This is a genomic window from Stenotrophomonas sp. SMYL89, from assembly GCF_036319985.1.
Classification (GTDB): Bacteria; Pseudomonadota; Gammaproteobacteria; order Xanthomonadales; family Xanthomonadaceae; genus Stenotrophomonas; species Stenotrophomonas maltophilia_Q.
Genome location: NZ_JAWIRW010000017.1, coordinates 1 through 52,200, shown reverse-complemented (window position 1 = coordinate 52,200; position 52,200 = coordinate 1). Strand labels below are relative to the sequence as shown.

Genomic DNA, 52,200 nt, shown 5'->3' with positions numbered 1-52,200 from the left:
AGCAAAAACGGGCGGTTAGCTCAGCGGTAGAGCACTACCTTGACATGGTAGGGGTCACAGGTTCGAACCCTGTACCGCCCACCACGAAGTCTCCGGAAGGGGGCTGTCGTGAACTGAAGAGCCCGGCCCTGGCGCCGGGTTTTTACGTAGCAGGGCCAGCTTTCGGGCGGCAAGAACAAGATGGGCGGTTAGCTCAGCGGTAGAGCACTACCTTGACATGGTAGGGGTCACAGGTTCGAACCCTGTACCGCCCACCACCTGGCTCCCGGCACTGCCGGTGCAGCGGTGGATCACGATGAAAGCCGGCCCTGGGCCGGCTTTTTCGTTTGCGATGGTTACCGGTGCCCGAGCGTCAGCGCTGGGCAACCCATTCGTCGATGCTGATCATGCGCTGCAGTCGCCAGTGGCCGTCCACGCGTTCCCAGACCTGCGCGAAACGTGCTGAACCGGCCTGATGCTGCTGGCCGCCCGCAGGCGGGCGCTGGTTGCCCACCCGCAGCACGCGGTCCTGGCGCAACCGGAACAACTGCAGGGCCGTCGGCTCATGTGCCGGGGGCATGCCCGCACGCCCGGCGTCGGCCTGCAGGATCTGGCTGCGCAGGGAGGCATCCCCGGCGTCGGCATCGCGGCCGAACAGGCCAGCGCACAACAGCAGCAGGGCAAGCATCGGCATGGCACGGTGCTCCGGAGAAGGGAGTCCAGCGTGGCACTGCCCCCTGCGCTGTGAAACCGGTATGCGACGAAAGCCGGTAAAGCGTGCGCCAAGTCGATGCGGGAAGGATGAATCCGGGCCGGGAAGTGCCGGGCCGCGCATCACGGCGGCCCGGCGTGGTGGGCCACTGCGGGGTGGCCCGGTCATGGCCGCGGCGCTGGCTCAGCTCCGCGGCGGGTGTGGCAGGTCAGCGATGCCGACCCCATGCACGGATCCGGTTACAGCGGGTCGCAGCACAGCAGCTGGCCGTGCTTGCCCGCGTTGCCGAACGGGCACTGCGGGTGCGGTTCGCAGCCCGGTGCATATCCGGTCTTGGGCGAGACGGCGAAGGCCTGGCTGGCGCCGAAGGCCATGGCCGCGACAACGACGATACCGGCGACGGACGAAAGCACTTTCTTTCCGATCATGTGTATCTCCTTGGTTGGCGTTGTGGAGTTGCAGTTGCCGAAGGCACGGGAGTGCCGGTTGTGGCGCGAATGCAGTAACAGGGCGCCGCGACGTGATGCGCGGCATGCGGGATCAGGGCAGCGCCGGCTTCGGCGCGAGCGACGCGACGGCGGCCTGCACGACCTGGGCGTCGAGCTGCCCGACATGCTTGTAGGCAACGCGGCCATCGGCGGCCAGCACCATCAGCATCGGCGTGACAGTGGCGCGATAGCGCGTGGACGCAGCGGCTTCGTTGTCGATGGCGATCGGGAAGCGCAGTGCATGCTTGCCGGCGTAGTCCGCCAGCCGGTCGTATGGCGGCAGGCCGACACCGACCAGTTCGCTGTTGCCGCGGGCCGCGGCGATCTGCTGCAGCTGCGGTACCGAGGCCAGGCAGTAGCGGCATGCGGTGGAGAAGAAATAGAGGATCTGCGGAACGTCGCGCGCACCGCCGATATCGACGAAGGTCTGCTGCGTGGTGCGCAGCGACAGTGCATCCGGGCGACTGCCCAGCTCGAGGCCGTGTGCTTCAAGGCGCATGTCCTGAAGCTGAGTGGCCATCTGCTCGTTGATCTGTCGCAGATGGCGGTTCTGCCATCCGAGCGCGATGACCAGCACGGACAGCAGCAGGGCGACAACAGGGAACAAGGCGCGCTTGAGCATCGATCATCCTTGAACGCAGCGTTGGGTCGAACATACCCGAACTGGCGCGCAGGGTGTTAAGCGGATGTTCTCGGCACATCCACCGATGACGGGCCTGTACTAGAGTGATGCCCGCGCAGGCATGCGTGCATACCCTCCACCCATCACCAGGATCTTTCACCGATGAGCGATCATGTGCCGGTTTCCAGGCCCAATCCGTTCTTTGAACTGCTGTTCGGCGGCAACATGCTGGAAGGTACGTTCAAGGCAGTAATCTGGGTCGCCCTGTTGTCCGCTGTGCTGGCCTGGACCACGTTCCGCTGAGCGGGTGCGCGGCACTGCAGCATCGTTGCCGATGGCCTGCGCTCAGGCGCTGAAGGCCTGGCGCAGGCTGCGCAGGGTGGCCTGCCGATGCTCTTTCGCGCTGGCCTCGCCCATCTCCAGTTCCTGCAGGCGCAGCCCGACCAGAGTCATCGACAGCGCGTATCCCCGGGCCGCGTCGGCAACGCGCGACTGGCCGAGCGCGCGGCGTGCAAGCGCGCTCACGTGCTCAAGGTCGGGCATCAGCCCAAGGTAGGCGCGCTCGGCGCTGTCCAGATCGGGGGCTCGCAGGATCGCGTGTGCTTCGGAGGTGGGGGAGACGGAGGCCATGGGGGGTCCTTGTCCGTAGCGGGCGCTCGTTCAGAACGAGCGCATCAGGGAAATGAAGGCCGACGACTGGGTGCCGCGTCGTGCCATCGGGCTGTCCTTCACTGCATCGCCGAACCACTGGTTGGCAACCACACCGGTCGCGCGCCACTTCGTGCCCAGGGGCGTGCTGACGGCGATCTGCAGGCTTGGCGATGTCGTGCTGCCCGGCTGGTAGGCGGCCAGTCCGGAGCGCAACGCTTCCTCATCGCTGATGCCGTAGTAGTAATCCAGCAAGCGTGCGCTGGAGTGCACCACGCCCACCTTGGGGAGCCAGGTGAAGCGGCCGGCCTGGATCTGATAGCTGTAGTGCAGGCGCGATTCGAAACCGCCGCCGTGGCCGGTGATCTCACGCATCACCCCGGCTTCGACGATGCCCCAGTCGGCGCTGTATTCGCCGTTGATGCCGGCCATGGCCGACATCTGCCGGCTGTGCAGGCGGCGCAGCTGCGGATCATTCACGTCATCGGTCTTGAAGCGCAGCGTGTAGGGCGTGACCGCCGTCGAAAGGCGCAGGCCCTGGCCCTTGTACAGATACATCCCCAGCGAGCCGGGGCTTGCGAAGAAGCGCTGGCCCTGCCAGGCAATGGACGGGACCACCAGCGGCTTGACGTCGTAGTGCGCATACGCGCCCGAGGTTGCGCCAGCACTCATGCCGGCCTGCACGCCCGGGTTGCGGTCGGCGGCCTGCGCGAACACCGGCAGGCCGAAGGCAGCGGAGAACAGCAGCGGGCGCAGCAGGGTCGGGGACAGTAACGGCATCGATCAGCGACTTTGCAGGGGATGGCTGCGCATGGTGGGGGAGCAACATTGTCAGAACATTGCGTCGGCGCATCCGGCAGGCCGAAGCGGAAAAAGTGGGCGCCAGGCACTATGATCGGCACCGTTTCCGGAAGCCGAGCCCCCGATGCGCATCCTCCTGGTCGAAGACGATCCTGATCTGTCCCGAGCCCTGCAATCGGGACTGGAGCGGCAGGGCGTGGTCGCCGATGTGGTTGGTTGCCTGGCCGAAGCCGCCATCGCGCTGCGCGAACCCGTGCACCAGCTGATGCTGCTCGACCGCCAGTTGCCTGATGGCGATGGCGCGGGCTTCGTTGCCGTTGCGCGGGCCCTGCGCCCGAACCTGGCGGTGATCATGCTGACTGCCAAGGGCACGCTGTCGGACAAGGTCGAGGGCCTGGATGTCGGCGCCGATGACTACCTGGTCAAGCCGGTGGCGATCGAGGAACTGATGGCGCGCATCCGTGCGGTGTCGCGGCGGCCCTCTGCGATGGTGACACCCAGCCTGCGACTGGGCCGGCTGGAATTCGATTTCGAATCGCTGCAGGCGCAGGTCGATGGCCAGCTGCTGGCGCTGCCGCGGCGGCAGGTGCTGGTGCTGCAGGCGCTGGCGATGCGGCAGGGACGCACCGTCACCCGCAGTGCGCTGGAGGCAGCAGTGTACGGCTTCGATGACGAGATCCAGTCCAATGCACTGGATGCGCATATCTCCAAGCTGCGCAAGGCGCTGCAACAGGCGGGGGCCGGCGTGGAGATCCATGTGATCCGCGGTGTCGGCTACCTGCTGGCGGAGGCCTGAGATGGCACGTCCGATCCGCTCCATCACCCTGGGCCTGGCCTGGCGCCTGTTCCTTGCACAGGCCTTCACCGTGCTGTTCGCGGTGGTCGCGTTGATCCTGACCTGGGGTGACAAGGACACCTGGGGCATGGACATGTTCATGGCCGAGGCAGTGGCCAAGGCGGTGCACAGTGAGGGTGGCCGGCTGGTGCTGGACCAGGCGCGCTGGGAAAAGCTCGATGCCAGTGCAGGCGGCAACCTCTGGTTCGCGGCAGTCGACGACAAGGGTGCCTGGCTGGAGCGCGGCACGATTCCGGCGATCCACGCGCCGCTGCTGGCGCGGTTGCCGACGCTGGGCGCGACCGAACTTGGTTCGCTGGTGCCGCCGTACTTGGATGTGGCGCGGGTGATGATCCGCAACGAAGAGGGGCGCCGCATCACGGTGATGGTCGGTGGCGCTCCAAAGGGCGGGTTGCTGGATGGCGCGCTGATGGTGCTGCGCCTGATCGGCCTGTGGTTCTTCCTGCCGTTGATCGTGGTCACGCTGCTTGTGATGCCGACGGTGATCCATCGCGCGATGCGCGGCGTGCGCCGCTCCGCGCAGCAGGCCAAGGAACTGGACATCGGCCAGCCGGGCGCGCGCCTGGATGCGCAGCTGGTGTCGACCGAGGTCGCACCACTGGTGGAAGCGTTCAACGATGCGATCGACAAGGTGCAGCAGGGCTATGCAGCACGCGACAAATTCCTCGCCGATGCCGCGCATGAGCTGCGCGTGCCGATCGCGGTAGTGCAGGCGCGCCTCTCGCAGCTGCCGCAGGGTGAACTGAAATCGCAGTTGCTGACCGATGTCGCCCGCCTCGGCAACGTGGCCGAGCACCTGCTCGACCTGCAGCGGCTCGACCGCAATGTCGGCGCGCTGCAGCGGCTGGACCTGGCGTTGCTGGTGCGCGAGGCGGCCGCCGATCTGGCACCGCTGGTGGTCGGCGCCGGTTATGGCTTCGAGGTGGATGCGCCGGAGTCGCCCGTGTGGATCCATGGCGACAGCCTGGCGCTGGGGCGGGTGATCGCCAACCTGGTGCACAACGCCATCGTCCATGGTGGCGGGCGCGGCATCATCTGCGTGCGCCTGGATGCACGCGGCCTGCTGGAGGTCAGCGACCAGGGCGCCGGCATTCCGGTCGGTGACCGCGAAGCGATCTTCGAGCCCTTCCACCGCCTGCGTGCAGCCGGCAGCGGCAGTGGCCTGGGCCTGCACCTGGTGAAGGAAATCGTGCAGCACCACGGTGGCTCGGTCAGCGTCGGTGAAGCGGCGGGCGGCGGCGCCAGCTTCAGGGTCAATTTCCACCGCGGTACCGTACGGCGCTGACAGGCACACGGGGAAAGGCCCGATAGGCAGCCTGCCACCTCCAGCGGCAGGCTGGGGGAATGGTTCCCGATCGCTCCGCCCCGGCCCTGTTTGGCTTTGGCTGCGCCGCAGGCCTGGTGCTGGGGGCGCTGGCCTGCGTGCAGATGCCGGTGTTGCTGCCGCTTTGGCTGAGTGCGCCGATGGCGGTCGCCGGCGCCAGCGGCTGGCTGTTGCGCTGGCGCGGCCGTGCGTGGGCCGCGACCCTGCTCGGCCTGGCATGGGCCACACTGCACGGGCACTGGGTCCTGCACGGCCAACTTGCGCCCGGCGCGCCGCCGCAGGACGTGCAGGTGCGGGGCCGGGTTGCCGACCTTCCGCAGCAGGGGCCCGGCTACACGCGTTTCGTGCTGCATGTGGAAGATGCCGAAGCCCTGCGATCGCTGCGTGGCAAGCGCCTGCAGGTGACCTGGAACGATCCGTGGCGCGGGCCTCCGCAAGGTGGTCCGGATGCTGGACGCCGTGGGGTTCGCGCCGGGGCGTACTGGGAACTGTCGTTGCGCGTGCGGGCGCCGCGTTCACGGATCAATCCCGGTGGCTTCGATGGCGAGCGCCACGCCGTGCTGCGGGGCATCTCCGGCAATGCCTCGGTGCGTGATCCGGCAAGTGCACGCGAGTGGCTGCCGGCGCAGGGCCTGCAGGCCTGGCGGGAACGCAGCAGTGCCGCGATCGCCGTGCAGGTGGCACATCCTGCCGCACGGTTCGTGCAGGCGCTGGCACTGGGCGATACCCGTGGCCTGTCCGATGCCGACTGGGAACACCTGCGCGCGTTGGGCCTGACCCATCTGGTCGCCATTTCCGGTTTCCACGTGGGCGTGGTCGCGGGCTTCGGCGTGCTGCTGTGCCGCCTGTCGTGGTGGCTGTGCCCGCTGCTGGGACGGTACTGGCCACGGCCGCAGGCCGCCGCATGTGGAGCGGCGCTTGCCGCAGCCACCTATGCGGTAGCTGCGGGTGGTGCACTGCCGACGGTGCGCGCGGCGTTGATGATCGGGCTGGTCGCACTGGCCAGGGCCGGACGTCGCCCGGTCGGTGCAGGGCAGGGGCTGGCGTTGGCCGCGATGGTGATGCTGCTGCCGGCGCCGCTGTCGGTGCTCTCGGCTGGATTCTGGCTGAGCTTCGGCGGCGTGCTGTGGCTGCTCTGGTGCCTGCCGAGGACGGGGCCGGAGGGCATCGGTGGTGGGCTGCGCGGGTTCCTTGCCGCGCAGGGTGTTGCCAGCCTCGGCCTGCTGCCGCTGTGCGTTGCGCTGTTTGGCGGGACCGCGCGGCTGGGGCCGCTGGTCAATCTGCCGATCATCCCGTGGTGGACGATGCTGGTTGTTCCGCTGTCGCTGCTCGGTACCGGCCTGCACGTGCTGCATGACGGCGCGGGGCGTTGGGCCTGGCGCGCCGCGGCCTGGCTGTTCCAGCTCAGCTGGGAGGCCCTGCAGCCGTTGGCGTTGCATCCGCAGGCGATGTGGTGGCTGGCCGAGGCGCCACGCTGGGCGGTACCGGTGGCCTTGCTGGGCGTGTTCTGGTGGCTGCTGCCGCGCGGTGCCGGCGGTGGCCTTGCTGGCCTGCTGCTGTGCCTGCCACTGCTGTGGCCGGCACGGCATGCCCCTGCCGACGGCGAGCTGGAGCTGCTGGTGCACGATGTGGGCCAGGGCACGGCGGTGCTGGTGCGCACGGCCCGGCACGCGCTCTGGTACGACGTTGGACCGCCGACCGGTGGTGACGGCAACGAGCGGATCCTGGTTCCGGCGTTGCGTGCGCTCGGTCAGGGGCCACCGCAGCAGGCGATGCTCAGCCATGACCACCTGGATCACATCGGCAGCCTGCCCGGCCTGCGCCGGCAGCTGGCCGGGCTGCAACTGCTGGCGCCGCCCGGCAGCACCATCGCCGGGGCTGCCCCGTGCCAGCAGGGGATGCGCTGGCAGTGGGATGGGGTCGATTTCCAGGTCCTGCACCCCGCGCCGGGCAGCCGGCAGGCCGAAAACGAAGACAGCTGCGTGCTGCGCATTGCCAGCCGCCACGGCGTGGTGCTGCTTCCCGGCGATATTGGTCGACCGGCCGAGGGGGCGCTGCTGCAGGCGTATCCGCACGCGCTGAAGGCGGACGTGGTACTGGTGCCGCACCATGGCAGCGGCGGCAGCTCCAGTGCGCCGTGGGTTGCGGCGGTGGCGCCGCGGCTGGCGGTGGTCTCGGCCGGGCACCGGAACCGCTTCGGCCACCCGCGCCAGGAGGTGGTCCAGCGCTGGCAGGCGCAAGGCGCGGAAGTGCTGGCCACGGCCGACTCCGGGGCGATCCGCGTATGGCTTGGCGCACAAGGCCTGCAGCTGCGTGAACAGCGCATCCATGCATCCCGGTGGTGGGATGCCGCTGGGCGGGCGCGGTCGGCTGCTATCCTATCGCCGATCGAACAAGCGGCCGTTGGGCCGGAGGGTTGAAACGTGTGGGAACTGGTCAAGGCCGGTGGCTGGCCGATGGTGCCGCTGCTGCTGTTGGGCGTACTGGCTTTGGCGATCATCCTGGAGCGTTTCTGGTCCCTTCGGCGGACTGAAGTGCTGCCACCCGGCCTCGGCCAGGAAGTGCGCAACTGGGCCGCTCGCGGCAAGCTCGACCCTGCCCACCTGCAGACCCTGCGGGCGAACTCGCCGCTGGGGGCGCTGCTGGCTGCCGCACTGGAAGCCCGCAACCGCCCGCGCGACCAGATCCGCGAGCGCATCGAAGACACCGGCCGCCACCTGGTGCACCGCATGGAGCGATTCCTGAACGCACTGGGCACCATTGCCTCGGCGGGCCCGCTGCTGGGCCTGCTCGGCACGGTGATCGGCATGATCCAGATGTTCCTGGGCATCCTCGACCACGGCGTGGGCGATGTGAACCAGCTGGCCGGCGGCATCGGCAAGGCGCTGGTGTGCACCGCCACCGGCATGATCGTGGCGATCCCGGCGCTGATGTTCCATCGCTACTTCAAGGGCCGCATCCACGGCTACGTGGTGGAGATGGAGCAGGAAGCCAGTGCCCTGCTGGATACGCTCGACGGCCGCCCCGGGGTGATGAACCCGGCCCCGGCCGCGCGCCAGGCCGGCGCCGCCACGGCGAAGGCCTGATCGATGCGTATCGGCAACGACCGATCCCAGGATGAGCCGCATATCGACCTGGTGCCGCTGATCGACGTCATCCTGGTGCTGATCATCTTTTTCGTGGTCACCACCACCTTCGACGCGCGTTCGACGCTGCAGGTGCAGCTGCCGACCGCCAGCCAGCAGCAGACCAACGAGCCGCCACGCTCGCTCAGCGTGCTGATCAACGCCGAAGGCCGCTACTTCATCAATGACCAGGAAGTGCTGCGCAGCGACGTCGAGTCGGTCAAGCAGACCATCGCCGCCGTGGCCGGCAGCGATCGCGAGCAGACCGTGCTGCTGCGCGCCGACGCACGCACTCCCTACCAGGCTGTGGTGACCGCGCAGGACGCGCTGGGTCAGCTCGGCTTCCGCCGTATTGCCATTGCAACAGCACCCGAGGTGCGTCCATGAGTTCCAATCACGCGCCGGTGTGGCCGATCTACAAACGCCTGCTGGGGTACACCCGCGCCTACTGGGTGTTCATGGTGGCCGCGGTCATCGCCATGGTGGTCGAAGCCCTGGCGGGCTACCACTTCACGAAGTTGATGGAGCCGCTGGTCAACCGTGGTTTCGTCAACCCGGAACCGCGCATGGCGGTGATCCTGCCGCTGACCATCCTCGGCCTGTTCCTGATGCGCAGCCTCGCCACCTGGGTGAGCGACTATGCGCTGGCCAAGACCGGCCGCAGCGTGGTGCGCGACCTGCGCGAACAGGTGCTGGCCAAGTACCTGCACCTGCCGTCCTCGCACTTCGATACCGAAGCGACGCCGGTGATGGTCAGCCGCCTGAACTTCGACACCGAACAGGTCACCCAGGCCAGTGCCGACGCACTCAAGACCGTGGTCGCCGACACCCTGACCATCATCGCCATGCTGGCGGTAATGCTGCAGATGAGCGTCAAGGTCACCGTGGCCATGCTGGTGGTGGTGCCGCTGATCGGCGTGATCGTGTCCTACGTGGGCAAGCGCTACCGCCGCATCAGCCGCGGTATCCAGGACGGCATGGGGTCGATGGCGCAGACCGCCGAACAGTCGCTGGCGGCACAGCAGGAAGTGAAGGTGCACGGCACCCAGCAGCATGAGATCTCGCGCTATTCGCGCCTGGCCAACCGCATGCTGGCGCTGAACATGAAGGTGGAAGTCACCCGAGCGGCGGCGTCCAGCGTGGTGCAGTTCCTGGCCGCACTGGCGCTGGCGGTGATCGTCTGGGTATCGACCCGCGAAGCGCTGGCCGGCCGCCTCAATGCCGGCCAGTTCATGGGCCTGATGACCTCGATGATGGCCATCATTCCTTCGCTGCGCCGCCTGACCAGCGTGCAGACCTCGATTTCGCGCGGCGTGGCCGCCGCAGAGCGCCTGTTCGGCATCCTCGACATGCAGGTGGAGCGTGACGAGGGCCGCAACAACGTGCAGCGCGTGCGTGGCGAGCTGGCCTTCGACCACGTCATGCTGCGCTACCGCGAGGACAGCGGCATCGCCCTGGACGACATCAGTTTCGTTGCCAAGCCCGGTACGGTCACCGCCATTGTGGGTCGTTCCGGCAGTGGCAAGACCAGCCTGATCCGGCTGGTGCCGCGCTTCTATGAGCCCAGCGGTGGTGTGATCACCCTCGATGGCGTCGCGCTGGATGACTATCCGTTGGCCGACCTGCGTCGGCAGGTGGCGATGGTCGGGCAGAAGGTCATGCTGTTCGATGACACCATCGCGGCCAACATCGCCTATGGCATGGAAGCGAGCGAGGAGCAGATCCGTGCGGCGGCCGAAGCAGCCAATGCGTGGGAGTTCATCGCGCGCATGCCGCAGCAGCTGCAGACCCCGGTCGGCGAGAATGGCGCGCTGCTGTCCGGCGGCCAGCGCCAGCGCCTGGCGATCGCCCGCGCGATCCTGCGTGACGCGCCGATCCTGATCCTCGACGAAGCCACCGCCGCGCTGGACAACGAATCCGAGCGACTGGTGCAGGACGCGCTGCAGCGCCTGATGCCCGAACGCACCACGCTGGTGATCGCGCACCGCCTGTCGACCATCGAGCATGCCGACCTGGTGCTGGTGATGGACCACGGCCGCATCGTTGAACGGGGCACCCACAAGGAGCTGCTTGCCATGGGTGGCCTGTACCAGCATCTGCACAGCATGCAGTTCCGCGAAAGGCAGGACTGATGGCTGGCAAGGGTACCCAGACCCCGCCGTACTGGTACGACGGCAGCCCGGTTCCGTGGGCGATGCGCCTGCTGGCACCGTTGTATGCCGGCGTCACCGCGCTGCGTCGCCGCGCTTATCGGCGCGGCTGGCGCAAGCGCTACACGCTGCCGGTGCCGGTCATCGTGGTCGGCAACATCACCGCCGGTGGCACCGGCAAGACACCGCTGACCATCGGCCTGGTCGAGCGCCTGCGCGCGGCCGGCTGGAAGCCGGGCGTCGCCAGCCGTGGCTATGGCCGCGAAGACGCCGACAAGCCGCTGTGGGTGCAGGCCGACACGCCAACTGCCAAGGGCGGTGACGAACCGGTGCTGATCGCCTGGAAGACCGGCGTACCGGTGCGCGTGGACGCCGACCGCGTGGCCGCAGGCAAGGCACTGATCCAGGCCGGCTGCGATGTGATCGTCTGCGATGACGGCCTGCAGCACTACCGGCTGGCGCGCGACATCGAGATCGAAGTGGTCGATGCCCAGCGGCGCTACGGCAACGGCCGGATGATTCCCGCCGGACCGCTGCGCGAGCCGGTCAGCCGTGCCGGCGAATGCGATTTCCGTGTGGTCAACCTGGGCCAGGCCGATGAGGAAACCGCGGCCCAGGCCTGCGGTTTCGGCCAGTGGCCGATGGCCCTGCACATCGACAGTGCGCAGCCGTTGGCCGGTGGCCGCGCGCGCCCGTTGTCGTACTTCAAGGGCCAGCGTGTTCATGCGGTGGCGGGCATCGCCCATCCACAGCGCTTCTTCGACATGCTGCGCGCGCGTGGCATCGGCGTGGTCCCGCATGCCTTCGCCGACCACCAGGCCTACCAGCCGCAGGATCTGTCCTTCGGTAGCCAGCTGCCGGTGCTGATGACCGAGAAGGACGCAGTGAAATGCCGCGCGTTCGGCAACGATTGGCATTACGCGGTGCCGTTGCGTGCCGAACTGCCTGCTGCGTTCTGGGTGGCGCTGACTGACCGCCTGGACAAGCTGCGACCGAACTGAGTGGCGCGGCGGCGCTTGCATTCACGCGCCGCCGGCCGCACCCCCGTTGTAACGAGCCTGCCGAGTATCGCCCCATGACTGAATTCGTTGTCGCCATTCCGGCCCGCTATGCCGCCTCTCGCCTGCCGGGCAAGCCGCTGCGCCTGCTGGGCGGTGAGCCGCTGGTGCTGCACGTGGCGCGCCGCGCGCTGCAGGCCGGCGCTGGCGAGGTATGGGTTGCTACCGACGATCAACGCATTGCCGACGCGCTGTCCGGGCTGGCCGAGGTGAAGGTCGCGATGACCGCCACCTCGCATGCCTCTGGTACCGACCGCCTGGCCGAGTGCGCACGCATCGCCGGCTGGGCCGACGACACCGTAGTGGTCAACCTGCAGGGCGACGAACCGTTCGCGCCTGCGGCCGGCATCCGTGCGGTGGCCGAAGCGTTGGTCGGCGGCAGCTCGCCCATGTCGACCCTGGCCACGACCGTCGAGGACGCGCAGACCCTGTTCGACCCGAACGTGGTGAAGCTGGTACGCAACGCACGCAAGGAGGCGATGTACTTCAGCCGTGCACCGATCGCCTGGCACCGCGATGGCTTCGCGCGCAGCCGCGACGCGCTGCCGGAAGGCCATGCCTGGCTGCGCCACATCGGCATCTACGGCTACCGCGCCGGTTTCCTGCAGCAGTTCGCCGCGATGCCACCGGGCCAGCTGGAGCAGGTCGAATCGCTGGAGCAGCTGCGTGTGCTGGAGGCGGGTTACCCGATCAGCGTGGCGATCTCGCCGGAGCCGTTCCCGCCGGGTATCGACACGCCCGAGGACCTGGAGCGTGCCGAAGCGTTGCTGCAGACGCTGGCCGCGCGATGAGGCTGCTGGTCGTCTGCCTCGGCAACATCTGCCGTTCGCCGATGGCCGAAGGTGCGCTGCGCGCACGCCTGGACGCTTCACCGCTGGCGGGGCGGGTGCAGGTGGATTCGGCCGGCACCGGCGACTGGCATGTCGGCGAGCCGCCGGACCGGCGCGCGATCGCCTGCGCGGCCGGGCACGGCGTGGACATCGGCGGCCTGCGTGCGCGCCAGCTGCACGCCTCGGATTTCGACCGTTTCGACTGGATCCTGTGCGCCGACGAGGCGAACCTGCGGGATGCGGGACGCTTGGCGGCACCTGCCCAGCGTGAGCGGCTGGCGCTGTACCTGCCCTGGTCGGGCGGGGAGGGGCAGGTGGCCATCCCGGATCCCTACACCGGCGGCAGCGATCACTTTGAACAGGTCTGGACGCTGGTCGACAATGCTGCAAAACGTGCAGTGGCACGACTGTTGCATGACGCCGACTCCGGCATAATCGGGCCATGAACGTCCAGCCCGTCCCGGACCTGCCCGAGTTCGCCACCTGGCTCAATGCCGCCCCCTGCACCCTGACCGAACTGCGCGGTCGGCCGGTGGCCCTGTTGTTCGTCAACGCCGCTTCTGCCTGGAGCGCGCAGCGCCTGGCCGAATTCGGCCAATGGCTGTCGCGTCACCCTGGCATGCTGCAGCCACTGGTGTTGCAGGTACCCCGCTTCGATTTCGAGCGTGACGCCGGCGCCGCACTGAAACTGCTGCGTCGCCAGGGGCTGTCAATGCCGGTCCTGCTCGATGCCGACTGGGATGGCTGGCGTCGCTTCGGCATTACATCGTGGCCGACCGTGGTCCTGCTGGACGCGCAGGGTCGCGAACAGCAACGGCTGGTCGGGCTGGGTGCTCCGGGAGACCTGGAGCGTGCGTTGAATGCGCTGTGCCACGGTGCGCCGTCGGCACCGCCGCGCGGCGGTGCCGAGCTGCATCCGGAGCCGCGCCAGGCACTGCGTTTCCCGCTGGGCCTGGCGGTCAGCACCGAACGCCTGTACATCGCCGACAGTGGCCATCACCGCATCCTCGAATGCAGCCACGGCGGGCGCATCCTGCGCCAATTCGGGCTGGGGACGGCCGATTTCATGGACGGCAACCTCGCCGAAGCGGCGTTCCATCGCCCGCAGGCGCTGGTGCTGGAGCGCGATGCGCTGTACGTGGCCGACACCGGCAACCATGCCGTGCGCCGCATCAACCTGCTGACCGGCATCGTCGACACGCTGTGCGGCAATGGCCGCCCCGGCGCGCCGGTGGAGGGCCCAGTCGTGCAGGCGCGGCAGGTCTCGCTGGACCACCCGGTCGGCCTGGCCATCGCCGACAACCAGCTGCACATCGCCATGGCCGGCGACAACCGCATCTGGAGCTACCACCTGGGTCAGCGCAGCCTGCAGTGGCGCGCCGGCAGCGGTGCCATCGACGAGCGTGATGGCAGCGGCCACCTGGCCGCATTCGCACAACCGACTGCACTCGCCGTGGTGCAGCAGGTGCTGTACGTGGCCGATGCGCTGGGCTCCTCGATCCGTGCACTGCAGCTGCGCGGGGATCTGGTGCAGACGCTGGTCGGGCAGGGTCCCTGGCGTTTCGGTGACGAAGATGGCCCGCGCGCGCAGGCCAGCCTGCAGTTCCCACAGGCGATCGCGCTCAGTCCGGATGCGCCGCTGCTGTGGATTGCCGACACCGGCAACGGCCGCCTGCGCACGTTGCGCCTCGGCGGCGGTGAGTTGACCACCCAGCCGCTGCCGCGGCGCCTGCATGGCCCGGCCGGCCTGACGGTGGGTGCAGGCGCGGTGTGGATCGCTGAGACCGACGCCCACGCCGTGCTGCGTTTCGATCCCGACAGTGGCGTGCTCAGCGAAGTATCGATCAGCGAATGACCGACGTTCCCGCCCCGGCCTTCGACGGCAAGGCCTTCGCGGCCCAGCTCAGCACCGCCCCCGGCGTGTACCGCATGTACGCCGCCGACGACACGCTGCTGTATGTCGGCAAGGCGCGTGCGTTGCGCAACCGCGTCGGCAGCTATTTCAACGGCAGCCCGAAGAATGCGCGGATCATGTCGATGATCTCGCAGATCACGCGCATGGACGTGACCGTGACGCGCTCGGAGGCCGAGGCGCTGCTGCTGGAAAACCAGCTGATCAAGTCGCTGTCGCCGCGTTACAACGTCTCGCTGCGCGACGACAAGACCTATCCGCATGTGCTGCTGACCCGCGAGGACTGGCCGCGCATCGCCCTGCATCGCGGCCCGCGCGCCATTCCCGGGCGCTATTTCGGGCCGTATCCCGGCGTCACTGCGGTGCGCGAAACCCTTAACCTGATGCACAAGCTGTTCAAGCTGCGCAGCTGCGAGGACAGTGTGTTCCGCAACCGCTCGCGGCCGTGCCTGCAATACCAGATCGGCCGCTGCAGCGCGCCCTGCGTGGAGCTGGTGGCGCCTGCCGAGTACGCCGAATCGGTGCGTCGCGCCGCGCTGTTCCTGGAAGGCAAGAGCGACGAGCTGACCCGCGAGCTGGGCGAGCAGATGCAGGCCGCCAGCGAGGCACTGGAATTCGAGCAGGCTGCGCGCCTGCGTGACCTGATCTCCTCGCTGCGCAGCATGCAGACCCGCCAGTACGTGGATGGCCGCGCCGCCGACCTGGACGTGCTGTCGGTGGCCATGCAGGGCTCGCAGGCCTGCGTGCTGCTGCTGGCCTTCCGTGATGGCCGCAACCTCGGCACCCGTCCGTTCTTCCCGCGCACCAATGGCGAGGAAAGCCCCGAGGAAGTGCTGGCGGCGTTCGTCTCGCAGTACTACATCGAATTCGAGCCGCCGCGCGAGATCCTGCTGGACCGCGAGATTCCCGATGCCGACCTGCTGGTCGCCGCGCTGTCCGCGTCGGCCGAACGCAAGGTGCAGCTGAAGTGGAACGTGCGCGGCGAGCGCGCCGGCTACGTGGAACTGGCCAGCCGCAACGCGCAGCTGACGCTGGCCACTGAACTCAACAGCCGCAATGCGCAGCACGCGCGCAGCGATGCGCTGCGCGACATGCTGGGCCTGGCCGAGCCGGTCAAGCGCGTGGAATGCTTCGACATCAGCCACACCTTGGGCGAGGCCACCGTGGCGTCGTGCGTGGTGTTCGATGCCGCCGGCCCGGTGCGCGCGCAGTACCGCCGCTTCAACATCAGCGGCATCGAGCCGGGCGATGACTACGCCGCCATGCGCCAGGCCATCGACCGCCGCTTCCGCCGTGCAGTGGAAGAGCAGGGTGTGCTGCCGGACGTGCTGCTGATCGACGGCGGCGCCGGTCAGCTGGCACAGGCGCAGGCCGCGCTGGCCGACCTGGGCGTGGAAGGCGTTCTGCTGGTGGGCGTGGCCAAGGGCGTGGAGCGCCGCGCCGGCCACGAAGCGCTGGTGATGCCCGACGGCCGCGAGCTGCGCCCCGGCGCGGCCAACCCGGCGCTGCAGTTCATCCAGCAGGTGCGCGACGAGGCCCACCGCTTCGCCATCACCGGCCACCGCGGCCGCCGCCAGAAGGCGCGGATGACCAGCAAGCTGGAGGACATCCCCGGCATCGGGCCGCGCCGCCGTGCCAGCCTGCTCAAGCATTTCGGCGGCCTGGTGGGCCTGAAAGCCGCTGGCGAAGCGGAAATCGCCAAGGTGGAAGGCATCAATGACGCCCTCGCGGCACGTATCTACGCTAACCTGCACGGGTTGGCCACGCCTGATGCGGCCGAGTAGAGAGAGAAGCACGCAAGCATGAAGTTGACCCTGCCCACCTGGCTGACGTTGTTGCGGATCGTGATGATCCCGGTGCTGGTGCTGGTGTTCTACCTGCCCTACACCTGGACCAACTTCGCTTCGGCGGCGATCTTCGGCCTGGCCGCGATCACTGACTGGCTCGATGGCTGGATCGCCCGCCGCTACCAGCTGGAGTCGGCCTTCGGCGCCTTCCTCGACCCGGTCGCGGACAAGCTGATGGTGGCGGTGGCGCTGTTCCTGATCGTGCAGGGCCACCCGACGCCGTGGATGGCGTTCTGGGCGGCGGTGATCGTCGGTCGCGAGATCGCGGTGTCGGCGCTGCGCGAATGGATGGCCGAACTGGGCCAGCGCGCCAAGGTGCGCGTGGCGATGATCGGCAAGGTCAAGACCACCGCGCAGATGGTCGCGCTGCTGTGCCTGCTGTATTCGGTGGCGCCGAACGTGCCGGTGGAAGACATCTGGATGGGCTGGCCGGTGTTCCACATCGGCGACTGGACCCTGGCCATTGCCGCAGTGCTGACGTTGTGGTCGGGCCTGCAGTACCTGCACGCCGCCTGGCCGAGCCTGCGCGAAGACGAACGCGCCGCACGCGAGCGCTCGCGACAGAAGAAGCTGGGCAACTGAGCCCGGGGTCGGATCCCTTTCCGCAGGAAAGGGCTCTGACCCCACGGTTGCTGCCATCCACGCATGGCGTGGATCTATTGGAAATGCCGCATCCACGGAGGGGGCGGATCCATCAGTTTGCGGAGACGCTGTAGTAGATCCACGCCATGCGTGGATAGGCGGTGCAAGGCGCCTCCCAGACCCTGAAAAAAGCGCTTGACGCAATCCTTGGAATAGGTAAAATTTCGCCTCCCAAGCGGGAATAGCTCAGTTGGTAGAGCGCAACCTTGCCAAGGTTGAGGTCGCGAGTTCGAGTCTCGTTTCCCGCTCCAGATTCAAGAAAAGCGCTCCCGTAAGGGGGCGTTTTTCGTTTGCGTACTGCGCGCTTCATTCCCACTTCACCGCCACTTCTTCGTCTCACCACGCCCCCGCTCGAAGCTGCATCTGTGTTCCTCCAGGACGATGCAGCAATGCCCCACACGCCCTCCGCCTACGACCACGACGTAGTCATCGTCGGCGCCAGTTTCGCCGGTGCCGCCTGCGCCTTGGCGGCCGCCCAATACGGCCTGCGTGTCTGCGTGCTGGAACGCAAGGCCGACCCCGGCGAACGCCTGCACACCACCGGCATCGTGGTGAAGGAAGCGATGGAGCAGACCTGGCTGGGACGCATGCCCGGACATCTGGTGCAGCGGGTCGCGAACGTGCGCCTGTATGCCCCCAATCTTCGCAGCGTGTTGCTCGCCGCGCCGGGCTACTACTTCCTCACCACCGATACGCCGAACCTGATGCGCTGGCTGGCCAGCGAGCTGCGCGCGAACGGTGTCGACCTGCGCCTGCAGCAGTCCTTCACCGATGCCCATGGCAATGGTGACGGCTGGCTGGTGGATGGGTCAGGGCGATGTGCCTATCTGGTTGGCGCTGACGGCGTACGCTCACGCGTGGCACAGCGCACCGGGCTCGGCCAGGTGCGTGACAACCTCTACGGCGTCGAACGTGAGTTCGCCGGCCTGCAGGTGACGCAGGGCGATGCGCTGCATTGCTTCGTCAGCAAGCGCTACGCGCCGGGTTACATCGGCTGGGTCGCGCAGAATCCAACCGGCCTGCAGGTCGGGTTGGCGTTGCGTCATGACCCGCAACAGGTGCGGCGGCCGGACATCGATGGTTTCCTCGATCACGTGCGCGACGTGGTCGGCATTCCGCCTTCGGCGCGTCCCTCGGCCACCCGCGCCGGCCTGGTGCCCTGCGGCCGGCCGGACGGGCCGATCACCGGCCAGCGCGTGATCCTGACCGGCGACGCGGCCGGCATCGTCTCGCCGCTCTCGGCCGGCGGCATCCACTCCTCATGGCGACACGGCTGGGCAGTCGGCGAGGCGATGGCCCGCCATCTGCGTGGCCAGGGGCCGGACGCCGAACGGGTGGCGCGGCAGGCCGCGCCTGCATTTCACGGCAAATACCTGCTGCGTTGGGCGATGGATCATCTGCAGGCCGACTGGCCGCTCAACGCACTGCTGCACACGGCGGCTACGCGGCGCATCGCCGAGCAGGTCTACTTCCACCGCCGTGGACTGCGCACGTGAAGAGAGCAGGCAGGGGTCTGAACGCCGTCCCAAAATGCAGGCGAAAATTCCTGTTGACGCCGTGCAGCAATATCGACACAATAGCGCTCCTTCGACGCAGGTCGAACGAAATCTGCGGGAATAGCTCAGTTGGTAGAGCGCAACCTTGCCAAGGTTGAGGTCGCGAGTTCGAGTCTCGTTTCCCGCTCCAGATTCAAGAAGAACGCTCCCGCAAGGGGGCGTTTTTCGTTTGTCATGAAGTTGGCCGGCAGGGCCGCTACAGTCGCGCCACGGCATCTTCATGGCGGGCGTGATATCAGTGGCCCGGCGTGACGATTCCGGCGTCAGTGTCGCAATCGGAATGGAGGGGCGTATCGGTCGTGGGGACGACTGCAGGCGCGGGGCTCGGCGAAGACGGCAACAAGACGCAATGGCCTGGATTTTGCATCAGCGTTCCGTGCGTCGTATGCGGTGAAAGGCTGGCGAAAGGCCAATGGCATCGTTGCCTGAACCGCACGCGTGCTGTGACCTTTTTCGGACCATTTCTCCATGTTCGCTCCACAATCGCACGGTAGCCTTCATGCTCCTTCTACACGTTGGCGGGCTGGTGGTCAGGCGTATCACTCCAGTGGCAGTGCCCGGGACCGGGCGCGGATTCTCCCTGCAGGCAGTGCTGCGCCCCTCCGCGCTGCTGGCAAGCCTGGCCCTGGCTGGCTGCATGTCGGTGTCCGTCCCGGACCTGCCTGATCGCACGCCCAGCGCCTGGACCCAGGTGCCGCAGGGGCAGGGCGTGGCTGTGGATGCCAGGCAGTGGTGGAAGGTGCTGGCCGACCCGGCGCTGGACGGCCTGGTGGACCAGGCCATCGCCGGTAACCTCGACCTGCAGCAGGCCACGCTGCGGCTGCAGGCCGTGCGGATCGTCGCCGGCACCTCGGACTCGCGCTTCCTGCCGGAAATCTCGGCCAGCGCCAAGCAGGTGCAGGACGCTGCTGCGGTCGATACCTATTTCCATGCTGGCATCGAAGCGATCTGGGACCTGGGCCTGTTCGGCGCCGCCGAGAGCGCGCAGCTGGGCGCGCAGGCCTCGGCCGGCAATGCCGAGGCGCTGCGCCGCGCCGCGCAGGTTGCGGTGATCGCCGACGTGGTGCGCAGCTATCTGGACCTGACCGTGGCACAGGCCCAGCAGGACCTGCTGGCCCGGCAACAGGCCGTGGATGATCGCGGCGAGCAGCTGGCCTTGATCCGTCAACGGCTGCGACTGGGTGAGCCGGGCGAACTGGACCGCCTGCGTGCACGCCAGGCCGCCACCCGCGCCGCCGTCGCGCAGGCTCGGGAAAACGCTGACAACGCGGCCCGCGCGCTGGCATTGCTGCTGGGCCGTGACGGTCCGGATCCAGCCTGGCGCGCGTACCGCACGCCGCCGAAGCTGGGCACGTTCTCGCTGCAGCAGGTGCCTGCGGATCTGCTGCGCCACCGGCCACAGATCCTGCTGGCCGAATCGGAGGTGATGCAGGCCGCCGCCAGCAAGGGCTCCGCCCGCGCGGCAATGTATCCGCGGGTCAGCCTCGGCGGCTCGATCCTGTACGCCTACAACCTCACCCAGAACGCGCGCTCCAATTCCGATTCCAGCCCGTCGATCGGCCCATACATCGACATCCCGCTGTGGGATTGGGGCCAGCGCCGCGCGCGCTTCCATGCCGATGAGAAGCAGCTCGATGCCGCGCTGCTCGGCTACCGCAAGGCGGTGCTGGAGGGTGTGAGTGAAGTGGAAGGCGCGCTGGGCAGCCTGGCTCGCCAGGACAGCAGCATCCAGTCGCTGCGTGCGGCCAATGATGCTGCTGGCCAGCAGGTCAAGCGCCAGGCGCGGCAGGTGCAGCTGGGCCTGTCCAGCGAGTTCGATGGGCTGGACACGCAGCGTGCGGCGCTGGCCTCGCAGGGCGACCTGATCGCCGCGCAGGGCGCGCGCGTACTGGCGTTCGCCTCGCTGTACCGCGCCTTGGGTGGCGCACCGCTGCCGGTCGAGGGTGAGGACGCTTCGCAATGATCGCGCTGGCCCGCAAGACCCTGGCCTATGAGTGGCGGCGGTTCCTGCCGGTGGTGCTGGCGATGTGTTTCGCCGGTGTGCTGCTGATCGTGCAGGCGGCACTGGTGCTGGGCATCTTCGGCACCGCCGCGATCTACGTGAAGGCGTCCTCGGCCGATATCTGGGCCGGTTTCCCCGGTACCCAGAGCGTCAACTACGGCCATGCGATCAGCGCGGATGTTGAAAGCCACCTGCGCATGGACCCGGATGTCACCCGCGTCGAACCCTACGAGTGGGTGGATGGCGAGTGGCGTTCCAGTGCGCAGGGTACAGGCAATGTGTCGGTCTACCTGTCCGGCATCTCCACCCGCGACGACGCGATGATGTTCGCTCGCATCCTGCCGGCCGATCTGCGTGCACAGCTGCGTGAACCGGGGGCCGTGATCGTGGACAGCGCCGACCTGGATACGCTCGGCGTGGACCTGCAGAGCAACCGCGCGTGGATCAACGGCAAGGCCGTGCGTGTGGTTGCCGCGCAGCCGGGGCTGCGTGGTCTTGGTGGCGTCAACGTGCTGGCCTCGCTGGATACCGCGCGCGCCATCGCCGGCACCGACCCGCATGAGGGCAGTACCTATTTCGTGGCGGGCGTGCGCTCGCCGGAACTGGCCGATCGCGTGCGTGACCGCCTTGCGGCGTCGATGGGCCAGGCCACACCGGTCGAGTTCTGGACCGCACCGGAATTCGCCAGCCGCTCTCAGCAGTACTGGTTGTTCGATACCGGCGCGGGTATCGCGGTGTTGTTCATGGCGGTCATCGTCTGCTTCGTCGGCGCGGTGATCACCAACCAGTCGTTCGCGTCGGTGGTGGCCGGCTCGGTACGCGAGTACGCCACGCTCAATGCGCTCGGTGCGGGTCGCTATGCGCTGGCGCGCGTGGTGTTCGAGCAGGCATTGCTGATCGGCGGAGTCGGCATGTTGCTGGCGGCGGCCTTCAGCACGGTGGTGCTGTTGATTGCGCAGACCCAGCGCGTTCCGGTCCAGCTGACACCGATGGTGATCCTCGGCTGCGTGGCGCTGGTCGCGGTGATGGCCATGCTGTCGAGCATCATGGCGGTGCGCAGCGTGGTCCGCTCCGATCCATCGTTGCTGCTGCGTTGAGGACCGGCTGATGACTTCTACACGCGCCGTCGCTCCGACCCTGCGGGCCGACGCACTGGAAAAGGGCTTCATGTCCGGCGATGTGCAGGTGCCGGTGCTGCGTGGCCTGTCGCTGGACATCTATCCCGGCGAGCTGACCCTGGTATCCGGCCCTTCCGGATGCGGCAAGAGCACGCTGCTGTCACTGCTGTCCGGCCTGTCCGCCCCCGATGGGGGGCGCGTGCATGCACTCGGCCAGGATGTGGGCCACATGAGCCGCGCCGAAGTGGAGCGTTTCCGCCTGCACCATGTCGGTTTCGTGTTCCAGGGCTTCAACCTGTTCCCGGCACTGACTGCGCTGGAGCAGGTGCAGCTGCCACTGGGTTACCGCGGCATGCGCAATCGCGAAAGCGAACCGCTGGCGCGCCGTGCACTGGAAGAAGTCGGCCTCAGCCATCGCAGCCACATGCGCCCGGCGCAGCTGTCCGGCGGTGAGAAGCAGCGCGTTGCTGTGGCCCGCGCGTTTGCCAAGTCGCCGACGCTGATCTTCGCCGACGAGCCCACCAGCGCGCTGGATGCCGAGAACGGCCAGCGCGTGATCGATATCCTGCATCGCTACGCACGTGCGCATGGCGCCACCGTGCTGTGCGTAAGCCACGATCCGCGCCTGATCCGGCATGCCGACCGGGTGATCGCCATGGAAGACGGCATGGTCCGTGATGACCGCCGCCAGAACGAAACTGTAGAGTCCGCCCCATGACCAAGACGTCGAACCTGCTTCCCCTCAGCCTGGCCCTGTCGGCGGCATTGCTGCTCGGTGCCTGTTCCAGGGAAGCGCCCACCCCCGCATCGGCACCCTCAGGCAAGTCGGGTACTGTCGTCGCCGGCAAGGTCGCCGTGGCGCGGGGCATCATCGACGTCGAAGGCGGGCTGATCGCACTGGCGCCACCGGTGGATGGCTCGATCACCGCTGCGCCGGTGAAGGAAGGCGCCGTGGTGAAGAAGGGGCAGCTGCTGCTGTCGCTGGATGGCGCCCTGTTGCAGCAGGAAGTGGCAATGGCCACCGCCGACCTGGCGTTGGCCAATGACCGCCTGAAGGGCAGCCAGGCGCAGCTGCGCGAACTGGAGCGCAACGCCACCCGCCTGTCTACGGGCGCCAGCGAAGGTGTGTCCTCGAACCAGCAGGCCGATGCGGCCAAGCAGCAGCTGGCCGGCGTACGTGCCGATGTCGACGTTGCCGGTGCGCAGGTCGACATGGCCCAGCACAAGCTGGAACACGCCAGGCTGAAACTGCAGCAGATGTCGCTGAGTGCGCCGGAAGCCGGCACGGTGGTCGGCCAGGTGCCGGGCCTTGGCGCCTTCGTGCAGGCGGGCAAGCCGGCGATCTCGTTGTTGCCGGCGCGCCCGCTGCAGGTGCGTGCCGAACTCAGCGCCGCCTATGCCGATGCCGTGCAGGTAGGCATGCAGGCCACGGTGGTGCCGGACAGCGATGGCGCCGAAAGCACCGGCACGCTGCCAACTGCACGCGTGGTGCGCATCAGCCCGGTGTTCGCGCAGGCACGCCTGCCTGAAGACGCAGGGCGCGGCGTGGCCAAGGTGGTGGAGTGCGTGCTGGAGTTCGATGGCGAGGCCAAGGCGCGCTTCGGCCAGCACGTGCGCGTGGAGTTCCGGAAGTAGGCCTGGCGTTGTGTCGGGGCGCTTATGAACCCTTTCGACGCCTGAGTGCCCGCCATGCGCTCACCGCCGACACCACGCACAGCGCCAGCAGCAGGCCCACATCCAGCAGCAGCAACCACAGCAGGTGCATACCGTGTACGGGCGGCTGGTGCATCGCCGACAGCATCCACGGTACCGACCACACAAGCAGCAGCGCGAAGGCGATCAGCAGGCGCAACCACAGCCGCTTCAGTTTCCAGGGCCGCACGATCAAGGCGGCCACCACCAGCTCGACCGTGCCCAGCAGCGTGAACACGATGACGGTGCTGGTTGGGTAGGGCAGCTCGGCGCCTTCCAGGCGATGCAGCAGCCAGTAGTCCGGGGTGAAGCCGGCGTTGACCAGCGCTGCGATCAACGCCAGCCAGGTCAATGCAACCAGCAACCAGAACAGGCGGACGTAGCGTCTAGGCATCGGCGGTGTCCGTGGTGGTGGGCAAGTGGCTGCGTGATGCATGGCGCACGGATATGGCGATCGCGGCCAGTGCCAGCAAACCCGGCCCGACCGTGAAGTACAGCAGGCGCAGCGGATGGTTGTGCATCAGCGTCCAGGTTGCGAATGCCAAGGGAATGGCCAGCACGAGCAGCTTGGCGAACAGCGGCCGCAGCACCGCAATCAGCGGCTGGGCGCCAATGAACATCCAGAACAGATGGAACTGGGCGATGCCCAGGCCGATGTCACGATGTGACGTAAAGCCGAAATGGTCGCGATACCCGTTCATTCCCAGTGGTATCAGTGCCCAGTACAGCAGGGCCACCAGCAGGTGCAGCAGCAGGGCGATCAACAGGGGCGTGCCGCGAAGGAACATGGGCGAACCGGGCCGGGCGGGGCAGCGTACCCCAGCGCGGACGCCTGTGACCGCATGATGTGAAGACTGTTGACGGCGTGAAGGAATTTGGACACAATAGCGCTCCTTCGACGCAGGTCGAATGGAATCTGCGGGAATAGCTCAGTTGGTAGAGCGCAACCTTGCCAAGGTTGAGGTCGCGAGTTCGAGTCTCGTTTCCCGCTCCAGATTCTACAGGGCCCCGGTAGGGGCCTTGTTTTTCTCCCGCCACGGCAAGGCGGGGCACGTTGGGCCACAAGGCTTTACGCGCAGTTAGAAAGGTGAAATCGCTGGTGTGTTTTCCGGATTTCCGGTAGCATGTCGGCTTACGCGGGAATAGCTCAGTTGGTAGAGCGCAACCTTGCCAAGGTTGAGGTCGCGAGTTCGAGTCTCGTTTCCCGCTCCATGTTCCGACAGGCCCCATCTTGGGGTTTTGTCTTGTCAGGGCTACGTTCCTGGCGCGCAGTACGTTGGCCTCATGGCAGAGTGGCTATGCACCGGATTGCAAATCCGTTTACAGCGGTTCGATTCCGCTTGAGGCCTCCAATTGAAAAGCCCTGACTCCGGTCAGGGCTTTTTGTTTGCCTGGATACCGGCACGCGCCCGGATCGATACCCGCTACAGCATGGCCAGCGCCTGCACCGTGGCCTGGGTCAGCGGCTGGGGCAGGGCATCCCGCGCGAACCAGCCCAGCCCGGTCTGCACGCCCGGTTCCTGGATGGAGGCCTCGGCAGCGGCAGATGCCCGTGCCTCGAAGATCGGCGCGACCCAATGCTGCGCAAGCGCCGGCTCGAAATGATCGGCCACGCACAGCAGGCGCAGCAACGTCACTTCCAGCGCCGTCTCCTCGCGGATTTCACGGACCACGGCAGCCTCCACCGTTTCCATCCAGTCGACTTTTCCACCGGGCAGGCCCCAGTGCCCGCGCTCCGGCTCGCGTCCGCGCTGGATCAGCAGGATGCGGCCGTCGGCATCACGGACGACGGCGCCACATCCCACGCGGGGAATCTGCAGTTCAGTCATGGCGTTGGGTGAAGAAGGGACGTTCTTCATTCCCGCATGCACGTCGCATCAGGCGGACCCGCGCTAGGCTGGGCGCCTGTGTATCAACAACCTCGCAGGTGTGTCGCATGCTCATCCGGCAGCTTGGTGCTGACGACGCCGACATTCTCTGGCAGGCACGGTTGCAGGCGCTTGGCGAGTCGCCCGCTGCGTTCCTGTCCACGCTGGCCGAAGCGCAGAATGAGACGGCAGACGTGATGCGCATCCAACTTGCTGATCCTGGCACGCGCTACTTCGGCGCTTTCATCGACGGCATGCTTGCGGGCTTCCTGCGCTACGTACGCCCGATGCGGATGGCGCGACGGCATACGGCGGAAGTGCACAGTGTCCATGTGGGCACCGACCATCGTGGCCAGGGTGTCGCCCGCCAGCTTCTTCTTGCTGCGTTTGCGTCTGCGCGCGCCGAAGGCATTGAATCGCTCACCCTCACGGTGCTGGCGGACAATACTGCCGCGCGCGGGCTGTATGAATCGCTGGGTTTCAGCGCACTCGGCAGGGAGCCGCGGGCAGTCAAGCGCGAGGGCAGCTACACGGATATCGTCTCGTACTGGATCACACTGCACTGACAGTGAAACGTTGCCGCGGGCACGGTCATGTTTCCGTGGCACGATGAGGCTGGACACCGGTTCCAGGAAGACAGGGCAATGCACGTTCAGGTATCCAGCAGGGAGCGCGTGGCGCCGGAACACCGTCAGCAGGCGGTGGATCTGCTCCGCGAGGCTTTCCCGGACATGCAGGGCGAGGGCTACGCCATCCCGGGGCCGGTCGCTCTGGTCCTGGCGATGGAAGGTGATCACGTGGTCGCCCACCTCGCACTGTACGAACGCAATGCACTGCTGGATGGCGAGCCGGAACGCATCGGCCTGATCGGCGGCGTGGTGGTGCGTGCCGACGTTCGCCGGCAAGGCGTTGCCTCGCGCTTGATCGAGGCGGCCCATGCAGAGCTGCGCCGGCACGGTGTCGATTTCGCCGTGCTGTTCGCTCTGGATCATCGGCACTATGCTTCTGCGGGCTATGTGCCGATGCAGAACGAGACCTGCTTCATTGAAGACGGTCACGCACGTCGGTTCGTCTATCGCGGCGGCATGGTGGCCACGCTGGGAGCGCGCCGCTGGACCACGGATGTGCTCGATCTGCAGGGCGAAACGGTCTGAATGGCGCCAGCGTGCAGTCGCCACCAAACCACCGTATCGTGGCGGTTGTCCAATGAACCAGGGAGCGGTGCAGGATGAAAGGGAAGGCAGTGATGGCGATGATCCTGCTGGGGTGTGCCCCGTTGGCATCGGCCCAGGTCTACAAGTGCAAGGGCGCATCCGGCGAAACGGTGTACAGCCAGAATCCTTGTGCTGCCGGCGCTGAACCCATGAAGCTGCGTTCCAGCCGTTCCTCCACGGAAACGGCGGGGGAGGCATCGAACCGCGCGGCGGTGTACCAGAACACCGAACTGGCCGACGCCGGCATCGCCGAGCGCAACTGCGTGCAGGGTGAGCGCTCGCGCATCTACGGTCCGCTGGAGTCCCGCAGCCAGCAGGTTGGCCGGCAGGTCGCCGAGCTGAACCATCAACTTGCTGCGGCGGGCACCAACCTGGCCGGCGCGACACAGGACTCCGGCATCCGTGCACAGATCGCCAGCCTGCAGCAGTCGTTGAGCGCTGAGCGCGTTGCAGCAGATACGCAGATGTCGAACGCGCGCGAACAGTGTGCATCGGTCCGGCGCGAACGTGAGCGGTCGGTGCGCGACAAGTTCAGCAGTTCGACCGCCCCTGCGAATTGACTGGTCACTGCGCGGTAGACGCGCGCATGGGCGTTTCCGCGCGGAAGTTGCGCCCGACCGGCTCTCCTACACCCAGGTAGTGCCGGAACAGGTAGATCAATGGTTTCCAGCGCGCCACATCAATGTGCTGGGTGCCGTCCACGGTGATGTCTTCGTGCGCATGCACGCAGCGGATGCGGGCTTCGACGATCACGAAGCCCTGGCCATCATCCTCGCCGGGCGGATGCATCGCCATTACGCTGGCCTCCACCTGTAACGGGCATTCGGCAATCGCCATCGGCGCAACGTGGGTGGATGCGACGGGGCTGAACCCGCCCAGCGCGAATTTGTCACGAACGTGCACGTAGCCCATCGCCTGCTTGGCGGCCGGCACAGGGTTGCAGCCGGTCGCTCTGGCGATGGCCTCGACCTGCGCGGCCTGCGCGGATGAGGGAAAGTTCAGCACGCACTGGTTGCGCAGCTGCAGGTTGCGATAGCCCTGGCCCTGCGTGCCGAGGCCCAGTACCACGCGGTTGCCCAGTGCCCAGAACGAAGAAAGCGGGCTGATGTTGTTGCTGCCATCGTCATTCAACGTGGTCATCAGCAGCACGGGCGTGCCCGGGTACAGGACCGATGGGGTGATGCGGCGGCGCTGGATCGAGGCGGTGTTCACGGTGGATCTCACGGTGGCGGGACGGCCACTGTGGCGTGGTTGCGGGCACCGAAGCTTCGGTCTGCATCGAAGTGTCTGCACAGGTGGGCGTGCCACAATCCCGGCATGGTCCACACCTCTGGTTCCCTTGTCAGTGTCGGCGCCCTGGTCGGTGACCAGGCACGCGCGGCCATGCTGCTGCAGTTGATGGACGGGCGTGCCTACACCGCAACGGAGCTGGCGCACGTGGCCGGTGTGACCCCGCAGACGGCGAGCATGCACCTGCGCAGGCTGGTCGAAGGTGATCTGCTGGTGGCGCTGGCGCAGGGGCGGCATCGCTATCACCGGTTGGCGTCAAGCGAGGTGGCAGAGATGCTCGAAGGCATCCTGCGCGTGGCCGACCGTATCCCCTCGTGTACCGCTGCGGCCGCGCGCAGCATGCCCGCGCTGCGCGAGGCGCGTTCCTGCTATCGGCACCTGGCCGGTGTGCACGCGGTAGCCATCACCGATCGCCTGCTGCAGGTGGGGCATGTGCTGCCCTGCGAAGGGCATTGGCGGATCAGCGCCGAAGGCGCCGCATTCCTCGGCGGGCTGGGCCAGCCACTGCGCGAGCTTCTGCGGCAGCCGGTGGTGGCCAAGCCGGCGCGTTATTGCCGTGGCTGCCTGGATTGCACCGAACGTCGCCCGCACCTGGCAGGCCTGGTCGGTGAGGCGATGCTGGACAGTTTCGTGAACAACGATTGGCTTCGGCGCGTGGAAGGCCGCCGGGAACTGCGCCTGACCCCACCGGGGCGTGAGGCATTGTGGCGGCTGTTCAACCTGGCGACCTGAGGTGCCCGTCCAGTCTCAGTCACCCACGACATGGCAAGGCGTTATGGTCGAGTTCCACGTCTCAGGGAGCTGCAATGGCGAGCAAGGGCATCACGGGTCGCTTCGGGCACGGAGCGAATCGGAAATGAGCAAAATCTTGGCAGATGTGCGCTGGCTGACCTTCCGGTTGAAGAACGGGCAATCCATTGGACCGGAGCGGCTGAAGGACGGATGGGTGATTGCCTCGGAGACCGCTCGCTGCGAGGTCCGCCGCGAGCATATCGAGGGATCGGGCCTGGTGTATGCACTGTATGCGCCGGCCAACCTGGCCTCGCCACGGCGGGCGGAAATGCGCATGCGCGAATTCCTGATGAGCTCCGGCTACACCTTCACGATGGGCACGCTGGGCGGTTGATCCGGCCTGTTGCGGCAACGGGCGCACGGTCAAGGCCTGGTCAAGCGTGCCAATTGGACCGCGCGCATCGTGCAGCACCGTGCGGGTCAGGCCAAGCCCCTGTCGGCCGAACGAGACTGACGTGTCGAAGCCCAGCCATTCGCCTTCGGGCGTGCCGAACAGGTGGGCTGAGCCGGCCCCCGAAGGAGCCGGCCGGACACCGGTCAGGGCGACGGGCAGTCCATTTCACGACACAGCTTGTATTCGGCCAGGCACTGCTCGGAGGTCTTGCCCAGCGGTCCATGTGATGTACGCAGGCACTGCTCGTACTTCAGGGTGCAGAACTCGCAGGAATCTGCAGCGAAGGCCAGGCCGGTCACGGCCATGCCAAGGAGCATCACGGTCTTCAAGGTCGTCTTGATCATCACGTCAGTCCTTTGTGTGCCCGTCAATGGGCCGGGCCACCATAGCAGCACTTGCTGGACGGTCCTGATGCGCTGCGGCACGCGCTGGTCTCAGTGCTGTACCGCCTTCAAGGCGTCGACCACCTGTGCTTCCGAAAAGCCACAATGCCCTTCGCCCACCGATGGCAGTACCCGTGGCGCTGGCCGCGCACCGGCGTGTGCGGCCAACTGCGGATACGCCGTCTGCATGTGCGGCACGATGGTCGGGTCGTTGTGGTTGAACTGGATCACCAGCGGGCGCTTCAGGGCGCCGGTCAGCGCCAGCGTCGCGCGCACCTTGGCCTGCGCGGCGGGTACAGCTTCGATGCGCTGCACCCCGGCATTGAATGCGGAGTCATCGCCGAAGCCGCTGTAGACCACGCCCCTGTTGCCGACCGGCATGCCACCGCTGCGTGTGGCCAGTTCATGCAGGACCAGGGCGTGCAGGCTGATCGTGCCGGCCACTTCGCCGCGGGAGACCTGCAGCCGCTGCGCCAGCAACGCGGCATGCGCCGGGTCGCGCTGCAGCGCAGTAGCGATTCCCTGGTACAGCTCACCCTGCGGCAGCAGGGCCGCTTCGCGCGATGCCAATCCGGTGCCCGGCAGCCCCTCCGCCTTGGGGAAGAAATAATCGAACGCGACCAGCGTGGTCAGCAGGTCGGCCGCGATCTGTTCGCCACTGAGATTAGCACCGCACAGCGACACGCCACCGGCATAGTGCTGCGGGAAGCGCTCGAGGCTGCCGATGGTCACGGCGCCGCCCATCGAGAAGCCCAGCATCCAGGTGTGCTGCACGCGCTTGAGTTCACCCAGCGCATGGTGTCGCAGGTGTTCCATGTCGTTGACCGCATCAGCCACCGCCCAGCCCTGGCCGGAATACGCGCTCTGCGCGACGGCGTAACCGGCGCCCAGCAGCGCTGCCGTGCTGTCGTTGGCGGCCATTGGCATGGTGCGCGGCACGCCCACGGGCTCATAGCCGTGGGCCAGCATCACCAGGTCGCCGTTCCAGTCTGCCGGTACATCCAGCCGCCAGGGGGCGCCCTGCAGCTCGCCGCTGAGCGTGCGTGGCGCCGAGGGTGGTGCTGCCAGCAATGCCGTCGAAGGAAGCAGCAGGCCAAGGGCGAGGGCACATCGAAGCAAGGGGCGCATCGTGGTCATTCCATGCGGGAATGGCGCCGAGCATAGATGCCAATGAAACGTTGCGCGCGCTGCACTGCCGCAGGGGGTTGCGGGCCGAAGAGGCGGCGCTCTACGCTGGCGGCATGGCCCCGCATGTCACCGCGTCGATTATCCGCATTCCCCACGGGAAGGCGGGGTAGCGCGCGGTCGTTACGGCCCTGCAACCCGCCCGGGAAGGCGGATTGCACGCAGCGCTCTCCCGGGAACTGGAATCCACCGAGGAGATCGTAGATGCAATACCCTTCACCCGCCGCCGACGGCGCAACCCTGCACCTGCTGTGCGGCAAGATTGGCGCAGGAAAGTCCACGCTGTCGCGGCAACTGGTGGCGAGGCCGCACCACGTGCTGATCAGCGAGGACGCATGGTTGGCAGCGCTGCACCCGGGCGAAATCCACTCCATCGCGGATTATCTGCAGCGCGCAGCCACGCTGCGCAGCGTGCTGACCGATCATCTGCGTGCGCTGCTGCAGGCCGGCGTTTCGGTGGCGCTCGATTTTCCCTTCAACACGCCCGCCACCCGCGCGTGGGCGCGTGAGGTGTTCTCGCCAGTGGGCGCCGCGCATCAACTGCACTTCCTCGATGTTGCCGACGAAGTCTGCAAGGCGCGGCTGCGTGCACGCAATGCGCGCGGCGAGCATCCCTTCCAGGCCAGCGATGAGGAATTCGAGCAGATCACCCGTCACTTCGTGGCACCGGCCAGGGAAGAAGGCTTCGTGGTAATCCGCCATACGGCGTAGGGGTGACCTGGAAGCGGATCAGCGCGCGGGCGCCGGTCCACCGCAGGCGACGCGATGCATGGGAAAGTCGATCGCCTGTGCCGGATTGTCCTGCGCGATCTCGATGCGCGCATGCGCCCGCTGCTCGTCCAGGCGCCGGTAGCGGATGCGCTGCGGAAAGTCGTTGGTCGGGTTCTCGAACACCGCCTCGTTGCCATCGACCCGCGTGGCGTTGAAGTCCGTGGCGTTCTGGCCAGAGGGCAGGGCGGTCAGCACCAGGCGCCCATCATCGTGCTGGCGCAGTTGCATGAATTCGAAGCCGACGGTTCGCCCGTCACGCAGGCTGCGGCTGCTGCCGAACAGGGTGTTTCCAGCAAGGCTGGACCACTGCTCGCCGGCGCCGGGCGGCTGCCCGTCAAGTTGCCAGCAGCCGGCCAGCCAGGCCAGGTGTTCGATCTTCGACGGCGGCGAGGCCTGTGCGTGGGCCACCGCAAGCAGCAGCGTCAGCAGGGCCGGGGCGATGCGGATCGACATCGGTGCCTCCATGCGCGGGAATCTGGGGCCTGTATAGCGCCCGGTGGACCGCCCGGCCAGTGCCCTCCTTTCCTGCAGTGATTCCGATACGATCTGTCGCACTGAGCCTGTCTCGCTTGACCCAACGTCCCGCCATGGTCGATCGCCTCGCCATTCTGCTTGAACGCTTCGCGGTCACCGCCTCGGTGTTCCATGCCGGTGCGCTGTGCGGCATCAACACGCTGGACGGCGAGGATGAGGCCGGCCAACTGCACCTGGTGCGACGTGGCCCGCTGCGGGTCAGTCATGGCCAGCAGACCGTACAGGTCGAGGTGCCCAGCCTGCTGCTGTACCCGCGCCCGATGCCGCACCGCTTCAGTACCGATCCTCAGCAGGGCGCCGACATGGCCTGCGCGAACCTGCATTTCGAAGGCGGCCGGCTGAATCCGATCAGTGCCGCGCTGCCTGATTTCATCTGCCTGCCACTGGCCGAGCTGTATGGCGGCAAGGCGGCCCTGGAGTTGTTGTTCGAAGAAGCGTTCGAGCAGCGTTGCGGGCGAGCGGCGATGGTCAACCGTCTGTTCGAGGTGGTGATGATCCAGGTGCTGCGCCAGCTGATGGAAGGTGGCGAAATGCGCGGCGGTCTGTTCGCTGGGCTTGGCCATCCGCGATTGCGGCTGGCGCTGGTGGCGATGCATGAAGCCCCGGCGCAGGGATGGACGCTGGAAGATCTGGCCGAGGTGGCCGGGATGTCACGCAGCGTGTTCGCCGCCAGCTTCCGCGAAGCGATGGGGACCACCCCGGGCCAGTACCTGCAGGGCTGGCGGGTTGGGCTGGCACAGCAGGCGCTGCGCCAGGGCCGGCCGCTGAAGCGGATTGCCGACGAGGTGGGCTATGGCAGCGAGGCGGCACTCTCGCGCGCGTTCAAGGCGCACACGGGGCAGTCACCACGCGAATGGCGCGGACAGGCGCGTGCTGGCGCGGCCTGAGCCTCAGCCCAGGACCAGCCGGGCCAGCTTCATGCCACCGAACAGGCCGGCCAGGCCCAGTGCCACCGAGCCACCGGCATACAGCGCGGCCAGCCCATGCTGGCCGCGCTGCAGCAGCAGGCCGATCTCCAGCGCATAGGTGGAGAACGTGGTGTAGCCGCCGAGGATGCCGGTGGCGAGCAGCAGGCGCAGCTGCGGCGAGGCGCCATTGCGCATCGCGAAGACCTCGACCACCACGCCCATCAGCAGCGCGCCGCTGATGTTGATCAGGAAGGTCGACCACGGCCAGGGGCTGCCGACGGCCACCCGGGCGCCGATCAGGTTGCAGGCATGGCGAAGGCAGGCGCCGATGCCACCTCCGATGAAGACCAGGACATAGTTGTTCAGCGTTTGCATCGCGTGCCTCGAGTGCAGGGTCGATGGCGAACGCCGAGGGCAGGCACGGCCTGCCATCGACGAACACCGGGTTCGTCTTGGCAGGAGCCATCAGCCTTCTCAGGCGGTTATCGGGGGAGCCCCATCCCCATCGTGGTCCATGCTACCAGCGGTAGTGCATTCACGTCATCGAGGTGGTCAGCACGCGGGCGACCTTGCTGCGGCTGAAGCCATCCATCAGCAGTTCGAACGCGAGCAGGTCCAGCGCCGCGTGGCGGCGGTGGTCGATTTCCAGGCCATTCTCGGCCACCAGGTGACTGACCAGCTCGTAGGCGTCCTGCCATACATCCAGGTGGGCCTGGCTGGGAATGTAGGCGTTACCCGGCTCCCCGACGCCGCGCCCGTTCACTCCGTACAGCAGCTCGCGTGCGTCCAGCTTGGCCGCATCTGCGATGCGGAACAGCTGCTCGGCTTTCACATGGGACGCACTGACATGGTCGTTGAGCCAGTTGCTGATGGTTGCCGTGGTGGATTTGGCGGCGCGGGCCAGATCGGCCGGGCGGGGGTGCCCGGCTTTCTTCATGGCGGCGGCGAGTCGTTGGCCGAGAGTATTCATCTATGCAAGCCAGCTTAACGCGTGGAATGCGAAGAATCCTTGCCGCAAGAATAAGTCTGGTTAACAGAAGGGCAGACCATGACCGAATTCTGGAACAAGCGGCAGGTTCGCACGCGGCTGGGATTCCAGACCGATGCGGAGCTGGCGCGCTTCTTCGGCATCAGCCGTTCCGCAGTATCGCAATGGCCGAAAGACTTCCCGATTCCGGCTCTGCGGCAATACATCCTGCATCAGCGCTACCCGAACCTGTTCCCCGCAACTGCCGCCGCCGAAGTCGAATCCATCTGAATGACGCCGCCTTTTGTCGCATTTAGCACGCTAAGCACATTCTGTTAAGTACACTTAGCAAAATAGGAAAAACTGATCGTTCTGGCAGTACCGATCGTCGACGCCTACCGGCTGCCGTGCCAGGTGCCTGGGTCGCGTTGTCGGCTTCACCCCATCCGGGAGGGGCGGGGTCCCGTATGTAGTTTCGTGAACGATTAATAATTTCAATCGCGAAAGTCGCTGCATGTAATTGACCTGTCGTGAAATCTGTGACTAATTTGGATCAACCGGACGTGAAGCCCAGGAGTCTTTCAGTAGCACGCAAGTGAGTCGGTAGACCGTCAACGATGCAGAACAAGTCCAACGGAGGTCGTATGGAATACGGCATGCATGGCTTGGCTGAACGGGTACGCCGCGAACTGGAAGCCAGCTATCACAAACACGGATGCGGTCCGGCGTTCTGGGATACCTACCAGCAGGTGCTGGACCGGCTCGTCCCGCAGGGGACCGAGCGTACCGAGTTCACCAACGAAATGGCGCTGATCATCGAGCAGTTGGGCATTGTCCGACGTGCGCAGCTGGTTCCGCCGCACGCCGACGGGCCGCGTTGATTCAGAACAAGCGCCAGGCGCCGAATGCAAGCAGCGTCAGCATCAAGCACAGCAGGGCCAGGGTCCGGGGTCGCCACCAGCGCTTCTGTTGCCCGGCCATCGCCTGCGGACTGCAGTAACGCACCAGCCCCGGACCGAACCCGGCCCGGTGCTGTTGCTGTGCGCAGGCTTCCAGACACGCGCCGCAGGCCAGGCAGTCGGCCTGCGGCCCCTGGCGGATGTCCAACTGCATCGGGCAGGCGCTGACACAGGCGGCACAATCGGTGCAGTCTCCGAGACGATCGGCGTTGAAGGTCGGCATCGGTCCGGCCAGCAGCGGGTGCGCGGCGCGGAACACGTAGTCCTGGGCGGTGGTCGGGTCGAGCAGGCCGCGACCCCGGTCCAGTACGCCGCCCAGCCCCGACGGGCGCGGCCCGCGCGGCTCGCCGCGTCGGGCGTCGTACAGCATGCGTGGCGTGTGTGGATCGGTCAGCAGCGGCTGCATGCGTGCGAATGGGCACAGCGAACGGCAGACCTGTTCGCGCAGGAAACCGGCATTGCCCCAGGTGGCGGCGGCGTAGAACAGCACCCAGAAGGTCTCCCAGCCGCTCCAGCCGGCACGCGGCGCTGCGATCACCAGCTCGGCGATCGGGCTGAACAGGCCCACGAAGGTAATGCCGGTCCACAGTGAGAGCAGCCCCCAGGCCAGCTGCGTGGCCGCGCGCGCAACGCGTGCCGGAAGCGTGCGGACCATGCCGTCGGCGATCCAGTCGAAGGTGCGGCGCCACAGTGTCTGCGGGCAGGCATGGCCGCACCAGATGCGCCCGGCGAGGTGGGTGAGCAGGGCAAGGCCCACCGCGAGCACCGCCAGCAGGCCGATCAGCACGCCGACGTCGTTGGGCCACAGGGTCCAGCCGAACAGGTCGAAGCGCCGCGCGTTGATGTCCAGCAGCAACGCCTGCCGCCCGTCCCAGCGCAGCCACGGCAGGGCGTAGAACAGTGCCAGCAGGGCAGTGCTGAGCGTGCCGCGCCAGTGCCGGGGCCTGGTTCTCGAGGTAGGGCGCGCGCTCATCCCAGTGGCAGCTCGTCGTCGTCGTCACTGGGCATGGGGCGTTGCAGGTACCAGGTGACCGCGCTGGACAGCGCCGTCACCGTCCAGAACATGAAGAAGCCTGCGGTATAGCCCAGCTCGCGGCTGATGGAGGTGTCCGGGAAACTGATTGCCTGCAGGCGCAGGGGATCGACGAAGGCGAAGAACACCACGCTGGCCACGCCCGCGGCGATGAAGCTGGGCCAAAGGATGGCGCCCCAGTGCTGGATCAGCTGCTGGCGGCGGCTGGGAGAGGGTCTGTTCATGCTGTCCCGGATCGAAAAGTGGGCGGCGCGTATACTCCGCCGAGGTTGGCGCAGCATCCGCAGGGCATGCTTCCTGCAGGCGTGCCAGCCTAGGTGCAGCCGACTGCGCCGACATTGATCTGGATCAACGGTGGTGCCGCCTCGCTGCGGCACACTGCCGGCACGCTTTGGGTACCCCGATGAACGCAACACCGCCGCCTGTTCTCCCCGTCGCCTCGCCTGGGTTGTGTACCGAGCAGGAGGTGACCCGCCTGGTCCACGACTTCTACGCGCGCGTGCGCGAGGAAGAGCGCCTCGGGCCGGTGTTCGAGGCGCATGTGCACGACTGGCCAGAGCACCTGGCACAGCTGGTCGACTTCTGGTCGGCGATGCTGCGCGGTACCCGCCGCTTCAAGGGCTCGCCGATGTCCAAGCACATGGCCATCGAGCTGGACAAGGACCTGTTCGACCGCTGGCTGGTGCTGTTCCGGATCACCACGGCCGAATGCGACAACCCGGCGATGCAGGAACTGGCCAACGACGTGGCCGCACGCATCGGCGATACCTTCTGGAAGCGCTACCAGATGCTGCGCTGGCCCCAGGTCGGGCTGCCGGTGCTGGGGATCGCCGCCAAGGATTGATCTGGGTCAAGGCGGCAGCGGCCGTCCGGCGCGATGCTGGTGGCATGGACACGTTCTCTCCCGCCGCCGGTGGCCTGGCTTGGACCTTCGACCCCGACCTTCTGCGCCGGCATGACCGGCCGGGGCCACGCTACACCTCGTATCCGACCGCGCCGCACTTCCACGATGGCTTCGATGCACCGGCGCTGCGCCAGGCGATTGCCGACAGCAACAAGCTGGCACGCGCGCTGTCGCTGTACGTGCATGTGCCGTTCTGTTCCAGCCCGTGCTTCTACTGTGGCTGCAACCGGGTGATCACCCGCGATCGCGGTCGTGGCCACAGCTATGTTTCGCGCCTGCTGGCCGAGGCCGATCTGCTGGCACCACAGTTCGATGACGGTCGCGAGGTCATCCAGCTGCATCTCGGCGGCGGTACGCCGAATTTCCTGGATGCCGAGGCGATGACCACGCTGGTGGAAGGCCTGCGCCGTCGCTTTGACTTCAGCGATTCGCCGCAGCGCGATTTTTCGATCGAGCTCGATCCGCGCTTCATCGATGCCCGCGACGTGGGGATGCTGGCGCGGCTGGGGTTCAACCGGGCCAGCCTGGGCGTGCAGGATTTCGACCCGTTGGTGCAGGAATCGATCAACCGCGTGCAGGGCGTGCAGCAGACCCTGGACATCCTCCGTGCGTGCCGCGACAGCGGCATGCGTTCGGTAAACGTCGACCTGATCTACGGCCTGCCCGGGCAGAGCCTGGAGGGATTCGGGCGAACCCTGGACGGGGTACTGGCGCTGCGCCCCGACCGCCTGGCGGTCTATGGCTACGCGCACCTGCCGCATCTGTTCCGCGCGCAGAAGCAGATCGACGAAAGCCGGTTGCCCTCTCCAGAAGACAAGCTGGCGCTGCTGGGGCTGGCGGTGGAGAAGCTCTCCGCGGCCGGCTACCAGTACATCGGCATGGATCATTTCGCATTGCCGGAGGAGGATCTTTCACGCGCGCAGCGTGCCGGCCAGCTGCATCGCAACTTCATGGGCTACACCACCCACGCCGATACCGATTTGCTCGGCCTGGGCGTCAGTGCGATCAGCCATATCGGTGCCACCTACAGCCAGAATCCACGTGACCTGCCGTCGTGGGAGGACGCGGTGGACCAGGGACAGTTGCCGGTCTGGCGCGGTGTCGCGCTGAGTGCCGACGACCAGCTGCGCGCGGAGCTGATCCAGCAGCTGATGTGCCAGGGCGAGGTGGATGGTGCAGTGCTGGGGCAGCGCCACGGCGTGGATTTCCAGCAGTACTTTGCCGAAGACCTGCGTGCGGTGCAGCGGCTGCAACAGGACGGCCTGGCCGAGTACCGGGAGGGGGTCGTGCGCGCCAGCGAGCCGGGGCGACCACTGCTGCGGTTGCTGGCGATGTGCTTTGACCCCTACCTGCGCGCCGCACACGAGCAACCACGCTACTCGCGTGCGATCTGATCGCTCAGGGCTTTTTGCCGACGCCGCGTTCTGGATGACGGGCGGCCATGCCACCACTGGCGGTGGTGCGCCACCTGCCGCTCAGGTCACGTGTGCTGGTGGAGCGCGCACCGTTGCTGTACTGCGTGATGACCCTGCCGCTCAGGTCGGTGCTGGTGTCGGACTAGCTGCCGTCGCTGTAGGTGCTGCGATTGCGGCCACTGAGGTCAGAGGTGGTGGGCGAGCGGCTGCCGTCACTGTGCTCGGCGATCACGCGCTTGGACAGATCGCGCGTGATGCGGCTGGAAGACCCATCGCTGTAGCGGATGTCCACGCTTCCGTCGCGATTGTGGCGGCTGTCGGAGTAGGACTGCGCCAGCGCCGGAAGGCTGATCACGCACAGCAGGGGGAGTATCAGGACAGACAGCTTCATGTGCGGGTTCCTTGTGCAATGCCCCGAAGGGCGGACGCCATCCTGCGCTGCGATGTTGGTGCCCGGAGCCGGAATCGAACCGGCATGGGGTCGCCCCCGGCGGATTTTAAGTCCGATGCGTCTACCAGTTTCGCCATCCGGGCCTGCAGCGCGGCGCCGATTGTAGCCCACCTGCAGCGCGACGACCGGATCGCGTCGCGGCGGTGACGTGCTTAACTGTTATCCCTGTTCATGTCATAGTCCCAGCCATCGTTCCCAGGGGGGGAGCCACCCGATGTCGCTGCACGCGATTGCCTATGCCAGTGAGGCCCGCGCCGATCTGCGGACAACCGATCTTGATCGCCTGCTGGCCGATGCCACGGCCTTCAATCGTGTAGCCGGCGTCACCGGTGTGCTGATGTTCGACGGCAGCCGCTTCCTGCAGTATCTGGAAGGCCCCGAAGATGGCATCGATTCGGTGTTCCAGCGCATCGCCAATGCACGCAGCCATGCGCAGATGAGGGTGTTGTGCCGCGCGCCGGTACTGCAGCGTGCGTTCCCGCGCTGGTCGATGGGCACGCGGCGGATCGATGCGGACCTGCTGACCCAGATCGTTGACGCGCCGTGGCCGGGTTTCCTGCTGGGTAGTGGAGGTTTCGAGCGCCTGCTGCAGGCCTGGACCGGTGCCGATGGCGAGCTGGAACCCGCTGCGGTCGCGCTGGGCTCTTGAGCCCGCCTTGGCGGCGGGGTACCGGGGCCGTTAGGCTGTAGCCTTCCTCGTGCGGGTTTTCCGGAGTGGTACAGCGAATGAGTGGGTTGGCCGAAGCCATGGCAGCACGCATCAGGTTTCACCCGGTGCACGGGATGTGCCGATGAGCGTGCCCGTTGCCGCGGCGGTGACGCCGCGTTTCGCTGTGATCGGCCTGGGTTACGTCGGCCTGCCGTTGGCGGTGGCGTTTGGCCGGCACTGGCCGACACTGGGCTTTGACATCGATGCCGGCCGCATCGCCGAGCTGCGCGGTGGCCGCGATCACACGCTGGAGATGGAGGCTGACGAGCTGGCCGAAGGCACGCATCTGCAGTACGGCAGCGATCCTTCGCTGCTCGATGCCTGCAACGTCTATATCGTCACCGTGCCTACCCCGATCGACGCCTACGAGCAGCCCGACCTGGAGCCATTGCGTTCGGCCAGCCGCCTGATCGCCAGCCATCTGCGCACGGGCGATCTGGTGATCTACGAATCCACGGTGTATCCCGGCACCACCGAAGAGGTCTGCGTGCCGCTGCTCGAGCAGGGCTCGGGCCTGCGCTTCAACGAGGATTTCTACTGCGGCTACAGCCCGGAGCGGGTCAGCCCTGGCGATCGCCAGCGGCGCCTGGCCGACATCCGCAAGATCACCTCCGGCTCGACGCCCGAGGTCGCGGCGGTGATTGATGGCCTGTACCAGCGCATCATCGACGCCGGGACCTTCCCGGCGCCGTCGATGCGCGTGGCCGAAGCAGCGAAGGTGGTCGAGAACATCCAGCGCGACGTCAACATCGCGCTGGTCAACGAGCTGGCGCTGATCTTCGACCGGCTCGGCATCGATACCCAGGACGTGCTCGATGCGGCGGGCAGCAAGTGGAACTTCCTGCCATTCCGGCCCGGCCTGGTGGGGGGGCATTGCATCGGCGTGGATCCGTATTATCTGCTGCACAAATCCGAAAGCGTGGGCTACCACCCGGACCTGATCCACACCGCACGCCAGGTCAACAACCGCGTCGGCGAGCACGTCGCCGCGCGGGTGCTGGCCATGCTGGCCGAGCGTGGCCGCGCACCCGCGCAGTCGCGTGTCCTGGTGCTGGGCGTGACCTTCAAGGAGGACTGCCCGGACCTGCGCAACAGTCGCGCGCTGGAACTGGCCCAGCGACTGCGCGATGCTGGTGCCGAGGTGGAAGTCAGCGACCCGTGGGTGGGCCCGGCGGCGCTGGCCGAGGCCGGCGTGCAGTGGCTGGCCGAGCCGGTTCCAGGCGGCTATGACGCGGTGGTGCTGGCGGTGGCCCATGCCCGCTTCAAGGCCATGGATGAAGCGGCCATCCGGGGCCTGCTTGCACCGGGTGGGCTGGTCTACGACGTGAAATCGGCCTGGCCGCGCAACGTGGTTGACGGTCGCCTGTAAGCCTGGGCGGCGGGCAGCGCGGTAGACTCGGGAGCAGTTGCAACCGAGGAAAGCCATGCACCGGTATATCGTCTACCTGCTCGCCATCCTGATGTTCCCGATATGCCTGTGGCTGGCCACGATATGGCCGGCCTGGTATTGGGGCGTCGGCCTGACTGCCGCGATGGTGGCATTGGGGACCTGGGATCTGCTGCAGAAGCGCAGCACGCTGCGCCGCAACTATCCGGTGTTGGCGCATTTCCGCTACGGGCTCGAATCGATCGGACCGGAAATCCGCCAGTACTTCGTGCAGAGCGACCTGGAGGACGTGCCGTTCTCGCGCCAGCAGCGCGCGCTGATCTACCAGCGCTCCAAGAACGAGATGGACACGGTACCGTTCGGCACCCTGCGCAGCACCTATGCGGTGGACTACGAGTGGATCAACCATTCACTGGCACCGACTGCCATCGCCAAGCATGACTTCCGCGTGCTGATCGGTCCGAACTGTGCCAAGCCCTATTCGGCCAGCGTGTTCAACATCTCGGCGATGAGCTTCGGTTCACTGTCGGCGAATGCGATCCGCGCACTGAACGAAGGCGCGCGGCGCGGTGGTTTCTACCACGACACCGGCGAAGGCTCGATCTCGCCCTACCACCGCGAGATGGGCGGTGACCTGGTGTGGGAAATCGGCTCGGGCTACTTCGGTTGCCGCGACGAGAAGGGCGGTTTCAGCGAGGAACGCTTCGTTGCCAATGCCACCCATGACCAGGTCAAGATGATCGAGATCAAGCTGTCGCAGGGTGCCAAGCCAGGCCATGGCGGCGTGCTGCCAGCGCCGAAGGTGACCGCCGAGATTTCGGTGACGCGCGGTGTGCCGATGGGCGTGGACTGTGTGTCGCCGTCGCGTCATTCTGCGTTCTCCACGCCGGTGGAGCTGTTGCAGTTCGTCGCCCGCCTGCGCGAGCTGTCCGGTGGCAAGCCGGTTGGTTTCAAGCTGGCCATCGGCCACCCGTGGGAGTGGTTCGGCATCGCCAAGGCGATGCAGGAAACCGGGCTGCTGCCGGACTTCATCGTGGTGGACGGCGCCGAAGGCGGCACCGGCGCGGCACCGGCCGAGTTCGTCGACCATGTCGGCGTGCCGATGCACGAGGCGCTGCTGCTGGTACACAACACCCTGGTCGGCCTCGACCTGCGCGAGCGCATCCGCATCGGTGCGGCCGGCAAGATCACCAGTGCGTTCGACATCGCGCGCACCATCGCGCTGGGCGCCGACTGGTGCAATGCCGGCCGGGGCTTCATGTTCGCGCTGGGCTGCATCCAGTCGCTGAGCTGCCATACCGACAAGTGCCCCACCGGCATCGCCACCCAGGACCCGGCGCGCTGGAAGCATCTGGATGCAACGGACAAGGCCACCCGCGTGTACAGCTACCACGAGCATACGCTGCATGCCTTGAAGGAACTGTTGTGTGCCGCGGGCCTGAATGATCCGGCTGAACTCGGGCCGGAACACATCCTGCGCCGTGTTTCGCCGGTGGAGATCCGTTCGCTGGCCTCGCTGTACCGTTACCTGGAACCGGGCGAGCTGCTGCACAAGGTGCCGGACCACGCCGTGTTCCATGCGTTCTGGGCCGATGCGCGCAGCGATTCCTTCCAGCCGCCGCCGAAGATCCAGGCGCTGCGCGCCAGCAAGTCGCGATGACGTGATGTTGTAGAGCCGAGCCCATGCTCGGCTGCTTCTCGATCACGCATCGCGATGTTGCAACGAAGAACAGCCGAGCATGGCCTCGGCTCCACAAGGAGATGTCATGCAGTTCAGGACCGGCACCATGGATGACGTGGCCATGTTGTGGGCGCTGCGCACGCGGTGCGTGCGGGAGACCTGCAGCAGTCATTACCCGCCTGAGGTCATTGCGCCCTGGTCTGCCTCGCCGCCACCGTCGCAGTACGCGCGGCTGTTGTCGCAGGGTGGCTGCGTGGTGGCCGAGGACGAGCAGGGCGGTCTGCTCGGCTTTGGCGTGTTCGATGTCGATGCCAATGAAGTCGATGCGTTGTTCGTTGATCCCGATCGTGGCGGCCAGGGCATCGGCCAGGCGCTGATGCAGCGGTTGCTGGCAATGGCCGATCGTGAGCGTGAGGTGGTGCTGTCGGCCTCGCTCAATGCCGTGCCGTTCTATCAGCGGCAGGGGTTCATCAGCGTGAGCGAAAAGGCCTACCCACATCCCAGCGGCGTGGCGCTGGCGTCGGTGAGCATGCGCCGGCCGTGGTGAGTGCCCGTTTTCTGCGTTCTGTAGAGCCGAGCCCACGCTCGGCTGCTTTTGATTCAAGCCGAGCGTGGGCTCGGCTCTACAGGTAGCGCAGTCGAGCATGGCTCGACGCTACAAGGCAGGCGTCACCGCTCCGCCAGCCACCCGATCACGCCTTCAGCAGCACGCAGGCCACTGGCGTAGCACGCGGTCAACAGGTAGCCGCCGGTGGGGGCTTCCCAGTCCAGCATCTCGCCGGCGCAGAACACGCCGGGCACTGCCCGCAGCATCAGGCCGTCATCCATCGCATCCAGGCGCACGCCACCGGCGGTGCTGATCACTTCGGCCATCGGCCTTGGCCGCAGCAGGCGCAGCGGCAGGTGCTTGAGCGTGGCAGCCACGGCCGGTAGATCGTTGCCGGCCTCCTTGCCAAGACTCTCGAACACCAGTGCGGCCTTCACCGCATCCAGGCCCGCCTGGCGGCGCAGGTGTTCGCCGAAGCTGCGGCCCTTGCGCGGACGCGACAGGTCGGCCAGCAGGCGCGCTTCGTCGCGGCCGGGCACCAGGTCCAGCCACAGCATGGCGTGGCCATCGCGGTTGATGGTCTCGCGCAGGTCCGCTGCCAGCGCATAGACCAGGCTGCCTTCGATGCCGTACTCGCTGACCACGCATTCGCCCTGCAGCGACTGTGGCTGTCCGGCCAGGTCGATCCAGTGTGCAACTACCGGCTTCAACGGTGCACCGGCATTGCGCTGGGCGAAGAACGGGGTCCAGTCCACGTCGAAGCCGCAGTTGGCTGACTGCAGTGGCGCGATGTCCACGCCACACGCCTGCAGTGGCGCAACCCAGGCGCCGTCGCTGCCCAGCTGCGGCCAACTGCCGCCGCCCATCGCCAGTACCGTGGCATCGGGGTGCACATCGATTTCCCCCGCCTCGGTGGCAAAGCGCAGGGCGCCGTCGTCGCTCCAGCCGATCCAACGGTGGTTGGCATGCAGGCGCACACCCTGATCCTTCAACCGGCGCACCCAGCCGCGCAGCAGCGGCGCTGCCTTGCGGTCGACCGGGAACACCCGGCCAGAGCTGCCCACGTAGGTCTCCACGCCGAAGCCGGCGGCCCAGTCGCGCAATGCCTGCGCGTCGAAGCCATCCAGCCAGCTGCCGACCACGGCGGCCTGCTCGCGGTAGCGGCTGTCGAACAACGGCCGCGGATCGGAATGGGTGAGGTTGAGCCCGCCCTTGCCGGCGATCAGGAACTTGCGGCCGGGTGACCCCTTGGCCTCGTACAGGTCGACCTCCAGCCCAGCGGTGCGCAGGCGCTCGGCGGCGAACAGGCCGGCCGGGCCGCCGCCGATGACGGCGACCCGCTGGGGCAGTGCGGTATTACGGTTTGACATCGAGCAGCTCGACGTCGAACACCAGCGACGAGCCGGCCGGGATCGGGCCGACGCGGCGGTCGCCGTAGCCGTAGTCCGGCGGGATCATCAGGGTGCGCTTGCCGCCTACCTTCATGCCGGCCACGCCCTCATCCCAGCCGCGGATGACCTGACCTGCGCCCAGCGCGAACGTGAACGGTTCGCCACGGCTGACCGAGCTGTCGAAGGTCTTGCCGTGCTTGGTTTCGGTGCGGTTGTCGTAGATCCAGCCGGTGTAGTGCACGGTCACCTTGCTGCCGGAGACGGCTTCGGCGCCGGTGCCGGGCACAGTATCGATGCGCTCGAAGGTGGTCAGAGTGCCCCCGGGCGGCGGGCCGGACGGTTCGGTCGTGCAGCCAGCGGCGGCGAGGGACAGCAGCAGGGGAAGCAGCAGGCGGCGCATCAGGCGTCTCCGGAAGGGCGCAGGGCGAGGGCGGCAAGGGTAGCGCATCGGCGCCGGGTATCATGGGTACATGGCAAAACTCCTGCTCAATCTGCGCAATGTCGGTGACGACGAATATGCCGATGTCTGCACGCTGCTCGACCAGCACGGCATCGCCTGGTATCGCACCGAACCCAGCCCGTGGGGCATTTCCAATGGCGGCCTGTGGCTGCGCGAGGACGCTGATCATCCGCGCGCGAAGGCGCTGATGGCCGAGTACCAGGCCGAGCGCGGTCCTCGTATCCGCGCTGAGCGTGAGCAGGCATTGCGTGATGGCACCGCCGAGACCTTCGGCAGCCTGTTCCGGCGACGGCCGGTCTATGTGGTGCTGGTGCTGCTGGGGATGGTGGGTGCAGCGGCGCTGGTGCTGCTGCCGTTCGTGCTGTTGCGGGGGTAAGGGGTTTCGGCCGGGTTGCACCCGGCACCCGCAGACGCAACCGCAACGTCAAAAGCTGGTTTCCGTGGGATGGCGTGGGGGGGGGGGGGCGGCGCGGCGCGCGCCGCGCCGCCCCCCCCCCCCGCCCGCCGCGGCGCCCCCCCCCCCCCCCCCCCCCCCCCCCCCCCCCCCCCCCCCCCCCCCCCCCCACGCCTCTGACAGTTCCCCGCGGCTGTTGGTAGGTGTCGACCTTGGTCGACACAGCAGATCCACGCCATGCGTGGATGAACGTGAAAATCTGACCCTTTGGCTGTCTGGCGCTAAAATGGCGGGATGATCGCCAATACCGCTGCCTACCATTTCGCCGTCATCGACGCCCCCCAGGCCCTGTGCGACCAGCTGCTGGCGCGTGCCGAGGCGGCGGAGCTGCGCGGCACGATCCTGGTGGCGGGCGAGGGGTTGAACCTGTTCCTGGCCGGCGCGCCGCAGGCCATCGAGGGCTTCTATGCGGCGCTGCATGCCGATGCGCGTTTCGCCGACATGCGGGTCAAGACCAGCCTGAGCGAGCACCAGCCGTTCGCGCGGCTGAAGGCCAAGGTGAAGGACGAGATCATCAGCTTCCGCCGCGATGATGGCCAGCCGCTGGACTATCCGCGTGCGCCGGCGGTCGATCCGGCCACGGTGCAGCGGTGGCTGCGCCAGGGGCATGACGACGCCGGCAAGCCGGTGGTGATGCTCGACACGCGCAATCTGCAGGAGGTGGAGTACGGCACCTTCAAGGACGCGCTGGTGCTGCCCATCCACAAGTTCACCGACCTGCCCGGGGCGCTGGCGCCGCACCGCGAGGCGCTGAAGGACAGCACCGTGGTCAGTTTCTGCACCGGTGGCATCCGCTGCGAGAAGGCCGCGCTGTGGATGGTCAACGACGGCATGGACAATGTGCTGCAGCTCGACGGCGGCATCCTCGGTTACTTCGAGGCAGTGGGCGGCGAAGGCTACGAGGGGCGTTGCTTCGTGTTCGATGAGCGCGTGGCGCTGGATGCAGAATTGAAGCCGATGGTCGATCAGCCGCTGCCGGAGCCGCGCCCGAGCGCGTTCTGACCGTGCTTCCGTAGAGCCGAGCCCATGCTCGGCTGCTGTTGGTCGACGAATGGCAGCCGAGCACGGGCTCGGCTCTACACGATCCGGCGGGCGATGAACCGGCCACACGGGAATCAGCATCCCGCCACCGTCACTGGCCGTTGCGCACGGCCGACCCCATGCATGGGGAATCCTGTGACGGAAAACCGCCTGATGATCCCGTTGTCGATCCTTGACCTGGCCCCGGTCTGCGAGGGCAGTGACACCACCGCCGCCTTCGCCAACATGCTGGAACTGGCCCAGCACGCCGATGCACTGGGCTATCGCCGCTACTGGCTGGCCGAACACCACAACATGCCCGGCATCGCCAGTGCGGCCACCGCCGTGCTGATCGGCCATGTGGCCGGGGGCACGAAGCGCATCCGCGTCGGTGCCGGCGGCATCATGCTGCCCAACCATGCGCCGCTGCAGGTGGCCGAGCAGTTCGGCACGCTGGCCTCGCTGTATCCGGACCGCATCGACCTCGGCCTGGGTCGCGCACCCGGCACCGATCAGCCGACCGCGCGTGCACTGCGCCGCTACTTCGACAGCGCCGATCAGTTCCCGCAGGACGTTCGCGAACTGCTGCACTACTTCGAACCGGTAGAGCCCGGGCAGGCAGTGCAGGCGGTTCCGGGTGGGGGGCTGCGGGTGCCGACCTGGATCCTCGGTTCGAGCCTGTTCGGCGCGCGCATGGCCGCCTCGATGGGCCTGCCGTACGCGTTCGCCTCGCACTTCGCGCCCGACGTGATGGACGAAGCGCTGGCGGTGTACCGCCGCGAGTTCCGCCCCTCGGCCACGCTGAAACAGCCGCACGCGATGCTGGCCTTGAACGTTGTCGCCAGCGACAGCGAAGCCGAATCGCGGCGTTTGTTCACCAGCCAGCAGCAGAGTTTCGTCAACCTTCGCCGCGGCCGTCCTGGCAAGATTCCGGCACCGATCGACGACATCGAGTCCTTCTGGGAACCGCATGAAAAGCTGGGCGTGGAGCGGGCATTGGCCTGCACCGTACTGGGTGATCCGCAGCAGGTGGCCGAGGGCATCGCCGCCTTCGTCGAACGGCACAAGCCCGACGAACTGATGCTCACCGCCAATCTGTACGACCACCGCGCTCGCCTGCGTTCGTTCGAACTGGCGATGCACGCCTGGCATGCCCGCCACGCGGGCTGAACAATTGCGTCACGGCCTGTTGCGGCCGAACCGCGTCTGATGGGGCCTCCTACTTCTGGAGTCCCCACCATGGCCGAGACCCGCGCCGAACACATTGCCCAGCTGGCCGAACTGATCAAGGACGTGGAGGTGGCGATGTTCACCACCACCGGCGTCGACGGGCGACTCTACAGCCGGCCGCTGGCCACCCAGCAGGTCGCCTTCGACGGTGACCTTTGGTTCGTGATCACCGGCGACAGCCCGAAGGTGGCCGAGATCGCGCTCGATCCGCGGGTCAACGTGGCCTACGCCTCTCCATCGAAGAACACCTACGTGTCGGTGGCGGGGCGCGCGCGCGTGGTCGACGATCGCGCGAAGATCGAGGAGCTGTGGTCACCGGCGATGAAGCTGTTCTTCCCCGGTGGCAAGGATGACCCCAACCTGCGCCTGATCCATGTGCGCGCCGACAGTGCTGAATACTGGGATGGTCCGGGCACGCTGCTGGGCAAGGCGCTGACCTTCGTGCTGTCGGCGGTGCAGGACGAGCCGGCGGCGTTGGCCGACAACGGTTTCATTGATCTGCGCTGAGGGCACGCCCCATCCACGCATGGTGTGGATCTACTGAATCCAGATACCCGCATCCCCCCGGTAGATCCACGCCATGCGTGGATGGGGTGTGCCCGGTGAATTCCGGCTTTCAGAACCAGCGCTGGAACAGATCGACGGTATAACCCACCAGCTGCCCCGAACTGAAGCCGAAGAAGGCGATCGCCGCCAGCGCCGCGATCCAGTTGAACAGCATCAGCGCACCATCGCGTTCCAGCAGCGCCAGCGAGAACAGCAGCAACTGGAAGCCGAACAGGAAGTTGGTGAAGGGAATCGGCAGCGACAGCAGGATGCCCAGCAGCACCAGCAGCAGGCCGGTGAAGGCATGCGCCGGCAGCGGTGTCAGCAGCTGGGGCAGTCGCGGCTTCAGCATCTTGTCCAGGCGCCGCAGCGGGCGATCGATACGGTCGAGGAAGCGGTGCATGGTGCCGCGCTTCGGCCCGCGCCGGGCAATGAAACCGGGCAACCAGGGGCGGCGCAGGCAGCACAGCATCTGCAGCCCGATCAGGACCACCAGTGGACCGCTGACCGCGCCGCCCATGCCCGGAATCGGAATGAACGAGGGCAGGATCGCTACGAACAGGAATACGCCGAACGCGCTCTGCTGCAGGTTGCACAGGATCTGGCCAAGCGGCATGTGTTCGGCCGGATCACCGGAGGCGAACATCTCCAGCAGGGTGCGGATGCCCTCGTTGCGGTAGGCCGGGCGCTCGATGCCCGGACCCTGGCCGGCCTCAGGCGGTGAGCTCATCGGCCTGCTCGTCGGACAGCGTGCGCAGCAGCAGCTTATCCACCCGCGCACCATCCAGGTCGACCACCTCGAAGCGCCAGCCGGCCCAGTCGAAGTACTCGCCCGCGTGCGGAATGCGGCCGAAGTAGTGGATGCACATGCCGGCCAGCGTGTAGTAGTCGCCATCCTCGGCATCGGGCAGGTCGTTGCTGCCGATCAGTTCACGCACGTCTTCGATCGGCAGCGAGCCGTCGACCAGCAGCGAGCCGTCCTCGCGGGTCACCACCAGCGCATCCTCGTCGGCGTTCTCCACCGCCTGCAGGCGGCCGACCACCGCGCCCATCAGGTCGCTGATGGTCACCAGGCCCTGGATCTCGCCGTACTCGTCCACCACCAGTGCCATCGACTGCTGTTCCTCGCGGAAGATTTCCAGCAGCTTCATCGCATGGGTCGATTCGGAGACGTACAGGGGCTCGCGCAGGGTCTGGAACAGCGCGTTGTCGCCGCGCGCCATGCGCGTGGCCAGCGATTTCAGCTCCAGCACGCCGACCACGTCCATGTCGTTGTCGCGGTACACCGGGTACCGCGAGAACTCGTGCTCGGCCATGATTTCCAGGTTGCGTTCCAGCCCGGCCTGGGTATCCAGCCACGCAATGCGGTTGCGCGGGGTCATCAGGCTGTCGGCGGTGCGGTCGCCCAGGCGCATGACGCGGTTCATCATGTCGCGCTCGTGGGCATCGATCACGCCCGCCTCGTGGCTCTCGGCCACCAGCATGCGGATCTCTTCTTCGGTCACCGAGGCGACTTCATCCTTGCCCAGGCCGAACAGTCGCAGGACCAGCTGGGTGGTCTTGGACAGCAGCCAGACGAAGGGCAGGGCCAGCTTGGCCAGCCAGCTCATCGGCATCGCCACCAGGCCGGCAATGGCCTCCGAACGGGTCAGTGCCAGGCGCTTGGGTACCAGTTCGCCGAAGATCAGCGTGATGAAGGTGATCAGGCTGACCGCCAGCGCCGTGCCGATGTTGCCGGCGTAGGCGAAGCCCGGCATCAGGCCCTGGATCCAGCCGGCGAAGGCCTCGCCCAGTGCTTCACCACCGAGGTAGCCGGTCAGCACGCCGATCACGGTGATGCCGATCTGCACGGTGGACAGGAAGCTCTCCGGCTTCTCCGACAGCTCCAGCGCCTTGGCGGCGCGCTTGGAGGTGGCGGCCATCTGCTTCAGGCGGCTCTTGCGCGAGGTCATGACCGACATCTCGGACATGGCGAAGAAGCCGTTCAACAGAACAAGCGCGAAGACAATCAGGATCATTTCAAACACGGGCGTCGTCCCCGGTTGGTGGCAGGGAGGGCGGGTGCTTGCGATGGCGGCAGGCGCTCAGGAATGGGGTCCGGCGCGGCGCTGGGGGATAAGGGTCGTCGTCCATAAGGTGCGCCCGAAGGCGCGCTGGCATCTTAGCAAAGGGGCGTGGCAGGGTGGCAACCGCCTGTTCAGGTTGGGGGTTCAACGCCCTTGAAAGGGGGCGGGGATACCCGAGATGGTCATCTAGCCGTCATAATTCCGTCTGGTGCCGTCCTTCCCGCGACGGCTGACAGGTTTCTCAATGTTCTCTCTGCAGACCATTTTCGGTTCCGGCAAACAGTTCTACACCCTGCTCGATGAGGCCGCCGTCGCGGCGTCCGACGCCGCCAAGGCGCTGCATTCCATGCTGCGCGAGGCCGACCGCCAGCCCGCGCTGGACGCTTTCAAGCTGGCCCGCCTGCGCGAACGCGCGGCCTCGGACAAGATCAGCCAGGCGCTGGTGGACAGCTTCATGACCCCGATCGAGCGCGAAGACATCGAAGCGCTGGGTTCGGCCCTGTACAAGATTCCGAAGCAGATCGAGAAGTTCGCCGATCGCTATTCGCTGGCCACGACCCACCTGGAACACATCGACTTCGCGCCGCGCGCGGCGATGCTGGAACAGGCTGCCGGCGTGGTGGTGGAGATGGTGGCCGACCTGCGCCACATGAACCTGGACCGGATGACCGCGCTGAACGAGAAGCTGCGCTCGCTGGAGAACGAGGCCGACCGCCTGATGCTCGAGCTGTACCGCGACATCTATTCCGGTCGCCTGGACAACCTGCAGATGTTCCTGCTGAAGGAATTCTTCGAGATCCTGGAAAAGGCCATCGACCGTTGCCGCGAGGCCGGCGTGGTGGCGTACCAGATCGTGTTGAAGAACAGCTGACGGACGCCGCCGCATGTTGACCCTTGTCCTGGTGGTGATCCTGGCCGCGCTCGTCTTCGAGTTCATCAACGGCTTCCACGACACCGCCAACTCCATTGCCACCGTGGTGGCGACCAAGGTGCTCTCGCCCGGCTGGGCGGTGATGCTGGCCGCCTTCATGAACCTGATCGGTGCGCTGACCGGTACGGCCGTCGCATTGACGATCGCCTCCGGCCTGCTCAACACCAACGTCGTCGATGTCACCCCGCAGGTGATCCTGTGCGCGCTGCTCGGCGGCATCATCTGGAATCTGATCACCTGGTGGAAGGGCCTGCCGTCCTCGTCCTCGCACGCGCTGATCGGTGGCCTCTGCGGCGCCGGCCTGGCCGCGGCCCATAACAACTGGGACGCGCTGATCTGGTCCGAGCGTCTGGGCAGCTGGGCCCAGAACAAGGGCCTGCTGTGGAAGGTGTTCGTGCCGATGATCACCTCGCCGATCGCCGGTTTCCTGCTCGGCATCGTGGTGATGGTGCTGCTGTGGGGCCTGATCGCCGGCCTGGCCAAGATCGGTGGCGCCATCGGTCGCCTGGCCCGTCCGCGCATCGTCAATGCGTTCTTCGGCAAGGCCCAGATCGCCTCGGCGGCCTACATGGGCTTCGCCCACGGTCACAACGACGCGCAGAAGACCATGGGCATCATCGCCATGACCCTGATCGGTGCCGAAGCCACCGGCGCATTGAACGACCTGCCGTCCTGGCTTGCCTTCATGCACCCGGACGCGCATGCCGGTGACGGCATCGCGATGTGGATCGTGCTGACCTGTGCGGTGGTGATGGCCGCCGGTACCGCCTCGGGCGGCTGGAAGATCATCAAGACCCTGGGCCACAAGATGGTCAAGCTGCACCCGATCCACGGCTTCGCCGCGGAGACCAGCTCGGCCACCATCCTGACCCTGGCCGCCCACTTCGGCATGCCGGTCTCGACCACGCACAGCATCTCCACCGCGATCATGGGCGTCGGCTTCGCCAAGAACCCGCGCTCGCTGAAGTTCGGCGTGATCGAACGCATCGTCTGGGCCTGGATCCTGACCATCCCGGCGGCAGGCGGCTGTGCGTACCTGATCCTGAAGCTGTTCGAGCTGTTCGGCTGGACCTGATCGCCACGCCAAGGTTGCAAACGAAAAAGCCCGCCGATATCCGGCGGGCTTTTTCATGGGCAAAGAATTTTTCCGCACACATCGTGTCGACCAAGGTCGACACCTACCAGAGCAGAAGCAGGGATCCGATCCCGTGCCGACCAACGGTCGGCACCCACCAACAGCAGCAGGAACCTGTCAGCGGCGGGGTGGGGTGGATATGCAGGACCGTTGGCGCCATGGATGGCGCCATCGAGCCCCCATGGACGGGTTTACGGCGTGTCCTGCATATCC

The 52,200-nt window shown here is 67.0% G+C and carries 60 protein-coding genes, 8 tRNA genes, 1 pseudogene and 1 riboswitch; of the genes and pseudogenes, 46 read left to right on the top strand and 23 right to left on the bottom strand.

The window, feature by feature from the left end; genetic code table 11:
* Positions 1-9: 9 nt before the first annotated feature.
* Together V3B41_RS17250 and V3B41_RS17245 are read left to right on the top strand one after the other, a co-directional pair.
* Positions 10-84: transfer RNA gene (locus tag V3B41_RS17250), tRNA-Val, on the top strand.
* 98 nt (positions 85-182) lie between these two features.
* Positions 183-257 (top strand) — tRNA-Val (locus V3B41_RS17245).
* Positions 258-352: 95 nt separating this feature from the next.
* Here the strand turns inward: V3B41_RS17245 and V3B41_RS17240 are convergent.
* The 3 genes from V3B41_RS17240 to V3B41_RS17230 all read right to left on the bottom strand — a co-directional run bounded on the left by V3B41_RS17240 (position 353) and on the right by V3B41_RS17230 (position 1,801).
* Entirely contained in the window at positions 353-673 is a 321-nt protein-coding gene (locus V3B41_RS17240; protein ID WP_100443626.1) for a hypothetical protein, read from the bottom strand.
* Positions 674-930: 257 nt separating this feature from the next.
* A complete protein-coding gene (locus tag V3B41_RS17235) occupies positions 931-1,119 on the bottom strand; it encodes a hypothetical protein (protein WP_005408865.1) in 189 nt (62 codons plus the stop codon).
* 112 nt (positions 1,120-1,231) lie between these two features.
* Positions 1,232-1,801 carry a TlpA disulfide reductase family protein gene (locus tag V3B41_RS17230; protein WP_049432533.1) on the bottom strand — a complete coding sequence of 190 codons (570 nt, stop codon included), beginning with the start codon at positions 1,799-1,801 and terminating at the stop codon, positions 1,232-1,234.
* Positions 1,802-1,963: 162 nt separating this feature from the next.
* Between V3B41_RS17230 and V3B41_RS17225 the strand changes: the two genes are divergently transcribed.
* Entirely contained in the window at positions 1,964-2,104 is a 141-nt protein-coding gene (locus V3B41_RS17225) for a hypothetical protein (RefSeq protein WP_005408867.1), read from the top strand.
* 42 nt (positions 2,105-2,146) lie between these two features.
* Here the strand turns inward: V3B41_RS17225 and V3B41_RS17220 are convergent, their stop codons facing one another.
* Complete coding sequence (locus tag V3B41_RS17220) at positions 2,147-2,431, bottom strand: hypothetical protein (protein WP_049432529.1); 285 nt, start codon at positions 2,429-2,431, stop codon at positions 2,147-2,149.
* Between the two features lie 30 nt (positions 2,432-2,461).
* Complete coding sequence (locus V3B41_RS17215) at positions 2,462-3,229, bottom strand: MipA/OmpV family protein (RefSeq protein ID WP_049432526.1); 768 nt, start codon at positions 3,227-3,229, stop codon at positions 2,462-2,464.
* Positions 3,230-3,374: 145 nt separating this feature from the next.
* On the opposite strand from V3B41_RS17215, the gene V3B41_RS17210 reads away from it, so the two are divergent.
* The 19 genes from V3B41_RS17210 to V3B41_RS17120 all read left to right on the top strand — a co-directional run bounded on the left by V3B41_RS17210 (position 3,375) and on the right by V3B41_RS17120 (position 23,305).
* On the top strand, positions 3,375-4,046 hold the full coding sequence (locus V3B41_RS17210; protein ID WP_033833867.1) for a response regulator transcription factor: 672 nt from the start codon (positions 3,375-3,377) through the stop codon (positions 4,044-4,046).
* A 1-nt stretch (position 4,047) separates the two neighbouring features.
* Positions 4,048-5,391 (top strand): HAMP domain-containing sensor histidine kinase, encoded by a 1,344-nt coding sequence (locus V3B41_RS17205; protein WP_049432522.1) that lies wholly within the window; start codon positions 4,048-4,050, stop codon positions 5,389-5,391.
* A gap of 59 nt (positions 5,392-5,450) precedes the next feature.
* Positions 5,451-7,850 carry a DNA internalization-related competence protein ComEC/Rec2 gene (locus V3B41_RS17200; RefSeq protein WP_049432519.1) on the top strand — a complete coding sequence of 800 codons (2,400 nt, stop codon included), beginning with the start codon at positions 5,451-5,453 and terminating at the stop codon, positions 7,848-7,850.
* A 3-nt stretch (positions 7,851-7,853) separates the two neighbouring features.
* Positions 7,854-8,516: a MotA/TolQ/ExbB proton channel family protein gene (locus V3B41_RS17195; RefSeq protein WP_049432517.1), complete on the top strand. Its 663-nt coding sequence runs from the start codon at positions 7,854-7,856 to the stop codon at positions 8,514-8,516.
* Between the two features lie 3 nt (positions 8,517-8,519).
* Complete coding sequence (locus V3B41_RS17190) at positions 8,520-8,942, top strand: biopolymer transporter ExbD (RefSeq protein ID WP_004152323.1); 423 nt, start codon at positions 8,520-8,522, stop codon at positions 8,940-8,942.
* A complete protein-coding gene (gene msbA, locus V3B41_RS17185; protein ID WP_049432515.1) occupies positions 8,939-10,687 on the top strand; it encodes a lipid A export permease/ATP-binding protein MsbA in 1,749 nt (582 codons plus the stop codon). The genes V3B41_RS17190 and msbA overlap by 4 nt, the downstream gene beginning before the upstream one ends.
* Positions 10,687-11,706, top strand: coding sequence for a tetraacyldisaccharide 4'-kinase (gene lpxK / locus V3B41_RS17180; RefSeq protein WP_329861721.1), 1,020 nt, complete (start codon positions 10,687-10,689; stop codon positions 11,704-11,706). Before msbA ends, lpxK begins: the two co-directional genes overlap by 1 nt.
* A 74-nt stretch (positions 11,707-11,780) precedes the next feature.
* Positions 11,781-12,554, top strand: coding sequence for a 3-deoxy-manno-octulosonate cytidylyltransferase (gene kdsB / locus V3B41_RS17175; protein ID WP_100443625.1), 774 nt, complete (start codon positions 11,781-11,783; stop codon positions 12,552-12,554).
* Entirely contained in the window at positions 12,551-13,039 is a 489-nt protein-coding gene (locus V3B41_RS17170) for a low molecular weight protein-tyrosine-phosphatase (protein ID WP_329861720.1), read from the top strand. The genes kdsB and V3B41_RS17170 overlap by 4 nt, the downstream gene beginning before the upstream one ends.
* A complete protein-coding gene (locus tag V3B41_RS17165) occupies positions 13,036-14,448 on the top strand; it encodes a nhl repeat protein (RefSeq protein WP_049432506.1) in 1,413 nt (470 codons plus the stop codon). Before V3B41_RS17170 ends, V3B41_RS17165 begins: the two co-directional genes overlap by 4 nt.
* Positions 14,445-16,289: an excinuclease ABC subunit UvrC gene (uvrC, locus tag V3B41_RS17160; protein WP_049432503.1), complete on the top strand. Its 1,845-nt coding sequence runs from the start codon at positions 14,445-14,447 to the stop codon at positions 16,287-16,289. The genes V3B41_RS17165 and uvrC overlap by 4 nt, the downstream gene beginning before the upstream one ends.
* Positions 16,290-16,307: 18 nt before the next feature.
* Positions 16,308-16,934 (top strand): CDP-diacylglycerol--glycerol-3-phosphate 3-phosphatidyltransferase, encoded by a 627-nt coding sequence (gene pgsA / locus V3B41_RS17155; protein ID WP_010486073.1) that lies wholly within the window; start codon positions 16,308-16,310, stop codon positions 16,932-16,934.
* A gap of 235 nt (positions 16,935-17,169) precedes the next feature.
* Positions 17,170-17,245, top strand: a tRNA-Gly gene (locus V3B41_RS17150).
* A 138-nt stretch (positions 17,246-17,383) separates the two neighbouring features.
* Positions 17,384-18,490 (top strand): NAD(P)/FAD-dependent oxidoreductase, encoded by a 1,107-nt coding sequence (locus tag V3B41_RS17145; protein ID WP_329861719.1) that lies wholly within the window; start codon positions 17,384-17,386, stop codon positions 18,488-18,490.
* Positions 18,491-18,604: 114 nt separating this feature from the next.
* Positions 18,605-18,680, top strand: a tRNA-Gly gene (locus V3B41_RS17140).
* 369 nt (positions 18,681-19,049) lie between these two features.
* Positions 19,050-20,513: an efflux transporter outer membrane subunit gene (locus tag V3B41_RS17135; protein ID WP_197619652.1), complete on the top strand. Its 1,464-nt coding sequence runs from the start codon at positions 19,050-19,052 to the stop codon at positions 20,511-20,513.
* On the top strand, positions 20,510-21,649 hold the full coding sequence (locus V3B41_RS17130; protein WP_295548527.1) for an ABC transporter permease: 1,140 nt from the start codon (positions 20,510-20,512) through the stop codon (positions 21,647-21,649). Before V3B41_RS17135 ends, V3B41_RS17130 begins: the two co-directional genes overlap by 4 nt.
* 10 nt (positions 21,650-21,659) lie before the next feature.
* The gene (locus V3B41_RS17125) at positions 21,660-22,388 is read left to right on the top strand and encodes an ABC transporter ATP-binding protein (RefSeq protein ID WP_049429471.1); all 729 of its coding nucleotides are present in this window, start codon (positions 21,660-21,662) and stop codon (positions 22,386-22,388) included.
* Positions 22,385-23,305: an HlyD family efflux transporter periplasmic adaptor subunit gene (locus V3B41_RS17120; protein WP_197650976.1), complete on the top strand. Its 921-nt coding sequence runs from the start codon at positions 22,385-22,387 to the stop codon at positions 23,303-23,305. Before V3B41_RS17125 ends, V3B41_RS17120 begins: the two co-directional genes overlap by 4 nt.
* A 22-nt stretch (positions 23,306-23,327) precedes the next feature.
* Here V3B41_RS17120 and V3B41_RS17115 read toward each other — a convergent pair whose 3' ends face one another.
* Entirely contained in the window at positions 23,328-23,756 is a 429-nt protein-coding gene (locus V3B41_RS17115; RefSeq protein WP_049429469.1) for a hypothetical protein, read from the bottom strand.
* Positions 23,749-24,150, bottom strand: coding sequence for a hypothetical protein (locus V3B41_RS17110; RefSeq protein WP_197650972.1), 402 nt, complete (start codon positions 24,148-24,150; stop codon positions 23,749-23,751). Before V3B41_RS17110 ends, V3B41_RS17115 begins: the two co-directional genes overlap by 8 nt.
* A gap of 130 nt (positions 24,151-24,280) precedes the next feature.
* Here V3B41_RS17110 and V3B41_RS17105 point away from each other — a divergent pair.
* The 3 genes from V3B41_RS17105 (at position 24,281) to V3B41_RS17095 (ending at position 24,714) form a co-directional block, all read left to right on the top strand.
* Positions 24,281-24,356: transfer RNA gene (locus V3B41_RS17105), tRNA-Gly, on the top strand.
* Positions 24,357-24,498: 142 nt separating this feature from the next.
* Positions 24,499-24,574: transfer RNA gene (locus tag V3B41_RS17100), tRNA-Gly, on the top strand.
* Positions 24,575-24,640: 66 nt separating this feature from the next.
* Positions 24,641-24,714 (top strand) — tRNA-Cys (locus tag V3B41_RS17095).
* A 72-nt stretch (positions 24,715-24,786) separates the two neighbouring features.
* Here the strand turns inward: V3B41_RS17095 and V3B41_RS17090 are convergent.
* Complete coding sequence (locus V3B41_RS17090) at positions 24,787-25,191, bottom strand: NUDIX domain-containing protein (protein ID WP_049430614.1); 405 nt, start codon at positions 25,189-25,191, stop codon at positions 24,787-24,789.
* Positions 25,192-25,298: 107 nt separating this feature from the next.
* Here V3B41_RS17090 and V3B41_RS17085 point away from each other — a divergent pair, with 107 nt between their 5' ends.
* From V3B41_RS17085 to V3B41_RS17075, 3 genes are all read left to right on the top strand, one after another.
* On the top strand, positions 25,299-25,796 hold the full coding sequence (locus V3B41_RS17085; protein WP_329861718.1) for a GNAT family N-acetyltransferase: 498 nt from the start codon (positions 25,299-25,301) through the stop codon (positions 25,794-25,796).
* Positions 25,797-25,874: 78 nt separating this feature from the next.
* Entirely contained in the window at positions 25,875-26,384 is a 510-nt protein-coding gene (locus V3B41_RS17080; protein WP_065428084.1) for a GNAT family N-acetyltransferase, read from the top strand.
* 92 nt (positions 26,385-26,476) lie between these two features.
* The gene (locus V3B41_RS17075; protein ID WP_295548533.1) at positions 26,477-27,004 is read left to right on the top strand and encodes a DUF4124 domain-containing protein; all 528 of its coding nucleotides are present in this window, start codon (positions 26,477-26,479) and stop codon (positions 27,002-27,004) included.
* A gap of 4 nt (positions 27,005-27,008) precedes the next feature.
* Here the strand turns inward: V3B41_RS17075 and V3B41_RS17070 are convergent, their stop codons facing one another.
* Positions 27,009-27,656: a flavin reductase gene (locus V3B41_RS17070; RefSeq protein ID WP_049430621.1), complete on the bottom strand. Its 648-nt coding sequence runs from the start codon at positions 27,654-27,656 to the stop codon at positions 27,009-27,011.
* Between the two features lie 105 nt (positions 27,657-27,761).
* Between V3B41_RS17070 and V3B41_RS17065 the strand changes: the two genes are divergently transcribed.
* Both V3B41_RS17065 and V3B41_RS17060 read left to right on the top strand, forming a co-directional pair.
* Entirely contained in the window at positions 27,762-28,466 is a 705-nt protein-coding gene (locus tag V3B41_RS17065; RefSeq protein WP_329861717.1) for a winged helix-turn-helix domain-containing protein, read from the top strand.
* 124 nt (positions 28,467-28,590) lie between these two features.
* On the top strand, positions 28,591-28,860 hold the full coding sequence (locus V3B41_RS17060; protein WP_049430626.1) for a hypothetical protein: 270 nt from the start codon (positions 28,591-28,593) through the stop codon (positions 28,858-28,860).
* An 84-nt stretch (positions 28,861-28,944) separates the two neighbouring features.
* Here V3B41_RS17060 and V3B41_RS17055 read toward each other — a convergent pair.
* The 3 genes and pseudogenes from V3B41_RS17055 to V3B41_RS17045 all read right to left on the bottom strand — a co-directional run.
* Positions 28,945-29,022, bottom strand: a pseudogene (locus V3B41_RS17055) (thioesterase family protein); the annotation flags it as partial.
* Between the two features lie 41 nt (positions 29,023-29,063).
* Positions 29,064-29,264: a hypothetical protein gene (locus tag V3B41_RS17050; protein WP_049430627.1), complete on the bottom strand. Its 201-nt coding sequence runs from the start codon at positions 29,262-29,264 to the stop codon at positions 29,064-29,066.
* 90 nt (positions 29,265-29,354) lie between these two features.
* Positions 29,355-30,431 (bottom strand): hypothetical protein, encoded by a 1,077-nt coding sequence (locus V3B41_RS17045; RefSeq protein WP_049430629.1) that lies wholly within the window; start codon positions 30,429-30,431, stop codon positions 29,355-29,357.
* 261 nt (positions 30,432-30,692) lie between these two features.
* Between V3B41_RS17045 and V3B41_RS17040 the strand changes: the two genes are divergently transcribed.
* Positions 30,693-31,199: an ATP-binding protein gene (locus tag V3B41_RS17040; protein WP_049430630.1), complete on the top strand. Its 507-nt coding sequence runs from the start codon at positions 30,693-30,695 to the stop codon at positions 31,197-31,199.
* Between the two features lie 18 nt (positions 31,200-31,217).
* Here the strand turns inward: V3B41_RS17040 and V3B41_RS17035 are convergent, their stop codons facing one another.
* Positions 31,218-31,712, bottom strand: a complete 495-nt coding sequence (locus V3B41_RS17035) for a DUF6265 family protein (protein WP_049430632.1) — start codon at positions 31,710-31,712, stop codon at positions 31,218-31,220.
* 134 nt (positions 31,713-31,846) lie between these two features.
* On the opposite strand from V3B41_RS17035, the gene V3B41_RS17030 reads away from it, so the two are divergent.
* Positions 31,847-32,680 carry an AraC family transcriptional regulator gene (locus tag V3B41_RS17030; protein WP_100443624.1) on the top strand — a complete coding sequence of 278 codons (834 nt, stop codon included), beginning with the start codon at positions 31,847-31,849 and terminating at the stop codon, positions 32,678-32,680.
* 3 nt (positions 32,681-32,683) lie between these two features.
* Here the strand turns inward: V3B41_RS17030 and crcB are convergent, their stop codons facing one another.
* Both crcB and V3B41_RS17020 read right to left on the bottom strand, forming a co-directional pair.
* Positions 32,684-33,076 (bottom strand): fluoride efflux transporter CrcB, encoded by a 393-nt coding sequence (crcB, locus tag V3B41_RS17025; protein ID WP_049430634.1) that lies wholly within the window; start codon positions 33,074-33,076, stop codon positions 32,684-32,686.
* Positions 33,077-33,150: 74 nt separating this feature from the next.
* A riboswitch (Fluoride riboswitch) is annotated at positions 33,151-33,214 on the bottom strand.
* 22 nt (positions 33,215-33,236) lie between these two features.
* Positions 33,237-33,638: a transcriptional regulator gene (locus V3B41_RS17020; protein ID WP_005408921.1), complete on the bottom strand. Its 402-nt coding sequence runs from the start codon at positions 33,636-33,638 to the stop codon at positions 33,237-33,239.
* A gap of 111 nt (positions 33,639-33,749) precedes the next feature.
* Between V3B41_RS17020 and V3B41_RS17015 the strand changes: the two genes are divergently transcribed.
* Together V3B41_RS17015 and V3B41_RS17010 are read left to right on the top strand one after the other, a co-directional pair.
* Positions 33,750-33,959, top strand: coding sequence for a hypothetical protein (locus tag V3B41_RS17015; protein WP_049430635.1), 210 nt, complete (start codon positions 33,750-33,752; stop codon positions 33,957-33,959).
* Between the two features lie 353 nt (positions 33,960-34,312).
* A complete protein-coding gene (locus V3B41_RS17010) occupies positions 34,313-34,549 on the top strand; it encodes a hypothetical protein (protein ID WP_005408923.1) in 237 nt (78 codons plus the stop codon).
* A 1-nt stretch (position 34,550) separates the two neighbouring features.
* Here the strand turns inward: V3B41_RS17010 and V3B41_RS17005 are convergent, their stop codons facing one another.
* Together V3B41_RS17005 and V3B41_RS17000 are read right to left on the bottom strand one after the other, a co-directional pair.
* Positions 34,551-35,600, bottom strand: a complete 1,050-nt coding sequence (locus V3B41_RS17005; protein ID WP_329861716.1) for a 4Fe-4S dicluster domain-containing protein — start codon at positions 35,598-35,600, stop codon at positions 34,551-34,553.
* A complete protein-coding gene (locus V3B41_RS17000; RefSeq protein WP_111203420.1) occupies positions 35,597-35,884 on the bottom strand; it encodes a hypothetical protein in 288 nt (95 codons plus the stop codon). The genes V3B41_RS17005 and V3B41_RS17000 overlap by 4 nt, the downstream gene beginning before the upstream one ends.
* Positions 35,885-36,063: 179 nt before the next feature.
* Between V3B41_RS17000 and V3B41_RS16995 the strand changes: the two genes are divergently transcribed.
* Both V3B41_RS16995 and hemN read left to right on the top strand, forming a co-directional pair.
* Positions 36,064-36,504, top strand: a complete 441-nt coding sequence (locus V3B41_RS16995) for a group III truncated hemoglobin (RefSeq protein WP_049430639.1) — start codon at positions 36,064-36,066, stop codon at positions 36,502-36,504.
* Between the two features lie 44 nt (positions 36,505-36,548).
* Positions 36,549-37,958: an oxygen-independent coproporphyrinogen III oxidase gene (gene hemN / locus V3B41_RS16990; protein WP_049430659.1), complete on the top strand. Its 1,410-nt coding sequence runs from the start codon at positions 36,549-36,551 to the stop codon at positions 37,956-37,958.
* A gap of 163 nt (positions 37,959-38,121) precedes the next feature.
* Here the strand turns inward: hemN and V3B41_RS16985 are convergent, their stop codons facing one another.
* Both V3B41_RS16985 and V3B41_RS16980 read right to left on the bottom strand, forming a co-directional pair.
* Positions 38,122-38,370: a hypothetical protein gene (locus V3B41_RS16985; protein ID WP_049430641.1), complete on the bottom strand. Its 249-nt coding sequence runs from the start codon at positions 38,368-38,370 to the stop codon at positions 38,122-38,124.
* 56 nt (positions 38,371-38,426) lie between these two features.
* Positions 38,427-38,513: transfer RNA gene (locus V3B41_RS16980), tRNA-Leu, on the bottom strand.
* Between the two features lie 131 nt (positions 38,514-38,644).
* On the opposite strand from V3B41_RS16980, the gene V3B41_RS16975 reads away from it, so the two are divergent.
* From V3B41_RS16975 to V3B41_RS16960, 4 genes are all read left to right on the top strand, one after another.
* Positions 38,645-39,079 carry a BLUF domain-containing protein gene (locus V3B41_RS16975; protein ID WP_049430643.1) on the top strand — a complete coding sequence of 145 codons (435 nt, stop codon included), beginning with the start codon at positions 38,645-38,647 and terminating at the stop codon, positions 39,077-39,079.
* 142 nt (positions 39,080-39,221) lie between these two features.
* The gene (locus V3B41_RS16970) at positions 39,222-40,508 is read left to right on the top strand and encodes a nucleotide sugar dehydrogenase (RefSeq protein WP_049430646.1); all 1,287 of its coding nucleotides are present in this window, start codon (positions 39,222-39,224) and stop codon (positions 40,506-40,508) included.
* A gap of 55 nt (positions 40,509-40,563) precedes the next feature.
* Positions 40,564-42,186 (top strand): FMN-binding glutamate synthase family protein, encoded by a 1,623-nt coding sequence (locus V3B41_RS16965; RefSeq protein WP_049430648.1) that lies wholly within the window; start codon positions 40,564-40,566, stop codon positions 42,184-42,186.
* A gap of 106 nt (positions 42,187-42,292) precedes the next feature.
* Positions 42,293-42,754, top strand: a complete 462-nt coding sequence (locus tag V3B41_RS16960) for a GNAT family N-acetyltransferase (protein WP_049430650.1) — start codon at positions 42,293-42,295, stop codon at positions 42,752-42,754.
* A gap of 122 nt (positions 42,755-42,876) precedes the next feature.
* Here V3B41_RS16960 and V3B41_RS16955 read toward each other — a convergent pair whose 3' ends face one another.
* On the bottom strand, positions 42,877-44,124 hold the full coding sequence (locus V3B41_RS16955; protein WP_197633724.1) for a TIGR03862 family flavoprotein: 1,248 nt from the start codon (positions 44,122-44,124) through the stop codon (positions 42,877-42,879).
* The gene (locus V3B41_RS16950) at positions 44,111-44,545 is read right to left on the bottom strand and encodes an FKBP-type peptidyl-prolyl cis-trans isomerase (protein WP_049430655.1); all 435 of its coding nucleotides are present in this window, start codon (positions 44,543-44,545) and stop codon (positions 44,111-44,113) included. The genes V3B41_RS16955 and V3B41_RS16950 overlap by 14 nt, the downstream gene beginning before the upstream one ends.
* Positions 44,546-44,615: 70 nt before the next feature.
* On the opposite strand from V3B41_RS16950, the gene V3B41_RS16945 reads away from it, so the two are divergent.
* The 4 genes from V3B41_RS16945 (at position 44,616) to V3B41_RS16930 (ending at position 47,816) form a co-directional block, all read left to right on the top strand.
* The gene (locus V3B41_RS16945) at positions 44,616-44,981 is read left to right on the top strand and encodes a DUF6164 family protein (RefSeq protein WP_049430657.1); all 366 of its coding nucleotides are present in this window, start codon (positions 44,616-44,618) and stop codon (positions 44,979-44,981) included.
* A 312-nt stretch (positions 44,982-45,293) separates the two neighbouring features.
* A complete protein-coding gene (locus tag V3B41_RS16940; protein ID WP_197619680.1) occupies positions 45,294-46,061 on the top strand; it encodes a sulfurtransferase in 768 nt (255 codons plus the stop codon).
* A 192-nt stretch (positions 46,062-46,253) separates the two neighbouring features.
* The gene (locus V3B41_RS16935; RefSeq protein ID WP_049428961.1) at positions 46,254-47,249 is read left to right on the top strand and encodes an LLM class flavin-dependent oxidoreductase; all 996 of its coding nucleotides are present in this window, start codon (positions 46,254-46,256) and stop codon (positions 47,247-47,249) included.
* A 69-nt stretch (positions 47,250-47,318) separates the two neighbouring features.
* Positions 47,319-47,816, top strand: a complete 498-nt coding sequence (locus tag V3B41_RS16930) for a pyridoxamine 5'-phosphate oxidase family protein (protein WP_049428962.1) — start codon at positions 47,319-47,321, stop codon at positions 47,814-47,816.
* Positions 47,817-47,925: 109 nt separating this feature from the next.
* Here V3B41_RS16930 and V3B41_RS16925 read toward each other — a convergent pair whose 3' ends face one another.
* Both V3B41_RS16925 and V3B41_RS16920 read right to left on the bottom strand, forming a co-directional pair.
* Complete coding sequence (locus tag V3B41_RS16925) at positions 47,926-48,585, bottom strand: exopolysaccharide biosynthesis protein (protein ID WP_049428963.1); 660 nt, start codon at positions 48,583-48,585, stop codon at positions 47,926-47,928.
* On the bottom strand, positions 48,569-49,873 hold the full coding sequence (locus V3B41_RS16920; RefSeq protein ID WP_005408992.1) for a hemolysin family protein: 1,305 nt from the start codon (positions 49,871-49,873) through the stop codon (positions 48,569-48,571). The genes V3B41_RS16925 and V3B41_RS16920 overlap by 17 nt, the downstream gene beginning before the upstream one ends.
* A gap of 292 nt (positions 49,874-50,165) precedes the next feature.
* On the opposite strand from V3B41_RS16920, the gene V3B41_RS16915 reads away from it, so the two are divergent.
* Both V3B41_RS16915 and V3B41_RS16910 read left to right on the top strand, forming a co-directional pair.
* A complete protein-coding gene (locus V3B41_RS16915) occupies positions 50,166-50,792 on the top strand; it encodes a DUF47 family protein (protein WP_004152833.1) in 627 nt (208 codons plus the stop codon).
* Positions 50,793-50,805: 13 nt separating this feature from the next.
* Positions 50,806-51,927 (top strand): inorganic phosphate transporter, encoded by a 1,122-nt coding sequence (locus tag V3B41_RS16910; RefSeq protein WP_006431323.1) that lies wholly within the window; start codon positions 50,806-50,808, stop codon positions 51,925-51,927.
* Positions 51,928-52,200: the final 273 nt, after the last annotated feature.

Coding starts and splice junctions, on each gene's coding strand:
- V3B41_RS17030 (WP_100443624.1), top strand. CDS start 31,847: ATGGTCGATCGCCTCGCCATTCTGCTTGAACGCTTCGCGGTCACCGCC.
- hemN (WP_049430659.1), top strand. CDS start 36,549: ATGGACACGTTCTCTCCCGCCGCCGGTGGCCTGGCTTGGACCTTCGAC.
- V3B41_RS17065 (WP_329861717.1), top strand. CDS start 27,762: ATGGTCCACACCTCTGGTTCCCTTGTCAGTGTCGGCGCCCTGGTCGGT.
- V3B41_RS17045 (WP_049430629.1), bottom strand. CDS start 30,431: ATGCGCCCCTTGCTTCGATGTGCCCTCGCCCTTGGCCTGCTGCTTCCT.
- V3B41_RS17050 (WP_049430627.1), bottom strand. CDS start 29,264: ATGATCAAGACGACCTTGAAGACCGTGATGCTCCTTGGCATGGCCGTG.
- kdsB (WP_100443625.1), top strand. CDS start 11,781: ATGACTGAATTCGTTGTCGCCATTCCGGCCCGCTATGCCGCCTCTCGC.
- V3B41_RS16930 (WP_049428962.1), top strand. CDS start 47,319: ATGGCCGAGACCCGCGCCGAACACATTGCCCAGCTGGCCGAACTGATC.
- lpxK (WP_329861721.1), top strand. CDS start 10,687: ATGGCTGGCAAGGGTACCCAGACCCCGCCGTACTGGTACGACGGCAGC.
- V3B41_RS17200 (WP_049432519.1), top strand. CDS start 5,451: ATGGTTCCCGATCGCTCCGCCCCGGCCCTGTTTGGCTTTGGCTGCGCC.
- V3B41_RS17010 (WP_005408923.1), top strand. CDS start 34,313: ATGGAATACGGCATGCATGGCTTGGCTGAACGGGTACGCCGCGAACTG.
- V3B41_RS17090 (WP_049430614.1), bottom strand. CDS start 25,191: ATGACTGAACTGCAGATTCCCCGCGTGGGATGTGGCGCCGTCGTCCGT.
- V3B41_RS17110 (WP_197650972.1), bottom strand. CDS start 24,150: ATGTTCCTTCGCGGCACGCCCCTGTTGATCGCCCTGCTGCTGCACCTG.
- V3B41_RS17130 (WP_295548527.1), top strand. CDS start 20,510: ATGATCGCGCTGGCCCGCAAGACCCTGGCCTATGAGTGGCGGCGGTTC.
- V3B41_RS17060 (WP_049430626.1), top strand. CDS start 28,591: ATGAGCAAAATCTTGGCAGATGTGCGCTGGCTGACCTTCCGGTTGAAG.
- V3B41_RS17215 (WP_049432526.1), bottom strand. CDS start 3,229: ATGCCGTTACTGTCCCCGACCCTGCTGCGCCCGCTGCTGTTCTCCGCT.
- V3B41_RS16920 (WP_005408992.1), bottom strand. CDS start 49,873: ATGATCCTGATTGTCTTCGCGCTTGTTCTGTTGAACGGCTTCTTCGCC.
- V3B41_RS17220 (WP_049432529.1), bottom strand. CDS start 2,431: ATGGCCTCCGTCTCCCCCACCTCCGAAGCACACGCGATCCTGCGAGCC.
- V3B41_RS17145 (WP_329861719.1), top strand. CDS start 17,384: ATGCCCCACACGCCCTCCGCCTACGACCACGACGTAGTCATCGTCGGC.
- V3B41_RS17225 (WP_005408867.1), top strand. CDS start 1,964: ATGAGCGATCATGTGCCGGTTTCCAGGCCCAATCCGTTCTTTGAACTG.
- V3B41_RS17115 (WP_049429469.1), bottom strand. CDS start 23,756: ATGCCTAGACGCTACGTCCGCCTGTTCTGGTTGCTGGTTGCATTGACC.
- V3B41_RS16950 (WP_049430655.1), bottom strand. CDS start 44,545: ATGCGCCGCCTGCTGCTTCCCCTGCTGCTGTCCCTCGCCGCCGCTGGC.
- V3B41_RS17240 (WP_100443626.1), bottom strand. CDS start 673: ATGCCGATGCTTGCCCTGCTGCTGTTGTGCGCTGGCCTGTTCGGCCGC.
- V3B41_RS17235 (WP_005408865.1), bottom strand. CDS start 1,119: ATGATCGGAAAGAAAGTGCTTTCGTCCGTCGCCGGTATCGTCGTTGTC.
- V3B41_RS16955 (WP_197633724.1), bottom strand. CDS start 44,124: ATGTCAAACCGTAATACCGCACTGCCCCAGCGGGTCGCCGTCATCGGC.
- V3B41_RS17085 (WP_329861718.1), top strand. CDS start 25,299: ATGCTCATCCGGCAGCTTGGTGCTGACGACGCCGACATTCTCTGGCAG.
- V3B41_RS17120 (WP_197650976.1), top strand. CDS start 22,385: ATGACCAAGACGTCGAACCTGCTTCCCCTCAGCCTGGCCCTGTCGGCG.
- V3B41_RS17230 (WP_049432533.1), bottom strand. CDS start 1,801: ATGCTCAAGCGCGCCTTGTTCCCTGTTGTCGCCCTGCTGCTGTCCGTG.
- V3B41_RS17165 (WP_049432506.1), top strand. CDS start 13,036: ATGAACGTCCAGCCCGTCCCGGACCTGCCCGAGTTCGCCACCTGGCTC.
- V3B41_RS17125 (WP_049429471.1), top strand. CDS start 21,660: ATGACTTCTACACGCGCCGTCGCTCCGACCCTGCGGGCCGACGCACTG.
- V3B41_RS17170 (WP_329861720.1), top strand. CDS start 12,551: ATGAGGCTGCTGGTCGTCTGCCTCGGCAACATCTGCCGTTCGCCGATG.
- V3B41_RS17035 (WP_049430632.1), bottom strand. CDS start 31,712: ATGTCGATCCGCATCGCCCCGGCCCTGCTGACGCTGCTGCTTGCGGTG.
- V3B41_RS16985 (WP_049430641.1), bottom strand. CDS start 38,370: ATGAAGCTGTCTGTCCTGATACTCCCCCTGCTGTGCGTGATCAGCCTT.
- uvrC (WP_049432503.1), top strand. CDS start 14,445: ATGACCGACGTTCCCGCCCCGGCCTTCGACGGCAAGGCCTTCGCGGCC.
- pgsA (WP_010486073.1), top strand. CDS start 16,308: ATGAAGTTGACCCTGCCCACCTGGCTGACGTTGTTGCGGATCGTGATG.
- V3B41_RS17040 (WP_049430630.1), top strand. CDS start 30,693: ATGCAATACCCTTCACCCGCCGCCGACGGCGCAACCCTGCACCTGCTG.
- V3B41_RS16910 (WP_006431323.1), top strand. CDS start 50,806: ATGTTGACCCTTGTCCTGGTGGTGATCCTGGCCGCGCTCGTCTTCGAG.
- V3B41_RS16915 (WP_004152833.1), top strand. CDS start 50,166: ATGTTCTCTCTGCAGACCATTTTCGGTTCCGGCAAACAGTTCTACACC.
- V3B41_RS17205 (WP_049432522.1), top strand. CDS start 4,048: ATGGCACGTCCGATCCGCTCCATCACCCTGGGCCTGGCCTGGCGCCTG.
- V3B41_RS17080 (WP_065428084.1), top strand. CDS start 25,875: ATGCACGTTCAGGTATCCAGCAGGGAGCGCGTGGCGCCGGAACACCGT.
- V3B41_RS17000 (WP_111203420.1), bottom strand. CDS start 35,884: ATGAACAGACCCTCTCCCAGCCGCCGCCAGCAGCTGATCCAGCACTGG.
- V3B41_RS16960 (WP_049430650.1), top strand. CDS start 42,293: ATGCAGTTCAGGACCGGCACCATGGATGACGTGGCCATGTTGTGGGCG.
- V3B41_RS16925 (WP_049428963.1), bottom strand. CDS start 48,585: ATGAGCTCACCGCCTGAGGCCGGCCAGGGTCCGGGCATCGAGCGCCCG.
- V3B41_RS17210 (WP_033833867.1), top strand. CDS start 3,375: ATGCGCATCCTCCTGGTCGAAGACGATCCTGATCTGTCCCGAGCCCTG.
- V3B41_RS17075 (WP_295548533.1), top strand. CDS start 26,477: ATGGCGATGATCCTGCTGGGGTGTGCCCCGTTGGCATCGGCCCAGGTC.
- V3B41_RS16945 (WP_049430657.1), top strand. CDS start 44,616: ATGGCAAAACTCCTGCTCAATCTGCGCAATGTCGGTGACGACGAATAT.
- V3B41_RS16965 (WP_049430648.1), top strand. CDS start 40,564: ATGCACCGGTATATCGTCTACCTGCTCGCCATCCTGATGTTCCCGATA.
- V3B41_RS17005 (WP_329861716.1), bottom strand. CDS start 35,600: ATGAGCGCGCGCCCTACCTCGAGAACCAGGCCCCGGCACTGGCGCGGC.
- V3B41_RS16970 (WP_049430646.1), top strand. CDS start 39,222: ATGAGCGTGCCCGTTGCCGCGGCGGTGACGCCGCGTTTCGCTGTGATC.
- V3B41_RS16935 (WP_049428961.1), top strand. CDS start 46,254: ATGATCCCGTTGTCGATCCTTGACCTGGCCCCGGTCTGCGAGGGCAGT.
- V3B41_RS17015 (WP_049430635.1), top strand. CDS start 33,750: ATGACCGAATTCTGGAACAAGCGGCAGGTTCGCACGCGGCTGGGATTC.
- V3B41_RS16940 (WP_197619680.1), top strand. CDS start 45,294: ATGATCGCCAATACCGCTGCCTACCATTTCGCCGTCATCGACGCCCCC.
- crcB (WP_049430634.1), bottom strand. CDS start 33,076: ATGCAAACGCTGAACAACTATGTCCTGGTCTTCATCGGAGGTGGCATC.
- V3B41_RS17190 (WP_004152323.1), top strand. CDS start 8,520: ATGCGTATCGGCAACGACCGATCCCAGGATGAGCCGCATATCGACCTG.
- V3B41_RS16975 (WP_049430643.1), top strand. CDS start 38,645: ATGTCGCTGCACGCGATTGCCTATGCCAGTGAGGCCCGCGCCGATCTG.
- msbA (WP_049432515.1), top strand. CDS start 8,939: ATGAGTTCCAATCACGCGCCGGTGTGGCCGATCTACAAACGCCTGCTG.
- V3B41_RS17020 (WP_005408921.1), bottom strand. CDS start 33,638: ATGAAGAAAGCCGGGCACCCCCGCCCGGCCGATCTGGCCCGCGCCGCC.
- V3B41_RS17135 (WP_197619652.1), top strand. CDS start 19,050: ATGCTCCTTCTACACGTTGGCGGGCTGGTGGTCAGGCGTATCACTCCA.
- V3B41_RS16995 (WP_049430639.1), top strand. CDS start 36,064: ATGAACGCAACACCGCCGCCTGTTCTCCCCGTCGCCTCGCCTGGGTTG.